The organism is Streptococcus sp. IsoGale021, assembly GCF_031142795.1.
Taxonomy (GTDB): Bacteria; Bacillota; Bacilli; order Lactobacillales; family Streptococcaceae; genus Streptococcus; species Streptococcus hominis.
The window spans coordinates 230,685-278,935 of the sequence record NZ_JAKZJH010000002.1 but is presented as its reverse complement, the minus strand read 5'-3'; the positions used below and the strand labels follow the sequence as shown (position 1 = coordinate 278,935).

The following is a 48,251-nucleotide window of genomic DNA, read 5'->3' as shown; positions in this document are numbered from 1 at the left end:
TGGGTTAAATAAACAAAAAGTGACTTATACGGTTATTGATGACACAACCGGTACGACTTTAGAAAACCAAGTAGAATTGACGACAGGTCATTCAGGTACAAACCTACCAACTGACGCACAAACGAAGTACGATCAAATGGTTGCAGCTTATCAAGCTAAAGGCTATGAATTGGTTTCTAAAGACGAATTACCAGCTAAGTTCGACCTTGATAGCGGTCATGATCAAAACGTGACGGTTCACTTGAAACATGGCACAGCAGAAACTCAAGAAAGCAAGAAAGTGAGCTTGACGGTTCGTTATCATGGAGCAGGTAGCCAGACGCCAGCCGATAATGTGCAAACAGCAACTTGGACACGGACGGTGACGAAAGATAAGGTAACGGGAGATGTTGTGAAGACTACGGATTGGGTAGCTGACAAGGCAACCTATGACGCTGTCCCATCTCCAGTCATTCCAGGCTACACAGTAGATGTGGCAACTGTTTCGGCAGAAACAGTCACTCAAGAGGATATGGTTAAGGATGTTTATTATACTGCGATCCCAGTAACTCCAGATAAACCAACTCCTCCAGTAGTTCCGTCACCGCCGGACAAGCAAACTACTCCGACAGTTGTACCAACGACTCCTACAAAAGCAACTCCAACGAAAACAGAAATCTTGCCAAGCACAGGTGATTCTCAAGTTGGTTCAACGCTTGCAACTCTGACGGGCGTAAGTTTACTTTTATCAGCTTTCGGTTATATTGGTCGTCGAAAAAAAGAAGATTGATGAATCTTTTGTAAACATATAAAAGTGATCTAAAGGTTGAATCATTCGATAGAAAGGATAAGCTTCACAAGCAACCTAATGTGGTTGATTTGTGGGGCCTCTTTTTTTATAAAAATATTGAAACAAGATTCTTGACAAAAGAAAGGCTTCATGGTTTAATATACCCCATAAGGGTATAAATGGAGGTGCTTATGTTTTACTTATTTACGAAAATAGATAGTATTTCTACAAGTGAATTGGAACAAAAATTAAAAGAGAAGATTCGACTGCTAGATGTACGAACACCGTCTGAATATCGGCGTGGTCATATCAAAGGCGCAAAGAATGTCCCACTCAATGAAATCGCAAGATACACGCCAGCAACAAATGAAACACTGTATGTCATTTGCCATTCCGGTGTGCGGAGCAAAATGGCAGCCAAAAAGCTAAAGAAAAAAGGCTATGATGTTGTCAATGTTCAAGGCGGTATGAGTGCTTGGACCGGAAAAGTTGTTTAAAAGTGATAAAGGAGGAAGTTGAATGAAAATTATCATTGTTGGTGGAGTTGCAGGTGGAATGTCTGCAGCGACGCGTTTAAGACGGCTAAAAGAAGACTCTGAGATTATTATTTTTGAAAAGGGACCATTCGTTTCCTTTGCGAACTGTGGTCTGCCTTACTATGTTTCTGGAGAAATTGCTAATCGGGAAGATTTGTTAGTGCAAACGCCTGAGAGTTTAAAGGCACGCTTTCGTTTAGATGTGCGACCTTTCCATGAAGTGACTGCTATCTCACCAGATCAACATATGGTGACGGTTCGACATGACGGAAAGGAATTTACAGAGAGTTATGATAAGTTGATTTTATCTCCGGGGGCAAAACCTTTTGTGCCTCCAATTGAAGGTTTGGAAACAGCTGAAAATACCTATACTTTACGTAATGTTCCTGACCTAGATGAGATTATGTTGGCTTTGGAGAAAGAACCAAAAGAAGCTGTGGTGATTGGGGCTGGATTCATTGGGCTTGAAATGGCAGAAAATCTTCGTAAGCGTGGTTTGAATGTGACAATTGTTGAGAAAGCACCGCATGTTTTGCCACCGCTTGATGAAGAAATGGCTGCTTTTGTTCAGGCTGAATTGTTGAAAAACGGTATTCAAGTAATTACTTCTCAGTCTGCTACGCGGTTTGAGGACAAGGGAAAGGTCATTGTGCTGGAAAATGGGCAAAAGATTGCTTCTGATGTGACCATTCTGTCTGTCGGGGTGCAACCGGAGAATGCTTTGGCACAGGTAGCAGGTATTGAGCTGGGATTGCGTGGCGGTATCTTAGTCAATGAGCGTTATGAAACCAGTCAACCTGATATTTATGCAGTCGGCGATGCGATTGTTGTCAAGCAAGAAGTTACAGGAGAAGATGCACTGATTTCATTGGCTTCGCCTGCTAATCGTCAAGGTCGCCAAGTTGCGGATGTAATTGCTGGAGTAGCTCGAAAGAATAAAGGCAGCATTGGTACAGCTATCGTTCGGGCTTTTGACATGACGGCAGCGTCAACTGGCTTGAGCGAGCGCATTCTTCGTATGAATGGTCTGCCTTATCAAGTCATTCATGTTAGTGGGAAGGATCATGCTGGTTACTATCCGGGTGCGACTGATGTGACCTTGAAGCTCCTCTTTGAGCCGACGAGTGGCAAAATTTATGGTGCGCAAGGCGTTGGGAAAAAGGGCGTTGATAAGCGGATTGATATTTTGGCAACGGCTATCAAAGGCAATCTAACGATTTTTGATTTGCCAGAGTTGGAATTTACCTATGCGCCACCGTTTGGCTCTGCTAAAGATCCGGTCAATATGCTGGGATATGCAGCCTTAAACTTGGTAGAAGGTTTGAGCGACAATATCCAGTGGTATGAATTGGAAGATGAACTAGCTACTGGTAAGAAGTTCCTAGACGTGCGGACAACCAGTGAGTTTCAGCAAGGTCATCTGAAAGTAGATACAGTTCACATTCCATTGAATGAGCTGCGTGAGCGTTTAGGAGAGCTAGACAAGTCGCAGGACTACATCGTGAGCTGTCATAGCGGACTTCGCAGCTATATTGCTGAGCGCATTCTTAAACAAGCAGGATTTTCTGTTAAGAACCTAGACGGCGCCTTTGCCTTGTACAAAATGGTAAAACCAGAGGGAGTAGAATATGGAAATTAGTATCACTATGTCTGAATTTTATAAGAAATACCAAGCAGAAAAGCTGTCCATTATTGATGTGCGAGAGGTTTATGAGTTCGTGTCAGGGCACGTTCCGACAGCACAAAACCTGCCTTTGAGTAGTTTGGAGGCAGGCTACAAGCAACTCAGCCAGCAGGAGAAATACTATGTCATCTGCCAATCTGGTGCACGTTCTGCGGCTGCGTGTCAGTTTTTAAGTGCGCAAGGATTTGATGTAACCAATGTAGCTGGGGGCATGAATTTCTGGCATGGCGAGGTGGAATAAGGAAAGAGAAAAGAAACTGAATAAAAACCTTCCAAAAATAGTAAAAAGCTTAAAATCAAGTTATCAAAAACAATGATTTTAAGCTTTTTTGTTATTCATACTTCATTTTGATTAGAAATTGAGTTTTTGCCTAACCTATAACTCAATAATATGTGGCTCATAACCAATAGCTTCTAGGAATTTGAGTAGGTCTGTCGTGTTTAAAAAGAGTGTTTTCTCATTGGTATTGGGATGAAAACTCATTCGTTTTTCTGACATGATTTCTTTGTCAAAATAGACTTGAATGTCTTTATCGGCATTGTTTAACAATCCAAATGGAGAGACGACGCCTGCTGGCAACATCATTTTTTCAAATAGACTGTCAGAGGATGCTATGCGGATTCTATTGGCTTTTACCAGTTCTTTAAACAAGTCCATGTCCAAGCGCCTTTTGTCGTCCATGATGAGCAAGTAGTAGGCGGTTTTCTTCTTGTTAGTGAGAAACATCGTTTTGGTGCGGACACCTTCAATGCCTTCGATAAAGCTGTCTGCTTGCTCGGTCGTAAGTGCTGGTTCGTGCTCCACGATTTCAAATGGAATGTTTAACTTGTTTAAGGTTTCTTCTACTTTTGTGTATAAGTCCATTTTACTTGCCTCCTTTGATTTGTTTTATTACTCTTATTATACCATATTGAGGAGGACTTTTTTTTCAATGGTTGGCAACCTGCCCCTAAAAGCAGTCCATTCCGTCGACCGGGTCGCTAGTCTGTCTTAAAAGCGATTCACTCTGTCCGCCGGGCGGACGGTTTGCCCAGAAACAAGTGTGCTTTGTCCGCCGGGCTGACGGCTTGCCCAGAAACAAGTTCACTTCATCCGCCGAGCGGACGGCTTGCCTAGAAATAAGTTCGCTTTATCCGCCGGGTTGACGGCTTGCCTAGAAACAAGTTTGCTCTGTCCGCCGAGCTGACTGCTTGCCTAGAAATAGGTTCACTCTGTCCGCCGGGCTGACGGCTTGCCCTGAAAGTAGTTCATTTCGTCCGCCGGGCGGACACACTCCTTTAAGAACTACTTTTGCCCATTGTGCAGTTCTATTTTTCTAAAAAAGTGATAGTTAGAATCATCCCTTATATTGTGTACCGTAAATAAACAAACCTCAGCAGTTTTCGTCGCCTGCTGAGGTTATTTTCGTTTGATAAGGTATTGGACGGCTTTTTCCAGTCGCTCTTTTTGTGCTTTGGGGTCGTCCAAAGGGTGATTGAGACATTCAGTGAGATTTTCAGTAATCATCAACTCAATGACCCGCTCGACACTAGAGCGAACAGCGGTTAATTGGGTGATAATGTCCGCACAGTCGCGCTCATCTTCTATCATTTTTTGAATGCCACGTAATTGTCCTTCGGAGCGTTTCAGCCGCGTAATAAGCTTTGAATTTGCCATGTCCTTGTCCTCAGTTTATTTTTTTACATTATATCTTGAATAGACCTCTTTGTCAAAGTTCTCGCTCTTTCTTTATGATATAATGAGGGGGTATGATGTGAATGGTTTGTGTCAAACTTGGATGTTCACCATGATAGAAGCCGTCTATGTCGGTCAGTAACAGGAGGGAAACATGTGTCAAGAATGTTATTCTAGGGAAAGTAGAAGAACGCCTTTACTGAATCCTTTGGATTGTTTGCAACACCACAGGCAGTATATTTGCGGAACATGTGGGCGGTGTATCTGCATTGAAAAAGACCCAAAGAGAGGATTGCAAAGATGGTATTTTCCGTTTAAAACACTAGAAATCGCAAAACTATACTTGCGAACTGCTGATTATACGATGAAAAAGCCATGCGGTATTTATGAAATAAAAAATAGCAAGGGAAGGCTGTCTTATAAAATATTTGCAGCAAAAGAAGATTTACAAGTATTTTTAAAAAAGAATAAGGATAAAACATGCCCATTGCTGGCACCTGTTTTTACTGTTCATGAATACAAAGAGTATCCCAATACAGAAGTGCGAAAATTGACGGCTGATGAGATAAGCCACTACATGAATGAAAGAACTTGAATGTCGCTTGTAGCAGCCAAAAACAACTTGTTTTATCTGCTTTATTAGGAAGATATGAAAGAAGCGACGACTGGATTTCATGGGTGTATGACGGTTTAGTTATGCCTTGATTTATGGTATAATGATAAAACACTTGAAAGAGGATAAAAGGATGAATATTCAACAACTGCGCTATGTTGTAGCCATTGCCAATAGTGGCACCTTTCGTGAAGCCGCTGAGAAAATGTATGTCAGCCAGCCTAGTTTATCCATTGCGGTTCGAGAATTAGAAAAAGAACTGGGTTTTAAAGTATTTCGCAGAACGAGTAGCGGTACATTTCTGACACGTCGAGGGATGGAATTTTACGAAAAAGCCCAAGAATTGGTCAAGGGATTTGATGTATTTCAAAATCAATACACCAATCCAGAGGAAGAAAAGGCAGAATTTTCCATTGCTAGCCAGCACTATGATTTCTTACCACCTCTGATAACGGAATTTGCCAAACGCTATCCGAAAGATAAGAATTTCCGAATTTTTGAATCTACTACGGTGCAGATTTTAGATGAAGTGGCGCAGGGGCACAGTGAGATTGGCATTATCTATCTGAACAATCAAAATACTAAAGGAATGATGCAGCGGATTGATAAATTGGGGCTGGAAGTGGTAGATTTGATTCCTTTTCAGACACACATTTATCTGCGGGTAGACCACCCTTTAGCAGAGAAAGATGAGCTGATTATGGACGATTTGGCAGATTTGCCGACGGTTCGTTTTACACAGGAAAAAGACGAGTATCTCTATTATTCAGAGAATTTCGTGGACACCAGTGCCAGTTCGCAGATGTTTAATGTGACGGACCGTGCTACATTAAATGGCATTTTGGAGCGGACAGATGCTTATGCGACAGGATCTGGATTTTTGGATAGCAATAGCGTAAACGGCATTACGGTGATTCGGCTAAAAGACAATTTGGAAAACCGTATGGTTTATGTCAAACGCGAAGAAGTAGAGCTTTCGCCGGTCGGTGTAGCTTTTGTTGCTGTGATGGAAGAATATTTTGCAAAAAGAGGTAAAAAATGAAACGAAAAGTGATGGTGCCAATTGTGATTGTAGCCTTGATTGCGCTGGATCAATGGGTCAAGTTTGAAATTGTCAAAAACATTCAATTAGGCGAAGTAAAGCCCTTCATTCCAAAGATTTTGAGTTTGACTTATTTGCGAAATACAGGAGCGGCATTTTCAATTCTGGAAAACCAGCAATGGTTGTTTGCGGTAATTACTTTAGTGGTGATTGGAGCTGCTATTTGGTATTTGAGCAAACACATTAAAGGTTCTGCCTGGCTGTTGTCTGGTTTGAGCTTGATTATTGCAGGGGGAATTGGTAATTTTATTGACCGTATGCGCCAAGGCTTTGTCGTGGATATGTTTCAGCTTGATTTTATCAATTTTGCAATTTTTAATGTTGCGGATAGTTATCTGACGATTGGCGTGCTTGTACTGATAGTGATGATGTTAAAGGAAGAGGACAATGCAAGTTAAAGTAGAGATTGGCGGTGTACGGTTGGACAAGGCGGTTGCTGATTTGACACCATTATCCCGCAGTCATGCCAATGAGCAAATCAAAAATGGACAAATCTTAGTCAATGGGCAAGTCAAGAAAGCAAAATATGCTGTTAGGGCAGGCGACGTGATTACTTATGAATTGCCCGAACCAGAAGCACTAGAATATGTTGCAGAAAATCTGCCGCTAGATATTGTTTATCAGGATGAAGATGTTGCAGTGGTGAACAAGGCTCAAGGTATGGTGGTACATCCCAGTGCAGGGCATACGAGTGGAACACTGGTCAATGCGCTGATGTACCATATCAAGGATTTGTCCGGTATCAATGGTGTTTTGCGCCCTGGAATTGTCCATCGGATTGACAAAGATACATCAGGATTGTTGATGATTGCCAAGAACGATGATGCGCATATCAAGCTCGCTGAGGAATTAAAAGATAAAAAATCCCTGCGGAAGTATTGGGCGATTGTACATGGTAATCTGCCGAATGACAGAGGTGTTATTGAAGCACCGATTGGACGCAGTGAAAAAGATAGAAAAAAACAAGCTGTAACGGCAAAAGGAAAGCCAGCTGTTACACGTTTCCATGTTTTAGAACGTTTTGGCAATTATACGCTGGTAGAATTGCAGCTGGAAACAGGGCGTACGCATCAAATCCGTGTGCACATGGCTTATATTGGTCACCCAGTAGCGGGTGACGAAGTGTACGGACCACGGAAAACGCTAAAAGGGCACGGTCAATTTTTACATGCCAGAACGCTTGGATTTACTCATCCTAAGACGGGAGAAGTCATGGAATTTACAGCAGAAGCGCCAGCTATTTTCCAAGAAACACTAGAGAAATTGAGAAAAGGAATGGAGTGAGAGAATATCTCTTTCTGCTTCATTTCTTTTTTATTTTGCTCGAAATTTTGGTATAATAATGCAATATATCAGCTTTGGAGAGGGTTATGAAGTATAAACGAATTGTATGTAAAGTCGGTACCAGTTCTTTAACAAATGAGGATGGAAGTTTATCGAGAGCGAAAGTGAGAGTGATTACCCAGCAGTTAGCCATGCTACATGAAGCAGGGCACGAGGTGATTTTAGTCTCATCAGGAGCAATAGCGGCAGGTTTCTCATCTCTGGGCTTTAAGAAACGCCCGACAAAAATTGCAGACAAGCAAGCGTCCGCAGCGGTAGGTCAGGGCTTGCTGTTAGAAGAATACACGACGAATCTGCTATTGAAAAAGATTGTCTCGGCTCAGATTTTATTAACACAAGATGATTTTGCAGATAAACGGCGCTATAAAAATGCACATCAGGCGATTTCTGTCTTACTTAACCGAGGAGCCATTCCGATTATCAATGAAAATGATACGGTTTCCATTGCTGAGTTGAAAGTCGGTGACAATGATACATTGAGCGCTCAGGTTGCGTCTATGGTGCAAGCAGATTTGTTAGTTTTATTAACGGATGTTGACGGGCTTTATACGGCAAATCCAGTCAATCATCCTGATGCCAAGCGCCTTGATTTGGTAGAGGAGATTACGACGGAGTTGCTTGAAATGGCAGGTGGAGCAGGCTCTTCTAATGGAACAGGTGGTATGCTGACCAAGCTGAAAGCAGCAACGATTGCCACTATGGCAGGGGTTCCTGTTTACATTTGCTCTTCTTTGAAAGAGCAACCCCTCATCGAAGCCGCAGAAAATCAGGGAAATGGCACATTTTTTACTGCTTCAGCCAAAAATATGAAAACGCAAAAACAATGGTTGGCTTTTTACGCTACCAGTCAAGGCTCTATCTGGGTGGATAGAGGAGCAAGCACAGCATTGAGTGAGCAAGGCAAGAGCTTACTTGTTTCAGGAATTTCAAAAATGTCAGGACACTTTTCTTATGATGATATTGTGACCGTCTATGAAAAGGACACAGAGCGCATTTTAGGAAAAGGACGTGTTCGTTTTGGGCAGTCAGCTTTGCAAGATATGCTGAAAGCCAATAAACCAAAGGGAGTGGTAATTCACCGAGACCATTGGATTTCACTAACGCCTGAATTGGAATTATTATTGTCAGAATTTTAAGAGGAAGTAGGATATGAATAGTACACAAGGCTTACTAGAGAAAATCAAGCAAGCAAAAAAATCAATTAACACAGCTTCAACAGCTGAGAAAAATAAAGCTCTATCTTTGATGGCTGATTATTTAGAAGCAGCTACGGACGCAATTTTGACAGCCAATGCGGAAGACATGACAGCGGCAAAAGGTCATATTTCAGATGTCATGTTGGATCGTCTGTATTTAGATGTCAATCGCATCAAAGACATGGCAACTGGCATTCGTCAAGTGGTTGCGTTGCCAGATCCCGTTGGAGACATCTTAGAAGTCTCTCATTTGGAAAATGGACTAGAAATCATTAAGAAGCGGGTAGCTCTTGGGGTGATTGGAATTATCTATGAAAGTCGTCCAAATGTGACATCTGATGCAGCTGCTTTAGCCATTAAGAGTGGAAATGCAGTTGTTCTTCGCAGCGGAAAAGAAGCGCATAAAACAGCAGCTGCCATTGTTTCCGCGCTAAAGGCGGCACTTCGTCAGACCGCGATTTCAGATGATTGCTTGCAGTTGGTGTCAGATACCAGTCGTGAAAGTGCTCAAATCTTGATGAAAGCAAAAGGCTATTTGGACTTGCTAATTCCTCGTGGGGGTGCGGGGCTGATTCAAGCGGTCGTTGAAAATGCGACCGTTCCTGTTATTGAGACTGGTACGGGGATTGTTCATATCTATGTTGATAAGGACGCCAATCAAGAAATGGCACTAGATATCATTGACAACGCTAAAACCAGTCGTCCTTCGGTCTGCAATGCAATGGAAGTTTGTCTGGTTCATAAAGAAATTGCTTCTCAGTTTCTCCCAACATTAGAAGAACGCTTAGTAACTGTTCGTAAAGCGCGTGGGGTAGTACCTGTTCAACTTCGATTGGATGAAACAGCTCACTCTTTCATCTCAGGGGAAATAGCAGAGCCTAGCGACTTTGATAGCGAATTTTCAGATTACATCATGGCTGTAAAGGTAGTGGATTCTTTGGAAGAAGCTATCACACATATTGAGCAACACAGCACACATCATTCAGATGCCATTATTACCAACAATGCTACCAGCGCAGCGATTTTTACAGAGCAGGTTGATAGTGCAGCAGTCTATGTCAATGCTTCCACACGTTTCACAGACGGTGGAGAATTTGGTTTGGGCTGTGAAATGGGGATTTCTACTCAGAAATTACACGCACGCGGTCCGATGGGCTTAAAAGAATTAACGAGTTATAAATATGTTGTGCAAGGTTCAGGACAGATTAGGGAGTAAAAACATGAAAATTGGATTTATTGGCTTAGGAAATATGGGTGGCAGTTTAGCACGTGTAGTGGCTGGGCAAAAAAATCATCAAATCCTGCTCGCAAATCGAAGCCCAGAAAAAGCAAAGCGGATTGCGCATGAAGTGGGGGGCGAACCTGTCACGAACGAAGTCGTCTTTGAGCAAGCAGATGTGATCTTCTTGGGTGTGAAACCCAATCAATTTGCGGATTTGTTGCAAGAATACCATGCTATTTTAGAAAAGCGCAGCTCTGTTTTACTCATTTCTATGGCTGCTGGCTTGACCTTGCAGCAGTTAGAAGCTCTTGTTCCTACACAACATCGGTTGATCCGGATAATGCCCAATATGCCTGTTGCAGTTGGTGCTGGTGTTATCAGCTATGCTGTATCAGATAAAGCAACAGAGCAGGATGAAGACTTGTTGTGTGAACTATTGGATCCTGCCGGTTTGCTGGTTCATTTAAAGGAGCAGCAGTTAGATGCGGCAACTGCCGTTGCTGGATGTGGTCCTGCGTTTGTTTATCTCTTTTTGGAAGCATTGGCTGATGCAGGGGTGCAAGCTGGCTTACCACGAGACTTAGCTCTGCAATTAGCAAATCAGACCCTTTTAGGAGCAGCAGCATTAGCCAAAGAAAGTGGTCAACACCCTGCTGTTCTCAAAGATCAGGTTTGCAGCCCAGCAGGCTCAACGATTGCAGGAGTGGCAAGTCTTGAAGCAGATGCTTTCAGAGGAAATATTATCAAAGCCGTTGCTGCATCTTATAAACGCACTCAGGAACTTGGCAAATGACATAGATGGTTTCCAATGCTTGAAGCATTTTATAACATCAAAAAAATCTATAAGAGAAAATCAAATGATTCTTTATACTTTGTAAAAATCTCCAACTTCAAAGTGTATGGCGCAATAAATCAACAACATGGTAGTTGATTGCTCAAGGTACTAGCAGATAGAAGTGAAGGTCGTTAAATCTTGTAATTTTCATTAAGTATTGAGCCAAAAAGTCTTTTAAAAATTAGTCATTTTATCTCATTTGTCAAATTTTTTATTTTATAGTAAAATAGAAAAACATGATAAATTCTAGGTGTGATATATAGAGGTTAGTGAAGGAGAAGTATGAATCAATTACCAAATTGTCCAAAATGCAACTCAGAATATGTTTACGAAGACGGTTTGCTGTTAGTTTGCCCTGAATGTGCATACGAATGGAATCCGGCAGAAGTCGTTGAAGAAGATGATCGTATCAGAGCAATTGATGCAAATGGGAATCAGCTTGCGGACGGAGATACCGTCACTCTCATCAAAGATTTAAAGGTCAAAGGTGCTCCAAAGGATTTGAAACAAGGGACGCGCGTGAAAAATATTCGGATTGTAGAAGGAGACCACAATATTGACTGCAAGATTGATGGTTTTGGTGCAATGAAACTCAAATCAGAGTTTGTTAAGAAAATTTGAGGTTGATGATGAAGCGAAATGTGATTTTTTATAGCCGCATGGTATTGTTTATGTTAGGATTTACAGGAGTTTACCTTGAAATCACAAAGCATGGTGGCTTAGGAATGCTGATGTACTACACAGTTTTATCTAACATGATTGTCACAGTTTTTACGGCCTATTTGCTCTATCTAATGGCGCGTTCTGAACATCGTTGGCAAACGCAGTCGCTGTTTCGGCTAAAAGGCGGAGTGACCATGTGTATTATGATTACATGCGTCATTTATCATTTTATGTTGGCACCACTCGCAACTGATTTTTATCGACTTGAAAATTTCCTTTGTCATTACATTGTGCCACTATGGTTTTTAGCAGATACCTTGTTGTTTGATAAACGCTCACAATATCGTTGGTTTGACCCGATTGCTTGGACGAGTGTGCCTTTGATTTATTTGGCTTTTGCTCTATTTAATGGCCTAATTATCAAATGGTCTATTCCAGGTGCAAAAGATAGTCCTTTTGCTTATTTTTTCTTAAATATTCCAAAATACGGTTGGCCGTATGTACTGCAATGGTCACTTAAAATTTTTATCGGCTATTTGTTAGCAGGTTTCTTATTTTATGGGGTTATGTCCCTATCCTCGCGTAGGAAATTGTCTTCTTAATACTTGAAAATAGATTCTGTTTGAAGAAAACCATTCTTTTTGAATAATTTTCTTCAGACTTTTTTCTTTCCGAAAAATAAATTGCTTGAAACTAAGCTAAAAATATGATATTTATAATAAATACAAGATTTTAGTAAATGAAAAGTTTCATAATTTTTAAATTTAAAAGCAAATATTTTGACAGGGTTAAATTCTAGGTGATAAAATAGTTCAAAATAAAAACGTTTTCAAATAAGAAATAATTTTATTCTGTAGCTTCACCAGCTTTGTTTATTAAACTACAAAAGCTCAAGGAGTACAGAACAATGCCTTTAGAAATAATTACTAAAGAAATATTTAAACAACATTATCAAAAGGCGAGAAGAAAATCCTTTATCCAATCTTTAGAAATGTCTATTCTATTGAAAAAAAGAGGGTATAATGTTGAGTTCATTGGCTTCTTTGATAACAATCAATTACAAGTATCAGCATTATTATTTAGTACAAAAATGGCAGGTGGTCTATACCTAGAAATCAACTCTGGACCTGTTGTCACTAATTATGAGTTATTGCCTAAATTTTATGAAGAATTAAAAATATATGCAAAAAATTAAACGCTATGGAGCTGGTTGTGAAACCTTATGATATTTATCAAGTCTTCAATAGTAAAGGTGAGCCTATTAGTACAGAAAAGAAGGAACTTGTATCTATGCTCACCAACCTGAATTACCAATTTGATGGCTTACAAAAGGACTATCCTGGAGGTGAAGGTGATTGGCATTTTGTAAAAGACCTAAATGACTTAACAGAAGAAATATTACTAAAATCTTTTACTAAATAAGGAAAATCATTAGTAAAAAAAGGCTAAAACATTTGGTATAGAACTGCATAAACTTAAACGTAATGAGCTTTATAAATTTAAGCAGATTACTTCATCAACTTCTGAACGTCGCAACTATAATGATAAGACTTTAGATTATTATGAAAAATTTTATGATAGCTTTGGAAGCAATGCAGAATTTATTATAGCGAGCATAAATTTCAAAAATTATCTGGAGCATTTACAAATTAATCAGAATGAATTATCTAAAAAGATTAAATTACTACAAGATTATCTTGAAGAAAACAACCATTCCTCTGAAAAAAACTGAATCAAATTCGAGAACTATCTAGTCAATTTGAAACGTTTGAAATACGAAAAAACGAAGCATACTAACTATTAAAAAAGCATGGAGACGAAAGTACAATATTAGCTAGCAGTCTTTTTATATACACTCCCCAAGAAACGGTCTATCTCTTTTCTGGATCCTATCCTGAATTTAACAAATTCTACGCACCTGCTCTTTTGCAAGATTATGTAATGCGAGAATCAATCAAGCGAGGTATTCCCTGTTACAACCTTTTGGGGATTACTGGTCATTTTGATGGTTCTGACAGTGTACTTCGTTTTAAACAAAATTTCAATGCTTATATCCTTAGACAAATGGGAACTTTTAGATATTATCCTTCCCCGTTTAAACATAAAACTACTCAAATAATTAAAAAAATTTTAAATAGGTAAAACCTGAGATATATTCTCATAATTCTATCATCATCACTTTCATAAAAATGCAAACTGAGAATATTATATATAGAAAGGTTCTCAAATTAAAAATCAGAAGTTCTACTAATGTGTACTTCTGTTTTTTTGGCTTTACATCAACTTTTTATTATATTTTAGTCAATTATTCATCATAAGAAACAATCTTGTGTCAAATTTGCCCCCACACTTTCCTATGAAGTTATAGCACTTGTAATCCCAATAGATCTTTATCTGTATAAAAACGACTCTCACATTAACTTTTCGTTTTAGAGTTGAAAGAATAGGCTTTATTTGAACTTGTCTCAATTTGAGTGTTATTTTTCTGCTAAAATTGAGAAAATTAGGACTTGAGATTCAAAACATGACGATTACTAGCATATTGTGAAAAATTTTGTTAAAATAGAAAGCAATTAGGAGGAAATTATGGATTTAGTAGAAATTAGAAAAGAAATTGATCAAATAGATGCAGATTTGATTGCCTTACTAGAGAAAAGAATGGCTTTGGTGAGTCAAGTTGCTCTCTATAAACGTCAGACTGGAAAAGCTGTATTAGACACTCAGCGAGAACAAGTAATTTTAGAGAAAATTGCAAATAGTGTACATGAAAAACAGTACGAAGAAAGCATTGTTCAGACTTTTTCTGATATTTTGAAACATTCGCGTGCTTATCAAGACCAACACGTCTAATAATGAGGGCGATAAAATGAAAAAGGTAGATAGCGTAGAATGGCTTGATATTGGAAAGCGAACAGTGGCTATTACAGTGTTATCCATTTTTATAGGTCTAGTAGTTGGGATTATTGATGCGATATTTGGGCGAACCCTTATCTTTTTAAGCGATATTCGTTCTATGTATCCACTCTATTTGATTCCTTTTTTAGCTGTTGCGGGATTAGGGATTGTATTTCTTTATCAAAAGTATGGTGGAAGCAGTAGCAAAGGGATGACCTTGATTTTTGATGTAGGACATGGTGTAGAGGAACATATCCCAAAGCGCTTAATTCCTTTGGTTATATTGACAACTTGGATGACGCACCTTTTTGGTGGCTCAGCTGGTCGAGAAGGAGTAGCAGTACAATTAGGAGCAACAGTTTCTCATCGGTTTGGCAAGAAATTTTCTATCCCCAACACTTCAAAAATCTTTTTAGTCGCAGGAATGGCTGCTGGTTTTGCTGGACTGTTTCAAACACCGCTGGCGGCAATTTTGTTTGCAATGGAAGTCTTGGTTGTAGGAACCATGCAACTGACGGCTCTGTATCCTGCAATGATTGCTTCCTTTGTTGCTTCTTGGACATCGCATGCGTTAGGGCTTGAAAAGTTTGTACAACCAATTTCTGTGCATCTGGTATTGTCACCGACGCTTCTTATCAAATTAGTGTTTCTTGGAGTTCTATTTGGACTTTGCGGCAATTTATTTGCTTATGCTCTCTCATGGAGCAAAAAGAAAGCAGCAATTATTTTTCCAAATCCCTACAAACGGATTGTGGTGATGGGAGTTGTCTTGAGCATTGTTTTTTTACTGTTGGATAAAGGACGATACTCAGGGCTTGGAACAAATTTGATTGCAGCCAGTTTTGCTGGTCAGCCCGTCTATGTATATGATTGGCTCTTCAAATTACTTCTGACAGTTTTGACATTAGCTGCTGGCTTTCAAGGCGGAGAAGTGACACCGCTTTTTGCAATTGGTGCAAGCTTAGGTGTGTTGCTAGCGGGTTTATTTGGACTTCCAGTTGGTTTGGTTGCTGCACTAGGTTATGCTGCTGTTTTTGGAAGTGCAACATCTACTTTTTTAGGACCTATTCTAATCGGCTGTGAAGTATTTGGCTTTACTAATTTCCCCTATTTTTTCATAGTGTGTGCGGTGGCGTTTTCTCTACATCGTCAGCATTCGATTTATGGAGCTCAAAAAATTCGATATTAAAGCATGTTCTCCTGCGAGGTTTTAACTTGTAGGAGATTTTTATTTTGTGTTATACTAGAAAAAGCAATATTAGAAAAGGGAAATCATGACAAAAGCAGATACTATTTTTAAAGAAAATATTCGAAAAATTTTAGATGAAGGTGTTTTTTCTGAAAATGCACGCCCTCGTTATAAAAACGGGAAAGTGGCTAACTCTAAGTATATTACAGGTTCTTTTGCTGAATACGACTTGAGCAAGGGAGAATTTCCTATTACAACGCTTCGGCCGATTGCTATTAAGTCAGCTATCAAAGAGGTGCTCTGGATTTACCAAGACCAATCTAATAGCTTAGATATTTTAGAAGAAAAGTACAATGTTCATTATTGGAATGATTGGGAAGTAGGAGATACTCGCACGATTGGCTTGCGCTATGGCGCTGTTGTTAAGAAACATGATATTATCAATAAAATCTTGAAACAGCTAGAAATCAATCCTTGGAATCGACGAAATATTATCTCGCTTTGGGATTATGAAGCATTTGAAGAAACAGAAGGTCTACTACCGTGTGCTTTTCAGACCATGTTTGATGTACGCCGTGTAGACGGTGACATTTATCTGGATGCAACTTTGACACAACGCTCAAATGATATGCTAGTAGCTCATCACATCAATGCCATGCAGTATGTCGCATTGCAAATGATGATTGCTAAGCATTTTGGCTGGAAAGTTGGTAAATTCTTTTATTTTGTCAATAATTTGCACATTTATGATAATCAATTTGAACAGGCTAAAGAATTACTTCGACGTGAACCAACTAACTGTACGCCACGCTTGGTTTTAAATGTTCCAGACGGAACCAACTTTTTTGACATTAAAGCAGAATATTTTGAATTAGTTGATTATGATCCTGTTAAGCCGCAGTTGAAATTTGATTTAGCGATTTGAGAATGAAGTAATTTTCAGATTTTTAAAATCTAAAAAATAAAGGGCTGTATCTAACTATTTTCACCAGACATCATAAAAGAATGGATTTCTTGTGCAATATAAATTAGTGTTGATTTGATAGTTAAAGTCAGCCTTTTTTTGTGAAATTTGATAAAATAGAAATATCAATTCAAAGGATGAGGAAATGACAAAGAAAATTGTAGCTATTTGGGCGCAAGATGAGAATGGCTTGATTGGGCGAAACAACACATTGCCCTGGCATTTACCAGCTGATCTCAAGCATTTTAAAGAAATGACAACTGGGCAGGCTATTTTAATGGGGCGAGTGACTTTTGATGGGATGAACCGCAGAGTATTGCCCAATCGTACTACGATTATTTTAACGAGAGACAAATCCTATCAGGCAGAGAATGAGCGAGTTCTGGTGTTTCATGATGTTGACTCGGTTATGAAATGGTATGAGACTCAGGAAAAAACTCTTTATATTATCGGCGGTGGTCAGATTTTTTCTGCGTTCGAGCCCTTAATAGATGAATTAGTTATTACCCGTATTCATGCTCGTTTACAAGGTGATACTTATTTCCCGAAAGATTTTGATATGACGAAATTTCAGGAGTTGTCTCATCAGTTTCATGCCAAAGATGAAAAGAATGAGTATGACTTTACTGTCACAACCTTTCAGAGAAAGGAGTCGTAATGGAACGTAGTATTTTCGGATTTTTTACGGCTCTTTTATGTATCGTTTGTGTTATGGCGGCAACGCAAGCTTTTCGTAAAAAACGGTATGGATTGTCAGTGCTCTTTTGGCTGAATGCTTTTACAAATTTGGTGAATAGTATTCATGCTTTTTATATGACCTTATTTAAATGAGAAAAAAGAATAAACAACGAATAGAATTGGAGTGAAAAATGCCTACAAATCGTACGAACGAAATGATGGTTTATTGTTCTTTTTGTGGTAAAAGCCAAGAAGAAGTGCAAAAGATCATCGCAGGAAATAATGCCTTTATTTGTAATGAATGTGTGGAATTAGCACAAGAAATCATCAGAGAGGAACTAGCAGAAGAAGTGCTGGCAGACTTGTCAGAAGTGCCAAAACCACAAGAACTACTCAATATTTTGAATCACTATGTGATTGGACAAGACCGTGCTAAGCGTGCTTTGGCTGTGGCTGTCTACAATCACTATAAACGCATCAATTTTCATGATAATCGTGAAGATGAGGAAGATGTCGAATTGCAGAAATCCAATATCCTTATGATTGGTCCAACTGGTTCTGGCAAGACCTTCCTCGCTCAAACCTTGGCAAGAAGTCTGAATGTTCCTTTTGCGATTGCAGATGCGACAGCTTTGACAGAAGCTGGGTATGTCGGAGAAGATGTTGAGAATATTCTCTTGAAACTCTTGCAAGCAGCAGATTTCAATATTGAGCGTGCTGAACGTGGTATCATCTATGTAGATGAGATTGACAAAATTGCGAAGAAAAGCGAGAATGTCTCTATTACTCGTGATGTGTCTGGTGAAGGTGTTCAGCAAGCGCTTCTCAAGATTATTGAAGGGACTGTAGCTAGTGTACCTCCGCAAGGCGGCCGCAAGCATCCTCAACAAGAGATGATTCAAGTAGATACGAAAAATATTCTCTTTATCGTCGGTGGTGCATTTGACGGTATTGAAGAAATTGTCAAACAACGGCTAGGCGAAAAAATTATCGGTTTTGGTCAAAACAACAAGGCCATTGATGAAGCTGGTTCTTATATGCAAGAAATCATCTCTGAAGATATTCAAAAATTTGGCTTGATTCCTGAATTGATTGGTCGTTTGTCTGTGTTTGCAGCGCTTGAGCCTTTAACAGTTGATGATTTGGTGCGAATCCTTCGCGAACCAAAGAATGCTTTAGTGAAGCAATATCAGACTCTTCTTTCTTATGATGATGTCAAATTGGAGTTTGATGATGATGCTCTTCAGGAAATCGCTAACAAGGCCATTGAACGCAAGACAGGTGCGCGTGGATTACGTTCGATTATCGAGGAAACTATGATGGATGTCATGTTTGAAGTTCCAAGTCAAGAAAATGTGAAACTGGTACGGATTACTAAGGAAGCAGTTGACGGAACGGATAAGCCGATTTTAGAAACAGCATAAAGAGGTGTGCAATGGAAATTAACACACACAATGCAGAAATTTTGCTAAGTGCAGCAAATAAATCTCATTATCCGCAAGACGAGATTCCTGAAATTGCCCTTGCAGGACGATCCAATGTTGGAAAATCTTCCTTTATCAATACATTGTTAAATCGAAAAAATCTAGCTCGAACTTCTGGCAAGCCAGGAAAAACGCAATTGCTGAATTTCTTCAATATTGATGACAAACTTCGTTTTGTGGATGTCCCAGGATATGGCTATGCTAAAGTTTCTAAGACAGAACGAGCGAAGTGGGGCAAGATGATCGAGGAATATCTGACGAGCAGGGAAAATCTCAGAGCAGTTGTCAGTCTAGTGGATTTTCGGCATGAGCCAAGTGCAGACGATGTACAAATGTACGAATTTCTCAAATATTATGAAATACCAGTCATTGTTGTAGCCACGAAAGCTGACAAAGTTCCACGCGGCAAATGGAACAAGCATGAATCAGTCATTAAGAAAAAGTTAGATTTTGATAAAAATGATGATTTTATTATTTTTTCATCTGTTAATAAAGATGGTTTAGATACAGCTTGGGATGCGATTTTGGAAAAAATTTAGGAATTGAAGAAAAACTGAGAATCATTTTCTCGGTTTTTTATAATGAATCTGTCACCAAATTGTAACTAAGAGCTGGGAATTTTATGTTATAATCAAAATATATTATACTGGAGAATAAGCTATGAGAAAGAAAAAATTGAAAAAAAGAATTTTAACAGTTCTAGCTTTGGCGGTCGCCGCTTTATTGGTTAGTGCAGTTTTGTCCAAGCAAGTTCACCCAGCTAGTGCCAATGATGAGACTTACCAACGTCCGTTAACTCAAACAGAGGTGTTCATTTCACAAATTGGTGAAACGGCTCGTCAATTAGGACAAGAGAATGATTTGTATGCTTCGGTTATGATTGCACAAGCCATTCTGGAAAGCAATTCTGGACGTTCTGCTTTATCAGCCGCTCCTCATCATAATTTATTTGGCATCAAAGGACAGTATGCTGGTCAGTCAGCCACAATGGCTACACTAGAAGATGACGGGCAAGGAAATACTTATAATGTCAATGCAGAATTTAGATCCTATCCAAGTTATTTTGAATCTTTACAAGACTATGTGGCGATTTTAAAACATAGCCGCTACACTTATGCTTGGAAGAGTAATACGACCAGCTATATGAATGCGACTGCTGCTTTAACAGGTGTCTATGCAACGGATACAAGCTATAATGTTAAGTTGAATAATTTGATTCAACAGTATAATTTGACACAATACGATGTACCAAATGTGCAAGCAACCAATATTGCAACGACTAACAAAGTCTACAATCCTTATCGTCAACAATACACAACACAAGAAGTGTTAGATTTGGATGTTGCTTGGGCAAATCGTCATCAATAATATTTTATTTGAAAGAAATTTAGTAGGAGAGAACGACATCGTTCTTCTCCTTTTTATCTGGAATTCATTTAACAAAAATTCTCCTATAAAAATAATTGTATCCGCTAACAAATTACAGAGAAGGCCAGATTATGATAAAATAGAACTAGTTTTGTATAAGAAAAGAGATTTCATGAAAGATTTATTGAAATATTTTAAGGGATATATCAAAGAATCCTTGTTGGGGCCACTTTTTAAATTATTAGAAGCTAGTTTTGAACTATTGGTGCCAATTTTGGTTGCAACAATTGTAGACCAAACAATCCCTAAAAAAGATAGTGCGCATCTTTATACCATGGTCTTTTTACTGGTTGTCCTTGCATCGTTTGGTGTTGTTGTGGCGATTATTGCTCAATATTATTCCTCAAAAGCAGCGGTAGGATTTACACGTCAATTAACTAAAGATTTATATCAAAAAATAATGCGTTTGCCAAAAGCTAGTCGAGATAACTTGACGACATCTAGTCTGGTCACTCGTTTAACAAGTGATACTTATCAAATTCAGACCGGTATCAATCAATTTCTTCGTCTTTTTTTGCGCGCGCCGATTATTGTTTTTGGCTCGATTATCATGGCATTTTTGATTAGTCCAAGTATTACACTGTGGTTCTTACTCATGGTTGTCATCCTAACAGGTATTATCTATATCATGTCACGCTTGGTAAATCCGCTGTACGCTAAAATTCGCCAGATTACAGATAAAATTGTCAATATGACACGCCAACAACTGCAAGGTATGCGTGTTATTCGTGCCTTTGGGCAAACAAATAAAGAAATTCATGGGTTTAGAGATACCAATGAAATTTATAAGACCTGGCAGATAAAAACAGGAGTTTGGTCTAGCTTGATTAGCCCGTTGACTTTTTTAGTGGTAAATAGCACGTTAGTCATGGTTATTTGGCATGGGAATCTAGCTATTGGACAGGATTTGCTGACGCAAGGGAAATTAGTCGCTTTAGTCAATTACCTTTTGCAAATTTTGATAGAACTGTTGAAACTAGCCATGCTCGTCACTTCTTTGAACCAAAGTTACATCAGCGCTGGACGAATCCAAGAGGTTTTTGAACAGGAAGAGGAAGATGTACTAGCAGAACTGTCAATACGGCATTCTGTTGGTGCTCAATCTATTTCTGCTGAAAATGTTACCTTTACCTATCCACAAGCTGCTAGTCCAGCTTTGGAAAATATTTCGTTTGATGTACTATCTGGTCAGACTTTGGGAGTGATTGGTGGAACAGGCTCAGGAAAATCAACCTTGGTGCAGCTCTTAGCGCATTTGTATACGATTGATACTGGTCAGTTGGCTATTTTCAAAAATGGTCGAAGCCCTAGAAACCTTGAAGAGTGGCGCACTTGGATGAGTTTGGTGCCACAAAAAGCAGAATTGTTCCGCGGTACGATTCGCTCAAATTTATTGCTGGGTTTGGAAGACAAGGTGACGGATGAACAACTTTGGTGGGCTCTTGATATTGCGCAGGCTAGTGACTTTGTACAGGAAAAAGAAGGTCAGCTAGATGCAGTAGTAGAAGCTTTTGGTCGGAATTTTTCCGGTGGTCAACGCCAACGGTTGACGATTGCGCGCGCTATTTTACAAAAAGCACCTTTTCTGGTGCTGGATGATTCCACTTCGGCACTTGATTATTTAACAGAAGCTAAACTATTGCAAGCGATTAAAGAGCAGTTAAAGAACACAAGTTTGATTTTAATTTCACAGCGAACCAATAGCTTGCGTGCAGCTGATCAGATACTTGTCTTGGACAAGGGTCGGCAGGTCGCTCTTGGAAAACATGAAGATTTGCTTCAAACGAGCGCTATTTATCGAGAAATTCATCTCTCACAACATAGTAAGGAGGAAAAGCATGAAAACGAGGTATTCTAAAAGTGGTCTGAAACGCCTTGCAAGTGATTTGTTGCAACAGCGCTGGCTTTTCCTACTAGCTACAATTGGAACAATTGTTCAGGTTGCTTTGACCATTTATTTGCCAATTTTGATTGGAAATGCAGTTGACAGCGTTCTACTTCCTGATGCAAATCAGCATTTGCTTCCAATTCTCTCGAAAATGGGTATGGTGATTGTTGCCAATACAGCGATTCAATGGCTCAATCCTTTAATCTATAATCAGTTGATTTATAGTTATAGTCAGAAACTTCGGGATGCGGTCATTCAAAAAATTCATCGACTTCCCTTGGCTTATCTTGATCGTCAAGGGAGTGGTGATTTAGTGAGTCGATTGACGACGGACGTGGAGCAGTTAAATAATGGTCTGCTCATGGTCTTCAATCAGTTTTTTGTAGGCGTGTTGACTATTCTTGTAACGATTGTGACAATGGCAAAGATTGACTTTTTCATGATGATGTTAGTCTTGCTTTTAACTCCCTTATCTATGCTGATTGCGCGTTTTATTGCCCGTAAAAGTTACAAGCTGTTTCAAAAACAAACAACAGCTCGAGGGCTGCAGACGCAGCTCATTGAAGAAAGTTTCTCTCAAGAAAGTTTGATTCACAGTTTCAATGCCCAAGAGCAATTCATTACGGATTTTACAAAGGGCAATGAGAGCTATGCGGACTATTCTCAGGATGCTATCTTTTATTCCTCTACTGTCAATCCAGCGACGCGCTTCGTGAATGCTCTTATTTATGCCATTGTTGTTGGATTTGGTGCGGTTCGTATCATTAATGGCTCTAGTTTCACAGTTGGACAATTAGTGACATTCTTAAATTATGTCAACCAATACACCAAACCATTCAACGATATTTCGTCTGTTATGGCTGAATTACAAAGTGCCCTTGCTTGTGCAGAGCGCCTGTACATGATTTTAGATGAAAAAGAAGTTGTAGAAACTGGAAAAGAAGAACTCACGAGTGAAGCAGTACAGGGTGCGGTTCATTTTGAGCACGTCCGTTTTGGTTATGAAAAAGATAAACCCTTGATTCACGATTTAAACATGACCGTTCCAGCAGGAAGCAAAGTTGCTATTGTCGGGCCAACTGGTGCTGGAAAATCGACTTTAATCAATCTCCTCATGCGTTTTTATAATGTAGATGCGGGTAAGATTAAGTTAGACGACAGAGATATTACAGATTACACCAGAGTCTCATTTCGCCAGCAGTTTGGTATGGTTTTACAAGAAACATGGCTGAAGACGGGGACAATTCATGAAAATATTGCTTTTGGGCGACCAGAGGCTAGCCGAGAAGAAGTAATTGCAGCAGCTAAAGCTGCTAATGCTCATTTCTTTATTCAGCAATTGCCACATGGCTACGATACTTATCTAGCAGATGCAGGAGATTCTTTGTCACAAGGACAACGGCAGTTATTGACCATTGCGCGTGTTTTTCTAGCGGTTCCTAAAATCCTGATTTTGGATGAGGCAACATCCTCTATTGATACGCGGACTGAAGTGCTCATTCAAGAGGCTTTTAATAAGCTGATGGTAGGAAGAACCAGTTTTATCATTGCTCATCGCTTGTCTACCATTCAGAATGCAGATATCATTTTAGTGTTGGTTGACGGAGATATTGTGGAACATGGCAGTCATCAAGAGCTGATGCGAGCACAAGGCGTTTATTACCAAATGCAGACAGCTCAAGGGAACTTGGCTGTTTAAGATCGACTAGGAGAACAAACTTATAGCTGTTCTTTGCGGACTGGCTCTATTCCTGTCTCAGTCAAGCGATAGATTTTCTGACAAACTTCTTTGAGAAAGGTGCGGTCATGTGAAACGGTAATGATAGCGCCGTTATAATCTGTAAAAAGTTTTCGTACTTGTGGCTGAGAAGTGGGAGAAAAGTTGCGTGTCGGCTCATCTAGCAACAAGACATTTGCTTGATCTAATACCATTTTTAGAAGCAGTAATTTAGCTTTTTGTCCACCAGATAGCTGGGAAATAGAATGTTGCACTTCATTGCGCGTGAATTGCAGACTGGCTAGGTGGGTGAGGATTTTTTCTCGCTCAATACCCTCTCTTGTGGATGTTAGAAAATCTATTGGAGAGTCGACTTCGTTTAAACTATCAGGATAGATTTGAGGCATATACCCTAGCGTAATGCCTTTTTTCTTTTGCAATAGGTTTCGTAGTTCTTTGAGAAAAGTAGATTTTCCGGCACCATTTTCACCAATAATCCCAATCTTTTCCTGCCCTAAGAGTTCAAAATTTATATTTTGGGCTAAAGTGCGCTCTCCTACCTTCAAACACATTTGCTCGAGAGTGACTACTCTTTTTGTAGATGGCAGAGGAGTGATAGCAGGAAATTTCAGATTGATAGCATCTGCCTGTATTGGCAATTCTGTCAGTTCAGACGCTTCTCTCTCAATTCGTTTGCCCTGTGAGAGGACGTTTTTCATTTTTTTAGCCACTAATCTCCCAGCCGTGCTATCATGAGTGTTGCGCAGCACGTGCTCCACACTTTGTTTGACGCGGCGATGTTTTTCCATTGTTTTTTGATATTCTTCTCGTTCTTTTTTTGCATCTTTAGTTTGCTTTTCAAATGCGGTCTGTCTTTGCTGGCTGTAATTTTCATAATCAAGATTCTGTACGGTCGTCCGAGCTTTTTGCTTTTTCTTAACCAATTCCAAATGCACGATTTTTGTTGCTGCATGACTTAAAAGACTTTCATCATGTGAAACAAACATGACTGTTTGAGGTGTATTTTGCAAAAAATTCTCCAGCCAAATCATAGTATCGATGTCTAAATCATTAGAAGGTTCATCTAAAAAGAGAATGTCCCAATTTGTAGAGAGGATTTTTAAAAGCTGCACTTTTAATGTTTCACCACCGGATAAAGTGGCTATTGTTTGCTGACTAGTAAAACGTTCGCTATCAAAATGTAATTCTTGAGCAAAGCGGTAAAGTTTGCTGTAATCTAAGTCTACGTTCAAATCGCCAAAGAAGTAATCGTTGAGGGAGAGCCTTCTTTCATTTTCAGGCAAAGTTTGCGGCAAATAAGCATAATGACTATAGCTTTTCTGAATCTCTCCGGTATAGCTAATATAATCTGAAACAAATCTTTCATCCATAAGTAGTTTTAGAAGGGTCGATTTTCCATTTCCTTCTTCTCCGATAATGCCGGCTTTATCGCCTGCATTGACAGTAAGTGATAAATCGCTAACTAAGTCTTTCAAATCTTTTAAATGGGTAATAGTTAAATGTCGAATTTGTAGCATACAAGTCTCCTTTTGATGTTCATTGTCATTTTAGAGCTAAGAAAAACAGCCCTATTTATCTAGTAGAGCTGTTCTTGTTTTTGGATTGCCAACAAACATTACAAAACGGAGTAGTTTGCAACGAATATATTTATCATTGAGAAGTTTGAAAAAATTTTCTTTTATGAAAAATAGGCAAGAGCATAACAAAAAATCTACTAGATAAAGTTTCCTTTAAGCAATAGATTTCTTGTACATAAACTCCTTACCTCCGAATTTTACTGATTTTAGTGTAGCAAAAAAGGCGTTAAATGTCAAAAGAGTACCGAGAAAAAAGTTTGTCACCAACAATAAATTGAATATAAATGCAAAAAAGAGTTTGGGACAAAAAGATTTTAATTTTTAAAAATCTTAATTATTAAGCCCTTCTAATCTATAATTAAATGCGAAAAGCGAACAAAGCAGAATTCTGATTATCAGAAAACTAGTTTTGTTCGCTTTTTATATTTGAGGTCGGACTTTTGTCCCAGCCTCTAAAGTAGTATTACACATTCAAGACTTTGTCCAAGAAGTCTTTGAGGCGTGGGTGTTGTGGATTGTCAAAGATTTGGTCGGGTTTGCCGTCTTCTAAGAATTCTCCGTCAGCTGTGAAGATGACACGGTTGGCTACTTGACGAGCAAATCCCATTTCATGAGTCACGATAATCATGGTCATGCCTTGCTTGGCCAATTCTTTCATAACATTGAGAACATCTCCAACCATTTCGGGATCAAGAGCAGAAGTAGGTTCGTCAAAGAGCATAATATCAGGATTCATAGCAAGTCCACGTGCAATCGCCACACGTTGTTTTTGTCCACCTGAGAGACTGTCTGGCATGGCATCAGCTTTATCAGAGAGACCGACTTTTTCTAATAATTCCATACCAAGTTTATCTGCTTCAGCTTGTGTCATCCGTTTATGCTCGACAGGAGCAAAGGTGATATTTTCCAAAACTGTCATGTGAGGGAAGAGATTGAAGTGTTGGAAAACCATGCCGATATTTTCACGAACCAAGTCGACATCTGTTTTTTTGTCAGTTAGGTCGAAACCGTCCACGGTAATAGAGCCGCTTGTAACTTCTTCAAGCAGGTTTAGGCTACGTAGAAAAGTTGATTTTCCAGAGCCAGAGGGGCCGATGATGCAGACCACATCTCCTTCGTAGAATTTCGTTGTGATTCCTTTTAGGACTTCATTTTCCCCATAGTATTTATGCAAATCATTGACATCAATTTTTAATTTAGCCATTATTTAATCCTCTTTTCTAAGCGTTTTGCAAGTCTCGTTAAAAGAGTGATGATAATCAAGTAAAAGACTGCTAGGATGGCATACATTTTGAAGCTTTGATAGTTACGAGCAATGATGATTTTACCTGTTTGGAAAAGCTCAACAAGACCGATAGCAGAGACGATTGTAGTATCTTTCAAAGCGATAACAAACTGATTGACGAAGTTTGGTAACATGATTTTTGTTGCTTGTGGCAGAATAATCTTTCTCATTGTCTTGGAATAAGAAATACCAAGACTGCGACTGGCTTCCATTTGTCCAGCTGGAACAGCTTGAATCCCACCACGGACAATTTCTGCAATATAAGCACCTGCATTGAGAGAAAGAGCAATTGTACCAGCTACAAAATCGTTAATCGGACTTTGATGCCCTGTCATTGATTCAATGAGATTTGGAATGCCCCAGAAGATAAAGGCTGCGAGAATCATAAGTGGGATTCCACGGATGACATCCACGAAGATTTCTGAGATGACGCGGAGGGCTTTGACGGGACTCACGCTAAACATTCCAAAGATGATGCCGATGACCATAGCAATAGCAAATGACAGAAGCGCAAGAGCAATGGTGATACCAAGTCCGCTTAACAATTGTTTATAGTTGTTTTGGAGAAGCCCCCAAATGGTTGTTTCATCAACTGTACTGTCTGAAGAGCTAGAAGCAGAGCTAGTCTTTTTCAAATATTTATCAAGAATTTTTTGATATTGACCGTTCTTTTTAATATTTGCCAAACCATTGTTAAACATTTGGATCAATTCAGGATTACTACCTTTTTTCACTGCAAAAGCAGTATCTCCGATAGGGGTTCCCTTGATTGGAGTTTTTAGTTTTTGACCTTGACTAATGGAATATTTGACAACAGGTTCATCGTCCATAACGGCGTCCACAGAGCCAGAGTTTAAACTGTCATACATAGAAGAAGCGTCAGCGAATGTCTTGATTTTATAGCCATACTTGTTTTGATTTTCTGTTAAGAAGGTTTGCGAAGCAGTACCATTTTTAACGCCGACTGTTTTGCCTTTCAAGTCTTTATATGAAGCAATTGTGCTAGATTCTTTAACAGCAAGGATTGCATTTGCAGTATAATATGGTTCTGAGAAATCAAAGGTCTCTTTACGAGCATCTGTCACAGACATTCCTGCAATCATTCCATCAGCTTGTCCAGATTGTACAGCATTTAAAGCGGCATCAAATCCGGGATTTGTGATTTCAATTGTGAAACCTTGGTCTTTGGCAATGGCTTTTATCAAATCCATGTCAATCCCAGTATATTTATTGTTGCTGTCTTGGAAGACGAATGGTGCAAAGGAAGAGTCACTCGCAATGGTATATGTTGATTTTACAGGAGTAGCTTTTTGACCAGCAGGAGTAGTGGTTTCAGGAGTAGAACTAGTTGTTTTCGTAGTTGTAGAACTTGTCCATTTTGTGATGATTTTGTCAAGAGAACCATCTTTTTTCATTTGAGCAAGTGCTTCGTTAAATTCTGTTATCAGATATTCATACTTGCTTCCCTTTTTGACACCAAAAGCAAAACTACCAACAGCCTCTCCTTTTATAGAGATTTTTAAATTTTGACCTTGTTTAATAGCATACTCAATGACTGGTTGGTCGTCCATCATGGCATCAATCGAACCAGAATTCAAGCTGTTGTAAGTCAAATCAGTTGTGTCAAATGTTTTGATAGTAAATTTGTATTTGTTTTTGATTTTTTCTAGAAAGCGTTGAGAGGCAGTTCCGTTTTTAACCCCAACAGTTTTCCCTTTTAATTGGGAATAACTTCTGATTGTATTGGCTTTAGTTGTTGCAATGACAACTTTTGTATCATAATAAGTATCAGACATAGTGAAGACTTTTTCGCGATCTTTGGTCTTTGTCATGCCAGCCATGATAGCATCTGCTTGACCAGACTGAACAGCGTTAACGGCTGCGTCAAAGCCAGGGAAAGTCATATTGATGTCCCAACCTTTTAGTTCAGCAACTTTATTGATGATATCTACATCAATACCTTTATAAGTTTGATCGGAATCTTTAAATTCAAAAGGTGCGTAAGCTGTATCAGATACTACTTTGATTGTATCAGCATGAATGCTTGTTGCTGCAAAGAGTGGTAGTAAAGCTAACAAAAAAGTTATGATTTTTTTCTTCATGAGTCTCTCCTTTAAAGAATATTTTTAAATTATACCAAAAATATCTTTAAAATACAAATATTTTGTATTTTCATGTTAGATTTTATAACATATACGAAAATTTCTTTTTTGATTTGCGTAAAATAAATATGATATAATAATAAAAAATAGAAAGGGAATTTTATGTTTAAATTTCGTATGCTTGATAATGTGAAACAGTCCCGTTACATTCCACCTATTTGGTTGGCAGTTATTCTCTCGATTGTTTTTGTTTATGGAGGTGAAATTGTCGGCGGGCTTGCATTGGTCCCAATTTCGATACTGCTGGGTCTTGTGTTTGGCCTTGTTCATTCTGGGGCAGGCTTTGTAATGATACAAGAACTGATATCGCATTATATGATTTTCATTCAACTCTTCCTCTTTTTCTTTATTTCTTTGGCTCTCTTTCTTTGGGTGAAATGCGTTGAAAAAAGACCTTTTTCAAGTCTTGGTTTTTTTAAGGAAAATTGGTTTAAAGAATTAGGAAAAGGTTTTTTGATTGGAGCGGCACAGTTTTCTCTCATAGTTGTCTTACTTTTGATGACAGGTGTAGGTAGGTTAGAACTCAACCATCTTAGTTTGGAGCCATTTCTCTTTATCATCGCCCTGATTCCGTTTTGGATGTTACAAGGAGGAACAGAAGAACTGGTGACGCGTGGTTGGCTATTTCCGACAGTTACTGCCAAGTCAAATATTTTGGTCGGTATTTTAATCTCTGCTAACCTATTTGGTGCTCTCCATTTACTAAATCCTGGTGTGACGCTTCTTTCGATTGTCAATATTATTCTCGATGGTGCTTTTGCTTGTTTTTACATGCTAAAAACTGACAATATGTGGGGGCTGGCTGGTATTCACGGTGCTTGGAATTTTGTTCAAGGTAACATTTATGGTATTCAGGTCAGTGGTCAGGGAGCAGAAACTTCCGTCTTTGCTTACAATACGAAATCCAACGTAGATTGGCTTTCGGGTGGGGCTTTTGGAGCAGAAGGATCTATTTTCACCAGTCTGGTGTTAATTCTCAGCATTTTCTATCTGTATTGGTCTCTTAAAAAAGAAGATAAATTACCAGCAGCATTACAATTTAGAAAATCAAATCTCACTTAGTTTTACTAGGTGGGCTTCTTATTATCCTAAGTCAGTGATATTTTTAGAAATATGATAAAATAAGAGAAGATTGTATAGAGGAAAAGAATAATGATAAATAGAATTACGGACAATAAATTTAAACTGGTTTCTAAGTATGAGCCCTCAGGAGATCAACCACAGGCGATTGAGCAATTAGTGGATAATATAGAGGGTGGTGAGAAAGCTCAGATTCTCATGGGAGCGACAGGAACTGGGAAGACCTATACTATGAGTCAGGTTATTCAAAAGGTTAATAAACCGACCTTAGTCATCGCTCATAATAAAACTCTGGCAGGTCAGCTTTATGGGGAATTTAAGGAATTTTTCCCTGACAATGCGGTCGAATACTTTGTGTCTTACTATGATTACTATCAACCGGAAGCCTATGTGCCTTCCAGTGATACCTATATTGAGAAGGACAGCTCTGTCAATGATGAGATTGACAAGCTTCGTCACTCAGCAACCTCGGCTCTCTTGGAACGCAACGATGTGATTGTAGTGGCGTCAGTCAGCTGCATTTATGGTCTGGGTTCACCTAAGGAATACTCCGATAGCGTGGTCAGTCTGCGACCTGGTTTGGAGATTTCACGGGATAAACTTCTCAATGATTTGGTGGATATCCAGTTTGAGCGTAATGATATTGATTTTCAGCGGGGAAAATTCCGTGTGCGTGGTGATGTAGTAGAAATTTTTCCGGCTTCTCGCGATGAACATGCCTTTCGGGTGGAATTTTTCGGAGATGAAATTGACCGTATTCGAGAAGTAGAAGCGTTGACGGGACAAGTTTTGGGTGAAGTGGATCATTTAGCCATTTTTCCTGCTACTCACTTTATGACAAATGACGAAAATATGGAGATTGCCATTGCCAAGATTCAAGCGGAATTAGAAGAACAACTAGCCTTTTTTGAAAAGGAAGGGAAACTTTTAGAAGCTCAGCGGCTGAAACAAAGAACTGACTATGATATTGAAATGCTGCGCGAAATGGGCTACACGAATGGCGTAGAGAATTATTCTCGCCATATGGACGGACGGAGCGAAGGTGAGCCACCTTACACTTTACTAGATTTCTTCCCTGATGATTTTTTAATCATGGTGGACGAAAGTCATATGACGATGGGGCAAATCAAGGGTATGTATAATGGTGACCGCTCACGGAAGGAGATGTTGGTTAATTATGGATTTCGCTTGCCTTCTGCCTTGGATAACCGCCCGCTGCGTCGGGAGGAGTTTGAAAGTCATGTTCATCAGATTGTCTATGTATCTGCGACACCGGGCGACTATGAGCGGGAGCAGACGGATACAGTGATTGAGCAGATTATTCGACCAACTGGTCTGCTGGATCCAGAAGTAGAAGTGCGTCCGACTATGGGACAAATAGATGATCTTTTAGGCGAAATCAATGCGCGTGCAGAGAAGAATGAGCGGACCTTTATCACGACGTTGACTAAAAAGATTGCAGAAGATCTGACGGATTACTTTAAAGAAATGGGTGTTAAGGTCAAATACATGCACTCAGATATCAAGACCTTAGAGCGGACAGAAATTATCCGCGACCTGCGGTTAGGTGTCTTTGATGTTTTAGTCGGAATTAACCTGTTGCGTGAGGGAATTGATGTGCCAGAGGTTAGTCTGGTTGCCATTCTTGATGCAGACAAGGAAGGTTTCTTACGTAATGAGCGTGGTTTGATCCAAACTATTGGTCGGGCTGCCCGCAACAGTGAGGGTCATGTCATCATGTATGCGGACACGGTGACTGACTCCATGCAGAAGGCTATGGACGAGACCGCTCGCCGTCGTCAAATTCAGATGGCTTATAATGAAGAACATGGTATTGTACCGCAAACAATCCAGAAAGAAATTCGTGACCTAATCAGTGTAACCAAATCTGTCCTGCCAGACAAAGAAGAAATTGTCGAAATCGAAAGCCTCAACAAGCAAGAGCGCAAGGATATGATCAAGAAACTAGAAGGTCAGATGCAAGAAGCTGCAGGACTTCTCGACTTCGAACTGGCTGCACAGATTCGCGATATGATTTTAGATATAAAGGCAGTGGATTAGAAAGACAAACAAAGCAAGAAGGGAAGAAGAATGCGTTATATTCTCTTACTTCGCGGCATCAATGTCGGTGGGAAAAAAAACAAGGTTATCATGTCTGATTTGAAGGCCGATTTGGCGGAGCTGGGCTTTGAGAACCCTATCTCCTACATCAACAGTGGCAATCTCTTTTTTGACAGTCAGGAGCACGAGGAAAAGATTAGGACGATTTTGACGGCTTATTTCAGTTAATCCTATGACTTTCCAATCCCTTTTGTCCTGCTCGGCTCTGCTATTCTCTAAGAAGAAGTGGCAAAACTGTCTGCTTGGTGGCAGGATGAGGCAGCCTATCGGCGCGATGTCCTCTTTTACCTGCTGGAAGCCAGTCGCGAGCAGATAGAGGGGCGGGGAGCTGCTGCATTTCGGTCAGATAGCCTTCTTTTACAGAAATAGCGATCAGGCTGACTATCTCAAGTCCAACTACCACAAGAAGCTACTCAAATCTAGCTTTTACAAGTCTTTGACTATTCGCAATGGGAAAACCTTTCAGAAAATTTTGGAGTTGGCAGATACTAGTTAAAGAGGCATTATTTTGTTTTTTTGGAAAACTAATGACAAATTGTTAATGAATATATATGTTTGAATAAAGAAAAAGAGTTTTTACTTTTATTTTCATCATGCTGAAAACATTCAATAGATAGGAGAATTTATGATTGAATTTAAGAATGTTACAAAAGTGTACGATGACAAGATAGCGTTGAATCATCTGAATTTAACGCTTCAGAGTGGAGAAATTGTAGGATTAATTGGACACAATGGTGCTGGAAAATCAACAACGATTAAATCATTGGTTAGTGTGATTAATCCAACGCATGGTCAGATTTTTGTGGATGGCAAGGAATTAGCAGCTAATCGGTTGGAAATCAAGAAGAAAATTGGTTATGTAGCTGATTCGCCAGATTTGTTTTTACGTCTGACAGCAAATGAATTCTGGGAATTGGTTGGAACTTCTTATGATATGAGTCCTTCAGATTATGAGAAACGTTTAACGGATCTACTGGAATTATTTGATTTTACAGCTCATCGCTATGAAGTTATTGAATCGTTTTCACATGGAATGCGACAAAAAGTATTTGTCATTGGTGCTCTTTTGTCTGATCCAGATATCTGGGTGTTGGATGAGCCTTTAACTGGTTTGGATCCGCAGGCGGCTTTTGACCTTAAGCAAATGATGCGAGAGCATGCAGATAAAGGGAATACTGTTTTGTTCTCAACCCATGTTTTAGAAGTGGCAGAGCAATTGTGTGACCGTATTGCCATTCTCAAAAAGGGAGAATTGTTGTTTTACGGTACGATTGAGGAATTGAAAGGTCAACATCCTGAAAAATCATTAGAAAGTATTTACCTCAGTTTGGCTGGTCGTAGAGAAGAGGTGAGTCCTGATGCGTCTTAAAGCGATTCGATCCCTCATTCATGCAAATATCATTTATACGACGCAATCAACTAGGCTTTCTAGTTATCGTAAAAAACAGCAAAAAAATCCAAAGAAAAAAGGAAATGTTGCTAGAAATCTAGTGATGAACTATCTCTACGTTGGAATTTTGTATGCTTGTATATTTGGTGTACAGGGTGCTTTTTTACCGCTTGCTCAAAATCCAGGGCTGTTTTCGAATTTTGTCAGCATCTTTTATCTTTTCATCTTTGCACAGGGATTTCTTTCCTTTTACAATGTTTTTTATGAAAGTAAAGACTTGCAAGCTTACCGACCTTATGCCTTTAGTGAGAGCGAAATTATGGTTGGGAAAGGATTTTCTGTTCTTTTAACTACTTTAATGGGAGTGTTTCCCATTGTTATTTACTTTATTGGTTTGCAAATGCAATCAGGTCAACCAATCTGGCTTGCAATCCCTATTCTGCTTATTTCGTTAGGAGTACTGTTTTCGACACTTATTTTCCTTCTTTTGGTTGGTGTTCATTTTATTACAAAAACAACTATTTTTAGGAAATACAAAAAACTTGCCTCTAATATTTTATTGGCTCTTGCTACAATAATGGCTTTTGGTGCGATTTTATTGGTGAATTTGCAAAATAACTCTAACGTTAAAAACGCAATATTGCAGGATCAACCTGCTTATTTTCCGCCAATGACGATTTTTCATGATTTCAGTATGCAACCTTTTGCTTTGAATTCCTTGCTGGGAATGGGAGCTTGGGTAGTCGTAGCTGCTATATTATTTATAATTGTTAAGCGAAAGGTTTTACCAGAATTTTATGAAGCTGCAATGACCACAACAGCAACGGTCAATAGACAAAAACGAACGAAAATTTTCAAGATGAATGGACTTAGGAACTTTCCGCAGTTTGTGTTGCGCTATCAATTAAACCTAATCAGTGATGGCTCCGTCTTATTACAAACTCTTTTGATGCCTAGTGTGTTACCTTATTTTATTCTAATTCCGTTAATGGCTAGTTTTATGCAGTATCGTGAAATGATTTCTCCTTATTTGACAACCAGATTTGCTTTTCCACTGATGTTGATAGCAACATTTGTAGCAAGTTTAAATACAGGTGGAGCAAATTTAACAGGAATTGGCATTTCACTTGAACGTGAAAATTATGATTATTTGAAAGTATTACCTTTTGATATGGCACGTTATCTTAAACTTAAGTTTTGGAATTTATTTGTCATTCAATCCATTTTACCATTCATTTTATTGACAATTTTTTCCTTTGTTGTCGGCGTGCAACCAGTTGCTATTGTCTTGATGATTGTAGCTTGGACATTGACCTGTTTAGCATGGAGTGCATGGGGATATCATCGTGATAAACGCCTACAAGTGACCAATTGGTCAAATGTGACGGAATTATTTAATCGTGAAAATAATTCACTAAAGATGATTTTAGGAATTGTTGCTATGATTATTTACATAATCATTATTGCAATAAGCGCTTATTTCATTCTTGTATCACCAGATTTAGTGGGCTATTTGTTAGCAGGTACTTTTCTGATTGCTCTTGCAATGATGGCATTTTTACTGACAAATTATTATTTGAAAAAAGTTCAAACTGAAGTAGAAAATTAAGCTGAAAATTTTTGAATATTTACTATGTTTTTATTGCTTAGCAAGAATATATTGATAAGAGATCTATGTATTTTAGTGTGTGCTTTGAAACATCTATATACTAAATTTATGCTATAATAAATGCTATGTATACCAAACCAACTTCTGCCTATGTACACATTCCGTTTTGTACTCAAATTTGTTATTATTGTGATTTCTCTAAGGTCTTTATCAAAAATCAGCCAGTTGACGCCTACTTAGAGCACTTGCTTCAAGAATATACTTCTTATGATATAAAGCATTTACAGACGCTTTATATCGGTGGTGGGACACCGACAGCTCTTTCAGCGAAGCAGCTGGAGTTTTTATTGGCAGAGCTGACGAAAAAGCTGGATTTGTCATTGTTAGAAGAATTGACTATTGAAGCTAATCCAGGAGATTTGGATCCGGATAAGATTGCTGTTTTAAAAGATTCGGCTGTTAACCGAGTGTCTTTGGGTGTTCAGACTTTTGACAATCGCATGCTCAAGCAAATTGGGCGTAGCCATTTAGAGAAAGATATTTATGAAAATATCACTAATCTGAAGTTCGCTGGTTTTGATAATATCTCTATTGATTTGATCTATGCACTGCCCAAGCAGACCATGGACAACGTGCGGGAAAATGTGGCCAAGGCCATTGCACTAGATATCCCTCACATGAGTCTTTATAGCTTAATTCTAGAAAATCACACGGTTTTTATGAACCGGATGCGGCGTGGAAAGCTGCCTTTACCGAAGGAGGACTTGGAAGCAGAGATGTTTGAGTATATCATTGAGGAGTTGGAAAAAGCTGGGTTTGAACACTATGAGATTTCTAACTTTTCTAAACCAGGTTTTGAGAGTCAACACAATCTCATGTACTGGGATAATGCGGAATATTTTGGTATTGGGGCAGGGGCTTCTGGTTATGTCAATGGGGTTCGCTACAAGAATCATGGTCCGATTCGTCATTATTTAGAGGCGGTTGAAAAAGGCAATGCGCGTGTGAATGAAGAACATCTGAGTAAGCAAGAGATGATGGAAGAAGAAATGTTTCTGGGCTTGCGCAAAAAGTCAGGTGTTTCTAAAAAGCGTTTTGAAGAAAAATTTGGCATTTCTTTTGAGCAGCAGTACGGTCATGTAGTAACTGAACTTATTGAGCAAGGACTCTTAGTACCTGACAAAGAAATCGTTCGTATGACTAAAAAGGGTCTATTTTTGGGTGATACGGTCGCAGAGAAATTTATATTGGAGTAAATTATGGGTTTAACTTATCAAACGAAAATGAAAATTCCGTTTGACATGGCGGATATGAATGGTCATATCAAGTTGCCTGCTGTCATTTTGCTGTCCTTACAGGTATCAGGTTTGCAGTCTATTGACTTGGGGATTAGCGACCAGTATATGCTGGAGAAATACAATCTGGTCTGGATTATTACTGACTATGATATCGATGTGGTACGGCTGCCTAAATTTGGTGAAGAAATGACGATTGAAACAGAAGCGCTTTCCTATAATCGTCTCTTTTGTTATCGTCGTTTTACCGTTTTTGATGAAAATGATGTTGCCGTGATTGAAATGATGGCTACCTTTGTTCTTATGGACAGAGACAGTCGAAAAGTGCATGCTGTAGAGCCAAAGATTGTCGCACCTTATGAAGCAGAATTTTCTAAAAAGTTGATTCGTGGTCCAAAATATCCAGAACTGAAAGATTCGACCAGTAAAGATTATCATGTTCGGTTTTATGATTTAGACATGAATGGTCATGTCAACAACAGCAAGTATTTGGACTGGATTTTTGAAGTTATGGGAGCTGATTTTCTCATGAAATACGTTCCCAAAAAAGTTCACCTCAAGTATGTCAAGGAAGTACGACCTGGTGGGCAGATTACCTCTAGCTATGATTTGAATGGATTAGAGAGCAATCATCAGATTTCCAGCGATGGTGATACCAATGCACAAGCTATGGTAACTTGGCAAGAAATTTCATAAGAGAAACAATAGAAAGAGAAGTATGACCTACAAAGGATATTTAATTGATTTAGACGGAACGATTTATAAAGGAAAAGACCGTATTCCTACGGGTGAAGCTTTTGTCCATGAATTACAACGACGCAACATTCCATATTTATTTGTGACGAACAATACAACACGTACTCCTGAGACTGTTCAAACAATGCTAGCGGAACAATTCAATGTTGAAACGCCGATTGAAACGATTTATACAGCGACTTTAGCAACGGTTGACTACTTAAATGATAAAAATCTAGGCAAGAAAGTCTATGTTATCGGTGATGTCGGACTTAAGCAAGCCATTGCAGAAGCTGGCTATGTCGAAGATACTGATAACCCAGATTATGTAGTTGTTGGATTGGACTGGGAAGTGGACTATGAAAAATTGTCAATTGCTACTTTAGCTATTCAAAAGGGAGCTCATTTCGTAGGAACCAATCCAGATCTTAATATTCCGACAGAGCGCGGTCTCATGCCTGGAGCAGGATCGATTATTACTCTCATTGAAGTAGCAACTCGTGTGAAACCTGTTTATATCGGGAAGCCAAATGCAATTATCATGGAAAAGGCGGTTGAGCATCTAGGACTACCACGCGAGGAAGTGATAATGGTTGGGGATAATTACCTGACGGACATTCGGGCTGGGATTGACAATGGTATCCCTACGCTTCTGGTGACAACTGGCTTTACGAAACCAGAAGAAGTGCCAGGCTTGCCAATCCAACCAGATTATGTACTTTCTAGCCTAGCGGAGTGGGATTTTGATGCGCACTAAACTGACCTTTTGGCTGAGTATGCTCTGCTTTTTAGCAACAGCCATTTTGTTGACCATTTATCTGACTTGGCTGTTTTATCCTTTGGAAATTTCTTGGTTGCATTTAGAAAATCAAGTTTACCTCAAATCTGCAACCATTCAGCACAATTTCAATGTTTTGATGAATTACCTAACCAATCCATTTCAGCAAAAGCTCTCCATGCCTGATTTTCGCTCATCAGCAGCAGGTCTGCACCATTTTCAAGTCGTGAAATATCTTTTTCATCTGGCGCAAGTTGCTTTTCTAGCAACCTTACCAGCGGTTTGTTTGTTTGTAAAAAACATTATAAAAAAAAGCTATCTATCTGTCTTTTCAAAGGCGATTTTAGCTATTATTTGGTTGCCTATTGTAATTGCTGGTGTGGCGCTGGGGATTGGCTTTGATGCGTTTTTCACTCTCTTTCATCAGATTTTATTTGCTGGGGATAATACTTGGTTGTTTGACCCTGCTAAAGATCCTGTTATTTGGATATTGCCAGAAGAATTTTTCCTCCACGTCTTTCTTTTGTTTTTTGTTCTTTATGAAATCTTTGCTGTGGGGCTATACCTGTGGAGTCGAAAAAGCTATTTGAAGAAGGAGGGAAACTGATGCTAGTCAATCAGCAAGTACGAAAAGATATTGGTTTGTTCTCTGCTTTATGTCTACTGTATGTGGTCGTAATGGCAATGATTGGTCTGATTTATCAAACGATTGTAACCTTGTTTCAAGCGATTCGTTATTCCGGAAATCTTGAGAGAATCCAAAAAGCAACGGAAAGTTTTATGTCACGCGATGGCAGCTATTATCTAATTGCTGTTTGTGCAGGAGTATTTATCTTTTGGTTGTATCGGGACGGAAAATTATTTAAGTCTGATTTACGAACGCAGAAAAGGGTCATGACGCCAAAAACGTTTGGGATAGTTTTATCATTCTTACTTCTGGGTCAATTAGGTTTTGTACTCTTTAATCAAATATTCGAAGCAGTGTTGAATATCTTTGGATTTAGCTTATTTAAAGCCATTGAATCAGCTTCCGCAGGCTCAGATAGTGTAACGATGTTTTTGTATGCAGGTTTTTTCGGTCCTGTTTCAGAAGAATTGATTTTTCGCGGGGCAGGCTTACGAACATTTGAAAAATATGGAAAAGTCTTTGCGATTTTGATGTCTTCCCTCATATTTGGTTTATTTCATGGAAATATCCCGCAGTTCTTTTTTGCAGCTTTTGTTGGAATTATCTTCTCTTATGTGACCTTGGAGTATTCAATTCTCTGGGCAATGGTTTTCCACGTTTTTAATAACTTGGTCATCGGAGATGGTTTAACTTATTTGTATTCGTTTTTGCCGGACGATATAGGTGGTCTCTTACACTTATTTATCCTGCTAGTCGGTGCAAGTGTCGCAGTAATTTTCCTGATTAAAAACAAAGCAGACATAAAAATGTATGTACAAGAAAATCGTTCATTTCCAGGGGCCTATAGGCAAGCTTTTCGTTCTGTTTGGTTCTGGATTTTTACAATCTTCATGTTTTTAACATCTTTGACCTTGATAAGTCATTTGTGAAAGAAGATTTTTGAAAGGACTTTCAACTTTCTTTCATTTATGATAAAATAAAGGTAACAAAAGAGGAGCGTGTCAATCATGGAACAAACATTTTTTATTATAAAACCAGACGGCGTAAAACGTGGCTTGGTTGGAGAAGTACTGAAGCGCGTAGAACAACGTGGTTATAAAATCGAACGTTTGGAAATGAGAACCAATGTTTCAAATGAGTTAATTGATCAGCATTATGAAGCCCTATTAACGAAAGATTTTTATCCTTCAATCCGTGATTATATGACAAGCGGACCTGTGATTATCGGTGTTTTATCGGGAAGCCAAGTAATTTCAGGTTGGCGTCACATGATGGGTGCTACTCGTCCGGAAGAAGCTCTACCGGGAACTATTCGCGGAGATTTTGCACAAGCAGCTGAAGCTGGTGAAACGATTCAAAATGTTGTTCATGGTTCAGATTCTGAAGAATCTGCCAAACGGGAAATTGCGCTTTGGTTTGGTAATCATTAAAACATAGTAGTATAAATTCGAGAGAGTACAGATAGCGATTGCTTTTGTTCTCTCTTTTTTACTATCCGAATTGTACTGGGTGTGTTATAATAAAAAGGAATTGGAAATGTTTTAATATACTGAAAATTGATTGTTTTATCAAGGAGGAGATATGTCAGACAAACAAATTCATTTGGTTATCGTGACGGGAATGAGTGGAGCGGGAAAGACCGTAGCCATCCAGTCTTTTGAAGATTTGGGCTATTTTACGATTGATAATATGCCCCCCACGCTGGTTCCTAAATTTTTGCAGTTAATCGAAACAACGCAAGACAACGACAAGATTGCTATGGTTGTAGATATGCGTAGTCGTTCCTTCTTTTCTGAGATTCAGAAAGTTCTAGATGAGATTGAAAGTAACGCTGGACTTGATTTTAAGATTTTGTTTTTAGATGCGGCAGATACAGAATTAGTTGCACGTTACAAGGAAACGCGGCGTAGCCACCCCTTAGCAGCAGACGGTCGTATTTTAGACGGTATCAAGCTAGAACGTGAGTTACTAGCACCGTTGAAAAACATGAGTCAAAACGTGGTAGATACGACCGAATTAACACCGCGCGGGTTGCGTAAAACCATTTCTGAACATTTTTCAGATCCAACGAAACTCCAATCGTTTCGCATTGAAGTGGTGAGTTTTGGCTTTAAATATGGTCTTCCGCTAGATGCCGACCTTGTCTTTGATGTGCGTTTTTTACCAAATCCATATTACCAACCAGAACTTCGCAATCAAACAGGACTTGATAAACCAGTTTATGATTATGTGATGAATCATACGGAGTCAGAAGAATTTTATCAGCACTTAGTGGCTCTTATCAAACCGATTTTACCGGGCTACAAAAAAGAGGGGAAATCTGTTTTAACAATTGCGGTTGGTTGTACAGGCGGTCAACACAGAAGCGTAGCTTTTGCACAACGTCTAGCAGATGATTTGGCAAGCGAATGGACCGTTCACTCATCACATCGAGACAAAGACCGCAGAAAGGAAACGGTGAATCGTTCATGAGGAGACCAAAGATAGCCGTTATCGGTGGTGGTACAGGGATTTCAGTCATTTTGAACAGTTTGCGTAAGAAAGATGTAGACATTGCTGCTATTGTGACGGTCGCTGATGACGGTGGAAGTTCGGGGGAATTGCGAAAAAACATTCAACAATTGACACCGCCCGGTGATTTGCGAAATGTTTTGGTGGCTTTATCGGACATGCCGCGCTTTTATGAAAAAGTTTTTCAATATCGCTTTGCAGATGAAGACGGTGCTTTAGCTGGACATCCACTGGGGAACTTGATTATTGCAGGTATTTCAGAAATGCAAGGGTCGACTTACAACGCTATGCAGCTATTGACTAAGTTTTTCCACACAACTGGCAAAATTTATCCGTCTTGTGATATACCTTTAACGCTTCATGCTGTATTTACTGATGGAAGCGAAGTCGCTGGAGAAAGTCATCTCGCAGAACACCAAGGTATGATTGAACGAGTTTATGTCACCAATACCTATAATGACCAGAAGCCGGTGGCTAGTCGCAAAGTGGTAGAGACGATTTTAGAAAGTGATATGGTTGTTTTGGGACCAGGGTCATTGTTTACCTCTATCTTACCCAATATGATGATTGAAGAAATTGGACAAGCTCTTTTAGAAACAAAGGCGGAAATCGCTTATGTCTGCAATATTATGACCCAGCGTGGTGAAACCGAGCATTTCACAGATAGTGACCACGTGGCTGTTTTGCATCGACATTTAGGAAAACGATTTATTGATACTGTTTTGGTGAATATTGAGGAAGTTCCTCAAGAGTATATGAATTCTAATAAATTTGATGAGTATTTGGTGCAGGTTGAGCATGATTTTAAAGGTTTGAAAGAGCAAGTACCTCGTGTCATTTCGTCTAATTTTCTTCGCTTGGAAAATGGCGGAGCTTTTCATGATGGTGAATCAGTCGTCGATGAACTTATGCAGATTATACAGGTGCGCAAATGAGTTTTACCATTAAAGTGAAAGAAGAACTGCTTGGCCTAGGCAAAAAAGATAAAACGGAATTATCGGCTATCATTAAGATGTCAGGCAGTTTAGGAATTTCTAGTCAAGGCTTAACATTATCTGTTACGACAGAAAATGCAAAAATCGCTCGTCACATTTATGAATTGTTGGCAGCTTTTTATCAAGTCAAATCGGATATTCGTCATCATCAAAAAGCGAATCTTCGGAAAAATCGTGTTTATACTGTTTTTTTAGACGAAGGTGTGGAACAAATTTTAGCTGATTTACACTTGGCAGACTCCTTTTTTGGGATTGAAGCAGGCATTGACCAAGCTATTTTATCAGATGATGAAGCGAGCCGATCGTATTTACGAGGAGCCTTTTTATCCACGGGCAGTATGCGTGATCCAGATTCTGGGAAATATCAACTGGAAATCTTGTCGGTCTATTCTGACCATGCGGAAGATTTAGCCGCTTTGATGCGAAAGTTTTTATTGGATGCCAAGACAATTGAGCGCAAAAAAGGCTCAGTAACCTATCTGCAGCGAGCTGAGGACATTATGGACTTTTTGATTGTGATTGGGGCTATGAAAGCAATGACTGAGTTTGAGTCGGTCAAGCTCTTGCGAGAGGCTAGAAATGATCTGAATCGAACGAATAATGCGGAAACGGCGAATATTGCTCGAACGGTGACAGCTAGCATGAAAACCATTCATAACATTAGCAAAATCATTGGCACAGTTGGTTTAGAGAGCTTGCCGGTTGATTTGCAAGAGGTAGCTTATCTGCGTGTCAATCATCCGGATTATTCTATCCAGCAGTTGGCAGAAAGTCTTAGTAAGCCTTTGACGAAAAGTGGTGTCAATCATCGCTTGAGGAAAATCAATAAAATCGCAAATGAGTTGTAGAAAATGCAAAGAAATGGGGATTATATATTATAGGCGGAATCAATTTGAAAATTTCCATTAAAACTTTACGGTTTTCTCTTGAAAATTTTCAAAAAGTGTGATATAGTAATAAAAATTAAATAATCCTTTAAATCTGTCCCGTGAGGCAGACAAGGAGTCAAAGTATAAGATGGTATAGTACAGTGAGGCTGTTAGCAGTTTCTCTATGCTTACCTAGATTTTCTGAAGTCTCCTTGTGAAGGAGACTTTTTCTTTTAACTTTTTATACAGGAGGTTTTCCATGAAAACAAAAGAAGTTGTTGATGGTTTGACAATGAAACGTGCCATTACACGGATCACTTATGAAATCATTGAGCGCAACAAAGAGCTAGACAAGATTGTCTTGATTGGTATAAAAACACGGGGTGTTTACATTGCACAGCGGATTCAAGAACGATTAGCGCAACTTGAAAAGATTGATGTACCTATCGGTGAGTTGGATACCAAACCATTCCGCGATGATTTTAAAGTGGAAGAAGACACAACACATGTTCCTGTTGATATTACAGACCGCGAAGTCATCTTGGTAGATGATGTCCTCTATACAGGACGCACCATTCGTGCTGCTATTGATAATCTAGTTAGCTTGGGACGTCCATCACGCGTGAGCTTGGCTGTTTTAGTAGACCGCGGACACCGTGAATTGCCGATTCGAGCAGATTATGTGGGCAAAAACATTCCAACTAGTCGAACAGAAGAAATTATTGTGGAAATGATAGAACAGGATGGTCAAGACCGTGTCTTGATTGCGGAGGAGTTATAAGAAAATGAGTCAAGATGTGAAATATGATGTACACGATATGCCAAAACCTGGTTTGCTTGTAGGATTGTCCTTTCAGCATTTGTTTGCCATGTTTGGAGCAACGGTTCTTGTTCCAATTCTGGTTGGAATCGACCCAGCAGTTGCCTTGTTTTCAAGCGGTCTAGGAACCTTGGCACACTTAACAGTCACCAAGTACAAAGTGCCAGCTTATATGGGGTCTAGTTTCGCTTATATTGCAGCTATGCAAATGTTGATGAAAACAGACGGTATCGCAGCAGTCGCTCAAGGTGCCATTACAGGTGGTTTGGTTTACTTCATTGTAGCTCTTATTGTGAAGTTCGCTGGGAATGCTTGGATTGATAAGATTTTGCCGCCAGTTGTGGTAGGACCAATCATTATGGTCATCGGACTAAGCCTAGCAAGCACAGCTGTAAATGATGTCATGCTAAAAGACGGTAAATACAATTTAACTTATTTCATCATTGGAATTGTCACTCTCTTTGCAGTCATCCTCTTTAATATCTATGGTAAAAAGATTGTTGGAATTATTCCAGTGCTGTTAGGCTTGATTGTCGGATATGTCTTCGCGCTCATTCTTGGAGTGGTAACAGGAGAAGAAATTATTTCCTTTGCAAAAGTCTCTCAAGCTTCATGGTTCCATGTCCCACCTATGCACCTTCCTTTCTTAGACTATAATGTAAAATTTTATCCAAGTGCGATTTTAACAATGGCTCCAATTGCATTTGTAACTATGACAGAGCACTTTGGTCATGTTATGGTATTGAATAGCTTGACCGGAAAAGATTTCTTTAAAGACCCAGGATTGGATAAAACTCTTGCCGGAGATGGTCTTGCACAAGTTATCGCTGGGATTTTCGGTGCGCCACCAGTAACGAGTTACGGTGAAAATATCGGTGTGATGGCTCTCAATAAAATCTATAGCGTTTATGTTATTGCAGGTGCAGCAGTACTTGCGATTGTGATGAGTTTTGTTGGGAAAGTTTCTGCCCTCTTGCAATCCATTCCAACTCCAGTTCTAGGCGGTATTTCTATTGCGCTCTTTGGAGTCATCGCTTCTAGTGGTTTGAAAATTTTAATTGAAAAGCAAACGGACTTTGACAATAAGAAAAATCTGTTGATTGCTAGTGTGATCTTAGTCGCTGGGATTGGCGGCTTAACCTTGCAACTTTCAGGTCTGCAAATTTCAGGGGTTGCCTTGTCAACGGTTCTTGGAATTGTGCTCTATCTTATCTTGCCAGAACCTAAAAATTAGTTTGAATTCTTAACTTTATTGAAAGAAACGCCGTATCTAATAAAAGGAGAAATACACCATGTCATCTAATCAAATCGCTCTTAAAAATGTTGTCTCTATGGAAACTCTTACCAATGAGGAAGTCTTAAGTTTAATCAAACGTGGCATTGAATTTAAAAATGGAGCGAAAGCTCATTATGATGAACAACATATTATCGCTAATCTCTTCTTTGAGCCCTCTACGCGAACACATAAAGCCTTTGAAGTAGCGGAATTAAAACTAGGTTGTGACCTTTTGGATTTTGATTCAAAGACCAGCTCTATCAACAAAGGAGAGACCTTATATGATACGATTTTAACCATGTCAGCGCTCGGAGTGGATGTCTGTGTCATTCGTCATCCAGAAGTGGACTATTACAAGGAATTAGTTGAAAGTCCAACGATTACAACTTCAATTGTGAATGGTGGTGATGGCTCTGGACAACATCCGAGTCAAAGTTTGCTAGATTTGATGACCATTTATCAAGAGTTTGGGCATTTTGATGGCTTGAAGATTGCGATTGCAGGTGACTTAGATCATTCGCGTGTGGCGAAGTCAAATATGCAAATCTTGAAGCGTCTGGGTGCAGAACTTTATTTTGCAGGTCCAGAAGTATGGAGAAGTGAAGAATTTGCAGATTATGGGCAATTTGTCACACTTGATGAAGTCGTTGACCAAGTAGACGTCTTAATGCTTCTGCGCGTGCAGCACGAGCGCCATGATGATGATTCACTCTTTTCAAAAGAAAATTACCATAAAATGCATGGTCTAACACAGGAACGATATGATAAGCTGAAAGATACAGCCATCATCATGCATCCGGCCCCAGTAAATCGTGATGTGGAAATTGCAGACCACTTAGTGGAAGCTCCAAAATCTCGTATTGTAGAACAAATGACAAATGGTGTATTTGTTCGGATGGCAATTATCGAGTCTGTCCTAAATGGACGAAAAAAATAATAAGCATTAATACGTTGTTGCAATAACAAACGGAGGGGAAAATGGAAAAACGCTTGTTAATTCTGGAAGATGGAACAGTATTTGAAGGAGAGGCGTTCGGTGCTGATATGGATGTGACTGGAGAAATCGTCTTTAATACAGGTATGACCGGCTATCAAGAATCTATTACAGATCAGTCTTATAATGGACAAATCTTAACCTTTACTTATCCGTTAATCGGAAATTATGGAATTAACCGTGATGACTACGAATCGATCACTCCTACTTGTAAAGGAGTGGTCGTTTATGAGTGGGCACGCCGAGCGAGCAATTGGCGTAATCAGATGACTTTGGACGAGTTTTTAAAAGTCAAGAAAATTCCAGGAATTGCTGGTATTGATACACGGGCATTGACGAAAATCATTCGGCAGCATGGAACGATGAAAGCAACAATAGCCAATGTAGGCGACCAAATGGTGCATCTGCAAGATCAGTTGAAGGCGACCGTTTTGCCGACCGATAATATCAAACAAGTTTCAACAAAGACACCGTATCCAGCACCGGGTTCGGGTCCTAGTATTGTGTTAGTTGATTTTGGGTTGAAACATTCGATTCTTCGTGAATTAGCGGCACGCAATTGTAATGTGACAGTTGTTCCCTATGATACAAGTGCAGCAGATATTCTTCACCTTCACCCTGACGGTGTCATGTTATCCAACGGTCCAGGTAATCCAGATGATGTACCGCAAGTGCTAGACATGATTCGAGGGATTCAAGGTAAAATTCCTCTTTTTGGTATCTGCATGGGACATCAACTTTTTAGTAAGGCAAATGGAGCTCAGACTTATAAAATGAAATTCGGTCACCGTGGTTTTAATCATGCTGTCAGAGAGATTGCGACAGGGCGAATTGATTTTACCAGCCAAAATCATGGTTATGCTGTTAGTCGGGAAAATTTTCCGAGCGAGTTGCTGATTACACATGAGGAAATCAATGACAAGTCTATTGAGGGTGTGCGACATCGGTTTTTCCCTGCTTTTTCAGTGCAGTTTCATCCTGATGCTGCACCAGGACCACATGATGCCAGTTATCTCTTTGATGAGTTTATGGAAATGATTGATGCTTTTAAACAACAGCATAGTTCATTGTAATCAATGGATTAGGAATAGGAGAAAAACATGCCAAAACGTACAGATATTCAGAAAATTATGGTGATTGGCTCTGGTCCCATTGTCATTGGACAGGCTGCTGAGTTTGATTATGCAGGAACGCAGGCTTGCTTGTCTTTGAAAGAAGAAGGCTACACAGTCGTTTTAGTTAATTCCAATCCTGCAACGATTATGACAGACAAGGAAATTGTTGACAAGGTTTATATTGAACCAATCACGCTGGAATTTGTCACTAGAATCTTACGGAAAGAGCGACCAGATGCACTTCTGCCGACATTGGGTGGGCAAACAGGACTCAATATGGCAATGGAATTATCCAAAGAAGGTATCTTGGATGAGCTAGGTGTCGAACTTTTAGGAACTAAGCTGTCGGCTATTGACCAAGCTGAGGATCGTGATTTGTTTAAGCAGCTCATGGAAGAGCTGGAACAGCCTATTCCAGAATCTGAAATTGTAAATACAGTCGAAGAAGCGGTAGACTTTGCAGCGAAAATAGGCTACCCAGTCATTGTTCGCCCAGCCTTTACCTTAGGGGGAACTGGCGGCGGAATGTGTGCCAATGAGGAAGAATTGCGAGAGATTGCTGAAAATGGTCTGAAATTATCTCCGGTGACTCAGTGTTTGATTGAGCGCTCTATTGCTGGTTTCAAGGAAATTGAGTACGAAGTTATGCGCGATGCAGCCGACAATGCTTTGGTGGTCTGCAATATGGAAAACTTTGATCCAGTCGGTGTACACACAGGTGATTCCATTGTCTTTGCACCAACGCAAACTATTTCGGATTATGAAAATCAAATGTTGCGGGATGCTAGCTTGAAAATTATCCGTGCTCTAAAAATCGAAGGAGGCTGTAATGTGCAGTTGGCATTGGATTCACATAGCTTTAATTACTATGTCATTGAAGTCAATCCGCGCGTGTCTCGTTCATCTGCCTTAGCTTCTAAAGCAACGGGTTATCCTATTGCTAAATTGGCCGCAAAAATCGCCATTGGCTTGACACTAGATGAAGTTATTAATCCGGTCACAGGCACAACTTATGCCATGTTTGAACCGGCTCTGGATTATGTTGTAGCTAAAATTCCACGTTTTCCTTTTGATAAATTTGAACATGGAGAACGTCATCTGGGAACGC

Annotated in this window: 46 protein-coding genes and 2 pseudogenes (1 of these 48 only partly in view); 43 read left to right on the top strand and 5 right to left on the bottom strand. The window is 39.3% G+C overall.

Annotation, left to right across the window (positions count from 1 at the left end; translation table 11 throughout):
* The 4 genes from RG565_RS03005 to RG565_RS02990 all read left to right on the top strand — a co-directional run.
* Nucleotides 1–769: LPXTG cell wall anchor domain-containing protein (locus RG565_RS03005; protein WP_308937444.1), on the top strand; the 769-nt coding region annotated here is incomplete at its 5' end.
* Between the two features lie 191 nt (nucleotides 770–960).
* A complete protein-coding gene (locus RG565_RS03000) occupies nucleotides 961–1,266 on the top strand; it encodes a rhodanese-like domain-containing protein (RefSeq protein ID WP_247936693.1) in 306 nt (101 codons plus the stop codon).
* Nucleotides 1,267–1,288: 22 nt separating this feature from the next.
* Nucleotides 1,289–2,944, top strand: coding sequence for an FAD-dependent oxidoreductase (locus RG565_RS02995; RefSeq protein ID WP_247936692.1), 1,656 nt, complete (start codon nucleotides 1,289–1,291; stop codon nucleotides 2,942–2,944).
* Nucleotides 2,934–3,230 (top strand): rhodanese-like domain-containing protein, encoded by a 297-nt coding sequence (locus RG565_RS02990; RefSeq protein ID WP_247936691.1) that lies wholly within the window; start codon nucleotides 2,934–2,936, stop codon nucleotides 3,228–3,230. The genes RG565_RS02995 and RG565_RS02990 overlap by 11 nt, the downstream gene beginning before the upstream one ends.
* 135 nt (nucleotides 3,231–3,365) lie before the next feature.
* Here the strand turns inward: RG565_RS02990 and RG565_RS02985 are convergent, their stop codons facing one another.
* A complete protein-coding gene (locus tag RG565_RS02985; RefSeq protein ID WP_247936690.1) occupies nucleotides 3,366–3,854 on the bottom strand; it encodes a prolyl-tRNA synthetase associated domain-containing protein in 489 nt (162 codons plus the stop codon).
* A 534-nt stretch (nucleotides 3,855–4,388) separates the two neighbouring features.
* Nucleotides 4,389–4,646 carry a metal-sensitive transcriptional regulator gene (locus RG565_RS02980; RefSeq protein ID WP_247936689.1) on the bottom strand — a complete coding sequence of 86 codons (258 nt, stop codon included), beginning with the start codon at nucleotides 4,644–4,646 and terminating at the stop codon, nucleotides 4,389–4,391.
* A gap of 172 nt (nucleotides 4,647–4,818) precedes the next feature.
* On the opposite strand from RG565_RS02980, the gene RG565_RS02975 reads away from it, so the two are divergent.
* From RG565_RS02975 to RG565_RS02880, 20 genes and pseudogenes are all read left to right on the top strand, one after another.
* Nucleotides 4,819–5,259 (top strand): hypothetical protein, encoded by a 441-nt coding sequence (locus RG565_RS02975; RefSeq protein ID WP_247936688.1) that lies wholly within the window; start codon nucleotides 4,819–4,821, stop codon nucleotides 5,257–5,259.
* A gap of 151 nt (nucleotides 5,260–5,410) precedes the next feature.
* Complete coding sequence (locus RG565_RS02970; protein WP_247936687.1) at nucleotides 5,411–6,319, top strand: LysR family transcriptional regulator; 909 nt, start codon at nucleotides 5,411–5,413, stop codon at nucleotides 6,317–6,319.
* Nucleotides 6,316–6,777, top strand: a complete 462-nt coding sequence (gene lspA, locus RG565_RS02965; RefSeq protein ID WP_003027481.1) for a signal peptidase II — start codon at nucleotides 6,316–6,318, stop codon at nucleotides 6,775–6,777. The genes RG565_RS02970 and lspA overlap by 4 nt, the downstream gene beginning before the upstream one ends.
* A complete protein-coding gene (locus RG565_RS02960; protein WP_247936686.1) occupies nucleotides 6,767–7,663 on the top strand; it encodes an RluA family pseudouridine synthase in 897 nt (298 codons plus the stop codon). Before lspA ends, RG565_RS02960 begins: the two co-directional genes overlap by 11 nt.
* Before the next feature lie 86 nt (nucleotides 7,664–7,749).
* On the top strand, nucleotides 7,750–8,859 hold the full coding sequence (gene proB / locus RG565_RS02955) for a glutamate 5-kinase (RefSeq protein ID WP_247936685.1): 1,110 nt from the start codon (nucleotides 7,750–7,752) through the stop codon (nucleotides 8,857–8,859).
* Between the two features lie 13 nt (nucleotides 8,860–8,872).
* Nucleotides 8,873–10,135 carry a glutamate-5-semialdehyde dehydrogenase gene (locus tag RG565_RS02950; RefSeq protein ID WP_247936684.1) on the top strand — a complete coding sequence of 421 codons (1,263 nt, stop codon included), beginning with the start codon at nucleotides 8,873–8,875 and terminating at the stop codon, nucleotides 10,133–10,135.
* Nucleotides 10,136–10,139: 4 nt separating this feature from the next.
* Nucleotides 10,140–10,934: a pyrroline-5-carboxylate reductase gene (gene proC, locus RG565_RS02945; protein ID WP_247936683.1), complete on the top strand. Its 795-nt coding sequence runs from the start codon at nucleotides 10,140–10,142 to the stop codon at nucleotides 10,932–10,934.
* Nucleotides 10,935–11,258: 324 nt separating this feature from the next.
* A complete protein-coding gene (locus tag RG565_RS02940; RefSeq protein WP_106083739.1) occupies nucleotides 11,259–11,597 on the top strand; it encodes a zinc ribbon domain-containing protein YjdM in 339 nt (112 codons plus the stop codon).
* Nucleotides 11,598–11,605: 8 nt separating this feature from the next.
* Nucleotides 11,606–12,241: a Pr6Pr family membrane protein gene (locus RG565_RS02935; protein ID WP_151379916.1), complete on the top strand. Its 636-nt coding sequence runs from the start codon at nucleotides 11,606–11,608 to the stop codon at nucleotides 12,239–12,241.
* 305 nt (nucleotides 12,242–12,546) lie between these two features.
* Nucleotides 12,547–13,781 (top strand): annotated as a pseudogene (locus RG565_RS02930) (aminoacyltransferase).
* Nucleotides 13,782–14,225: 444 nt separating this feature from the next.
* Nucleotides 14,226–14,489 carry a chorismate mutase gene (locus RG565_RS02925; RefSeq protein ID WP_049533340.1) on the top strand — a complete coding sequence of 88 codons (264 nt, stop codon included), beginning with the start codon at nucleotides 14,226–14,228 and terminating at the stop codon, nucleotides 14,487–14,489.
* 16 nt (nucleotides 14,490–14,505) lie between these two features.
* Entirely contained in the window at nucleotides 14,506–15,723 is a 1,218-nt protein-coding gene (locus tag RG565_RS02920) for a chloride channel protein (RefSeq protein ID WP_049533339.1), read from the top strand.
* An 85-nt stretch (nucleotides 15,724–15,808) separates the two neighbouring features.
* Nucleotides 15,809–16,648 carry a thymidylate synthase gene (locus RG565_RS02915; RefSeq protein WP_247936682.1) on the top strand — a complete coding sequence of 280 codons (840 nt, stop codon included), beginning with the start codon at nucleotides 15,809–15,811 and terminating at the stop codon, nucleotides 16,646–16,648.
* A 184-nt stretch (nucleotides 16,649–16,832) separates the two neighbouring features.
* Nucleotides 16,833–17,345, top strand: coding sequence for a dihydrofolate reductase (locus tag RG565_RS02910; RefSeq protein ID WP_195323166.1), 513 nt, complete (start codon nucleotides 16,833–16,835; stop codon nucleotides 17,343–17,345).
* Nucleotides 17,345–17,518, top strand: a complete 174-nt coding sequence (locus RG565_RS02905; RefSeq protein ID WP_195323165.1) for a hypothetical protein — start codon at nucleotides 17,345–17,347, stop codon at nucleotides 17,516–17,518. Before RG565_RS02910 ends, RG565_RS02905 begins: the two co-directional genes overlap by 1 nt.
* A gap of 38 nt (nucleotides 17,519–17,556) precedes the next feature.
* Nucleotides 17,557–18,789 carry an ATP-dependent Clp protease ATP-binding subunit ClpX gene (gene clpX / locus RG565_RS02900; RefSeq protein WP_247936681.1) on the top strand — a complete coding sequence of 411 codons (1,233 nt, stop codon included), beginning with the start codon at nucleotides 17,557–17,559 and terminating at the stop codon, nucleotides 18,787–18,789.
* A gap of 11 nt (nucleotides 18,790–18,800) precedes the next feature.
* On the top strand, nucleotides 18,801–19,388 hold the full coding sequence (gene yihA / locus RG565_RS02895; RefSeq protein WP_247936680.1) for a ribosome biogenesis GTP-binding protein YihA/YsxC: 588 nt from the start codon (nucleotides 18,801–18,803) through the stop codon (nucleotides 19,386–19,388).
* A 121-nt stretch (nucleotides 19,389–19,509) separates the two neighbouring features.
* The gene (locus RG565_RS02890) at nucleotides 19,510–20,217 is read left to right on the top strand and encodes a glucosaminidase domain-containing protein (protein ID WP_247936679.1); all 708 of its coding nucleotides are present in this window, start codon (nucleotides 19,510–19,512) and stop codon (nucleotides 20,215–20,217) included.
* A 172-nt stretch (nucleotides 20,218–20,389) separates the two neighbouring features.
* Nucleotides 20,390–22,135, top strand: a complete 1,746-nt coding sequence (locus RG565_RS02885) for an ABC transporter ATP-binding protein (protein WP_247936678.1) — start codon at nucleotides 20,390–20,392, stop codon at nucleotides 22,133–22,135.
* Nucleotides 22,116–23,864: an ABC transporter ATP-binding protein gene (locus tag RG565_RS02880; RefSeq protein ID WP_247936677.1), complete on the top strand. Its 1,749-nt coding sequence runs from the start codon at nucleotides 22,116–22,118 to the stop codon at nucleotides 23,862–23,864. Before RG565_RS02885 ends, RG565_RS02880 begins: the two co-directional genes overlap by 20 nt.
* A gap of 20 nt (nucleotides 23,865–23,884) precedes the next feature.
* Here RG565_RS02880 and RG565_RS02875 read toward each other — a convergent pair whose 3' ends face one another.
* The 3 genes from RG565_RS02875 to RG565_RS02865 form a co-directional block, all read right to left on the bottom strand.
* On the bottom strand, nucleotides 23,885–25,420 hold the full coding sequence (locus RG565_RS02875) for an ATP-binding cassette domain-containing protein (protein ID WP_247936676.1): 1,536 nt from the start codon (nucleotides 25,418–25,420) through the stop codon (nucleotides 23,885–23,887).
* A 523-nt stretch (nucleotides 25,421–25,943) separates the two neighbouring features.
* Nucleotides 25,944–26,684: an amino acid ABC transporter ATP-binding protein gene (locus tag RG565_RS02870; protein WP_003024883.1), complete on the bottom strand. Its 741-nt coding sequence runs from the start codon at nucleotides 26,682–26,684 to the stop codon at nucleotides 25,944–25,946.
* Complete coding sequence (locus RG565_RS02865; RefSeq protein ID WP_070670574.1) at nucleotides 26,684–28,867, bottom strand: ABC transporter substrate-binding protein/permease; 2,184 nt, start codon at nucleotides 28,865–28,867, stop codon at nucleotides 26,684–26,686. Before RG565_RS02865 ends, RG565_RS02870 begins: the two co-directional genes overlap by 1 nt.
* Nucleotides 28,868–29,029: 162 nt before the next feature.
* On the opposite strand from RG565_RS02865, the gene RG565_RS02860 reads away from it, so the two are divergent.
* The 19 genes and pseudogenes from RG565_RS02860 to carB all read left to right on the top strand — a co-directional run.
* Nucleotides 29,030–29,989: a CPBP family intramembrane glutamic endopeptidase gene (locus RG565_RS02860; RefSeq protein WP_247936675.1), complete on the top strand. Its 960-nt coding sequence runs from the start codon at nucleotides 29,030–29,032 to the stop codon at nucleotides 29,987–29,989.
* A gap of 90 nt (nucleotides 29,990–30,079) precedes the next feature.
* Nucleotides 30,080–32,068 (top strand): excinuclease ABC subunit UvrB, encoded by a 1,989-nt coding sequence (uvrB, locus tag RG565_RS02855; RefSeq protein ID WP_070670569.1) that lies wholly within the window; start codon nucleotides 30,080–30,082, stop codon nucleotides 32,066–32,068.
* A gap of 30 nt (nucleotides 32,069–32,098) precedes the next feature.
* Nucleotides 32,099–32,624: pseudogene (locus tag RG565_RS02850) on the top strand (DUF1697 domain-containing protein).
* A gap of 129 nt (nucleotides 32,625–32,753) precedes the next feature.
* Nucleotides 32,754–33,497, top strand: a complete 744-nt coding sequence (locus RG565_RS02845; protein WP_070670566.1) for an ABC transporter ATP-binding protein — start codon at nucleotides 32,754–32,756, stop codon at nucleotides 33,495–33,497.
* Entirely contained in the window at nucleotides 33,487–35,127 is a 1,641-nt protein-coding gene (locus RG565_RS02840) for a hypothetical protein (RefSeq protein WP_247936674.1), read from the top strand. The genes RG565_RS02845 and RG565_RS02840 overlap by 11 nt, the downstream gene beginning before the upstream one ends.
* Before the next feature lie 125 nt (nucleotides 35,128–35,252).
* Nucleotides 35,253–36,383 (top strand): radical SAM family heme chaperone HemW, encoded by a 1,131-nt coding sequence (hemW, locus tag RG565_RS02835; RefSeq protein WP_049533881.1) that lies wholly within the window; start codon nucleotides 35,253–35,255, stop codon nucleotides 36,381–36,383.
* A 3-nt stretch (nucleotides 36,384–36,386) separates the two neighbouring features.
* A complete protein-coding gene (locus RG565_RS02830) occupies nucleotides 36,387–37,118 on the top strand; it encodes an acyl-[acyl-carrier-protein] thioesterase (protein ID WP_049533884.1) in 732 nt (243 codons plus the stop codon).
* A 22-nt stretch (nucleotides 37,119–37,140) separates the two neighbouring features.
* Nucleotides 37,141–37,914: a TIGR01457 family HAD-type hydrolase gene (locus tag RG565_RS02825; RefSeq protein WP_003042013.1), complete on the top strand. Its 774-nt coding sequence runs from the start codon at nucleotides 37,141–37,143 to the stop codon at nucleotides 37,912–37,914.
* Nucleotides 37,904–38,542 carry a TIGR01906 family membrane protein gene (locus RG565_RS02820; RefSeq protein WP_247936673.1) on the top strand — a complete coding sequence of 213 codons (639 nt, stop codon included), beginning with the start codon at nucleotides 37,904–37,906 and terminating at the stop codon, nucleotides 38,540–38,542. The genes RG565_RS02825 and RG565_RS02820 overlap by 11 nt, the downstream gene beginning before the upstream one ends.
* Nucleotides 38,542–39,492, top strand: coding sequence for a CPBP family intramembrane glutamic endopeptidase (locus RG565_RS02815; protein ID WP_247936672.1), 951 nt, complete (start codon nucleotides 38,542–38,544; stop codon nucleotides 39,490–39,492). The genes RG565_RS02820 and RG565_RS02815 overlap by 1 nt, the downstream gene beginning before the upstream one ends.
* Nucleotides 39,493–39,570: 78 nt before the next feature.
* Nucleotides 39,571–39,993 (top strand): nucleoside-diphosphate kinase, encoded by a 423-nt coding sequence (gene ndk, locus RG565_RS02810; protein ID WP_174721095.1) that lies wholly within the window; start codon nucleotides 39,571–39,573, stop codon nucleotides 39,991–39,993.
* Nucleotides 39,994–40,144: 151 nt separating this feature from the next.
* Entirely contained in the window at nucleotides 40,145–41,035 is an 891-nt protein-coding gene (gene rapZ / locus RG565_RS02805; RefSeq protein WP_247936671.1) for an RNase adapter RapZ, read from the top strand.
* The gene (locus RG565_RS02800; protein ID WP_049533887.1) at nucleotides 41,032–42,009 is read left to right on the top strand and encodes a YvcK family protein; all 978 of its coding nucleotides are present in this window, start codon (nucleotides 41,032–41,034) and stop codon (nucleotides 42,007–42,009) included. Before rapZ ends, RG565_RS02800 begins: the two co-directional genes overlap by 4 nt.
* Nucleotides 42,006–42,917, top strand: coding sequence for a DNA-binding protein WhiA (whiA, locus tag RG565_RS02795; protein ID WP_049533888.1), 912 nt, complete (start codon nucleotides 42,006–42,008; stop codon nucleotides 42,915–42,917). Before RG565_RS02800 ends, whiA begins: the two co-directional genes overlap by 4 nt.
* Nucleotides 42,918–43,197: 280 nt before the next feature.
* On the top strand, nucleotides 43,198–43,719 hold the full coding sequence (pyrR, locus tag RG565_RS02790) for a bifunctional pyr operon transcriptional regulator/uracil phosphoribosyltransferase PyrR (RefSeq protein WP_003024846.1): 522 nt from the start codon (nucleotides 43,198–43,200) through the stop codon (nucleotides 43,717–43,719).
* A gap of 4 nt (nucleotides 43,720–43,723) precedes the next feature.
* Entirely contained in the window at nucleotides 43,724–44,992 is a 1,269-nt protein-coding gene (locus tag RG565_RS02785; RefSeq protein WP_049533894.1) for a uracil-xanthine permease family protein, read from the top strand.
* 58 nt (nucleotides 44,993–45,050) lie between these two features.
* Nucleotides 45,051–45,971: an aspartate carbamoyltransferase catalytic subunit gene (locus RG565_RS02780; protein WP_049512886.1), complete on the top strand. Its 921-nt coding sequence runs from the start codon at nucleotides 45,051–45,053 to the stop codon at nucleotides 45,969–45,971.
* Between the two features lie 41 nt (nucleotides 45,972–46,012).
* Nucleotides 46,013–47,101 (top strand): carbamoyl phosphate synthase small subunit, encoded by a 1,089-nt coding sequence (locus RG565_RS02775; RefSeq protein WP_003042289.1) that lies wholly within the window; start codon nucleotides 46,013–46,015, stop codon nucleotides 47,099–47,101.
* A 27-nt stretch (nucleotides 47,102–47,128) separates the two neighbouring features.
* Nucleotides 47,129–48,251: the 5' end (the start) of a carbamoyl-phosphate synthase large subunit gene (gene carB, locus RG565_RS02770; protein ID WP_247936670.1), read on the top strand. The gene runs 2,057 nt beyond the window's last position; 1,123 of the gene's 3,180 nt are visible here — the first part of the coding sequence; it begins with the start codon at nucleotides 47,129–47,131; its stop codon lies off the right edge, out of view.

What these genes read in the sequence shown, in the direction of transcription:
- RG565_RS03000 (WP_247936693.1), top strand. Translation starts at nt 961, where the DNA reads ATGTTTTACTTATTTACGAAAATAGATAGTATTTCTACAAGTGAATTG.
- RG565_RS02995 (WP_247936692.1), top strand. Translation starts at nt 1,289, where the DNA reads ATGAAAATTATCATTGTTGGTGGAGTTGCAGGTGGAATGTCTGCAGCG.
- RG565_RS02990 (WP_247936691.1), top strand. Translation starts at nt 2,934, where the DNA reads ATGGAAATTAGTATCACTATGTCTGAATTTTATAAGAAATACCAAGCA.
- RG565_RS02985 (WP_247936690.1), bottom strand. Translation starts at nt 3,854, where the DNA reads ATGGACTTATACACAAAAGTAGAAGAAACCTTAAACAAGTTAAACATT.
- RG565_RS02980 (WP_247936689.1), bottom strand. Translation starts at nt 4,646, where the DNA reads ATGGCAAATTCAAAGCTTATTACGCGGCTGAAACGCTCCGAAGGACAA.
- RG565_RS02975 (WP_247936688.1), top strand. Translation starts at nt 4,819, where the DNA reads ATGTGTCAAGAATGTTATTCTAGGGAAAGTAGAAGAACGCCTTTACTG.
- RG565_RS02970 (WP_247936687.1), top strand. Translation starts at nt 5,411, where the DNA reads ATGAATATTCAACAACTGCGCTATGTTGTAGCCATTGCCAATAGTGGC.
- lspA (WP_003027481.1), top strand. Translation starts at nt 6,316, where the DNA reads ATGAAACGAAAAGTGATGGTGCCAATTGTGATTGTAGCCTTGATTGCG.
- RG565_RS02960 (WP_247936686.1), top strand. Translation starts at nt 6,767, where the DNA reads ATGCAAGTTAAAGTAGAGATTGGCGGTGTACGGTTGGACAAGGCGGTT.
- proB (WP_247936685.1), top strand. Translation starts at nt 7,750, where the DNA reads ATGAAGTATAAACGAATTGTATGTAAAGTCGGTACCAGTTCTTTAACA.
- RG565_RS02950 (WP_247936684.1), top strand. Translation starts at nt 8,873, where the DNA reads ATGAATAGTACACAAGGCTTACTAGAGAAAATCAAGCAAGCAAAAAAA.
- proC (WP_247936683.1), top strand. Translation starts at nt 10,140, where the DNA reads ATGAAAATTGGATTTATTGGCTTAGGAAATATGGGTGGCAGTTTAGCA.
- RG565_RS02940 (WP_106083739.1), top strand. Translation starts at nt 11,259, where the DNA reads ATGAATCAATTACCAAATTGTCCAAAATGCAACTCAGAATATGTTTAC.
- RG565_RS02935 (WP_151379916.1), top strand. Translation starts at nt 11,606, where the DNA reads ATGAAGCGAAATGTGATTTTTTATAGCCGCATGGTATTGTTTATGTTA.
- RG565_RS02925 (WP_049533340.1), top strand. Translation starts at nt 14,226, where the DNA reads ATGGATTTAGTAGAAATTAGAAAAGAAATTGATCAAATAGATGCAGAT.
- RG565_RS02920 (WP_049533339.1), top strand. Translation starts at nt 14,506, where the DNA reads ATGAAAAAGGTAGATAGCGTAGAATGGCTTGATATTGGAAAGCGAACA.
- RG565_RS02915 (WP_247936682.1), top strand. Translation starts at nt 15,809, where the DNA reads ATGACAAAAGCAGATACTATTTTTAAAGAAAATATTCGAAAAATTTTA.
- RG565_RS02910 (WP_195323166.1), top strand. Translation starts at nt 16,833, where the DNA reads ATGACAAAGAAAATTGTAGCTATTTGGGCGCAAGATGAGAATGGCTTG.
- RG565_RS02905 (WP_195323165.1), top strand. Translation starts at nt 17,345, where the DNA reads ATGGAACGTAGTATTTTCGGATTTTTTACGGCTCTTTTATGTATCGTT.
- clpX (WP_247936681.1), top strand. Translation starts at nt 17,557, where the DNA reads ATGCCTACAAATCGTACGAACGAAATGATGGTTTATTGTTCTTTTTGT.
- yihA (WP_247936680.1), top strand. Translation starts at nt 18,801, where the DNA reads ATGGAAATTAACACACACAATGCAGAAATTTTGCTAAGTGCAGCAAAT.
- RG565_RS02890 (WP_247936679.1), top strand. Translation starts at nt 19,510, where the DNA reads ATGAGAAAGAAAAAATTGAAAAAAAGAATTTTAACAGTTCTAGCTTTG.
- RG565_RS02885 (WP_247936678.1), top strand. Translation starts at nt 20,390, where the DNA reads ATGAAAGATTTATTGAAATATTTTAAGGGATATATCAAAGAATCCTTG.
- RG565_RS02880 (WP_247936677.1), top strand. Translation starts at nt 22,116, where the DNA reads ATGAAAACGAGGTATTCTAAAAGTGGTCTGAAACGCCTTGCAAGTGAT.
- RG565_RS02875 (WP_247936676.1), bottom strand. Translation starts at nt 25,420, where the DNA reads ATGCTACAAATTCGACATTTAACTATTACCCATTTAAAAGATTTGAAA.
- RG565_RS02870 (WP_003024883.1), bottom strand. Translation starts at nt 26,684, where the DNA reads ATGGCTAAATTAAAAATTGATGTCAATGATTTGCATAAATACTATGGG.
- RG565_RS02865 (WP_070670574.1), bottom strand. Translation starts at nt 28,867, where the DNA reads ATGAAGAAAAAAATCATAACTTTTTTGTTAGCTTTACTACCACTCTTT.
- RG565_RS02860 (WP_247936675.1), top strand. Translation starts at nt 29,030, where the DNA reads ATGTTTAAATTTCGTATGCTTGATAATGTGAAACAGTCCCGTTACATT.
- uvrB (WP_070670569.1), top strand. Translation starts at nt 30,080, where the DNA reads ATGATAAATAGAATTACGGACAATAAATTTAAACTGGTTTCTAAGTAT.
- RG565_RS02845 (WP_070670566.1), top strand. Translation starts at nt 32,754, where the DNA reads ATGATTGAATTTAAGAATGTTACAAAAGTGTACGATGACAAGATAGCG.
- RG565_RS02840 (WP_247936674.1), top strand. Translation starts at nt 33,487, where the DNA reads ATGCGTCTTAAAGCGATTCGATCCCTCATTCATGCAAATATCATTTAT.
- hemW (WP_049533881.1), top strand. Translation starts at nt 35,253, where the DNA reads ATGTATACCAAACCAACTTCTGCCTATGTACACATTCCGTTTTGTACT.
- RG565_RS02830 (WP_049533884.1), top strand. Translation starts at nt 36,387, where the DNA reads ATGGGTTTAACTTATCAAACGAAAATGAAAATTCCGTTTGACATGGCG.
- RG565_RS02825 (WP_003042013.1), top strand. Translation starts at nt 37,141, where the DNA reads ATGACCTACAAAGGATATTTAATTGATTTAGACGGAACGATTTATAAA.
- RG565_RS02820 (WP_247936673.1), top strand. Translation starts at nt 37,904, where the DNA reads ATGCGCACTAAACTGACCTTTTGGCTGAGTATGCTCTGCTTTTTAGCA.
- RG565_RS02815 (WP_247936672.1), top strand. Translation starts at nt 38,542, where the DNA reads ATGCTAGTCAATCAGCAAGTACGAAAAGATATTGGTTTGTTCTCTGCT.
- ndk (WP_174721095.1), top strand. Translation starts at nt 39,571, where the DNA reads ATGGAACAAACATTTTTTATTATAAAACCAGACGGCGTAAAACGTGGC.
- rapZ (WP_247936671.1), top strand. Translation starts at nt 40,145, where the DNA reads ATGTCAGACAAACAAATTCATTTGGTTATCGTGACGGGAATGAGTGGA.
- RG565_RS02800 (WP_049533887.1), top strand. Translation starts at nt 41,032, where the DNA reads ATGAGGAGACCAAAGATAGCCGTTATCGGTGGTGGTACAGGGATTTCA.
- whiA (WP_049533888.1), top strand. Translation starts at nt 42,006, where the DNA reads ATGAGTTTTACCATTAAAGTGAAAGAAGAACTGCTTGGCCTAGGCAAA.
- pyrR (WP_003024846.1), top strand. Translation starts at nt 43,198, where the DNA reads ATGAAAACAAAAGAAGTTGTTGATGGTTTGACAATGAAACGTGCCATT.
- RG565_RS02785 (WP_049533894.1), top strand. Translation starts at nt 43,724, where the DNA reads ATGAGTCAAGATGTGAAATATGATGTACACGATATGCCAAAACCTGGT.
- RG565_RS02780 (WP_049512886.1), top strand. Translation starts at nt 45,051, where the DNA reads ATGTCATCTAATCAAATCGCTCTTAAAAATGTTGTCTCTATGGAAACT.
- RG565_RS02775 (WP_003042289.1), top strand. Translation starts at nt 46,013, where the DNA reads ATGGAAAAACGCTTGTTAATTCTGGAAGATGGAACAGTATTTGAAGGA.